Annotated in this window: 41 protein-coding genes and 1 other RNA gene; 5 read left to right on the top strand and 37 right to left on the bottom strand. The window is 42.7% G+C overall.

Annotation, left to right across the window (positions count from 1 at the left end; genetic code table 11):
• Positions 1-66 precede the first annotated feature (66 nt).
• The 3 genes from raiA to QZ158_RS02200 all read right to left on the bottom strand — a co-directional run bounded on the left by raiA (position 67) and on the right by QZ158_RS02200 (position 2666).
• Positions 67-612, bottom strand: a complete 546-nt coding sequence (gene raiA, locus QZ158_RS02190) for a ribosome-associated translation inhibitor RaiA (protein ID WP_293874107.1) — start codon at positions 610-612, stop codon at positions 67-69.
• Between the two features lie 87 nt (positions 613-699).
• On the bottom strand, positions 700-1371 hold the full coding sequence (locus QZ158_RS02195; RefSeq protein ID WP_293874110.1) for a ComF family protein: 672 nt from the start codon (positions 1369-1371) through the stop codon (positions 700-702).
• Positions 1368-2666 carry a DEAD/DEAH box helicase gene (locus tag QZ158_RS02200; RefSeq protein WP_293874113.1) on the bottom strand — a complete coding sequence of 433 codons (1299 nt, stop codon included), beginning with the start codon at positions 2664-2666 and terminating at the stop codon, positions 1368-1370. Before QZ158_RS02200 ends, QZ158_RS02195 begins: the two co-directional genes overlap by 4 nt.
• Positions 2667-2721: 55 nt before the next feature.
• Between QZ158_RS02200 and QZ158_RS02205 the strand changes: the two genes are divergently transcribed.
• Entirely contained in the window at positions 2722-3354 is a 633-nt protein-coding gene (locus tag QZ158_RS02205; RefSeq protein WP_293874116.1) for a YigZ family protein, read from the top strand.
• A 91-nt stretch (positions 3355-3445) separates the two neighbouring features.
• The gene (gene cysK / locus QZ158_RS02210; RefSeq protein WP_293874119.1) at positions 3446-4375 is read left to right on the top strand and encodes a cysteine synthase A; all 930 of its coding nucleotides are present in this window, start codon (positions 3446-3448) and stop codon (positions 4373-4375) included.
• 51 nt (positions 4376-4426) lie between these two features.
• On the opposite strand, the gene QZ158_RS02215 is transcribed toward cysK, so the two are convergent.
• The 13 genes from QZ158_RS02215 to QZ158_RS02275 all read right to left on the bottom strand — a co-directional run bounded on the left by QZ158_RS02215 (position 4427) and on the right by QZ158_RS02275 (position 18817).
• A complete protein-coding gene (locus QZ158_RS02215; RefSeq protein WP_048715304.1) occupies positions 4427-4795 on the bottom strand; it encodes a S1 RNA-binding domain-containing protein in 369 nt (122 codons plus the stop codon).
• The gene (locus QZ158_RS02220) at positions 4792-6198 is read right to left on the bottom strand and encodes a bifunctional Cof-type HAD-IIB family hydrolase/peptidylprolyl isomerase (RefSeq protein ID WP_293874137.1); all 1407 of its coding nucleotides are present in this window, start codon (positions 6196-6198) and stop codon (positions 4792-4794) included. Before QZ158_RS02220 ends, QZ158_RS02215 begins: the two co-directional genes overlap by 4 nt.
• Before the next feature lie 44 nt (positions 6199-6242).
• Positions 6243-6875 carry a response regulator transcription factor gene (locus QZ158_RS02225; protein WP_061563639.1) on the bottom strand — a complete coding sequence of 211 codons (633 nt, stop codon included), beginning with the start codon at positions 6873-6875 and terminating at the stop codon, positions 6243-6245.
• A complete protein-coding gene (locus QZ158_RS02230) occupies positions 6853-7872 on the bottom strand; it encodes a sensor histidine kinase (RefSeq protein WP_272083960.1) in 1020 nt (339 codons plus the stop codon). Before QZ158_RS02230 ends, QZ158_RS02225 begins: the two co-directional genes overlap by 23 nt.
• Positions 7869-8564 (bottom strand): cell wall-active antibiotics response protein LiaF, encoded by a 696-nt coding sequence (liaF, locus tag QZ158_RS02235; RefSeq protein ID WP_293874151.1) that lies wholly within the window; start codon positions 8562-8564, stop codon positions 7869-7871. Before liaF ends, QZ158_RS02230 begins: the two co-directional genes overlap by 4 nt.
• Before the next feature lie 129 nt (positions 8565-8693).
• Positions 8694-10565 carry a Stk1 family PASTA domain-containing Ser/Thr kinase gene (pknB, locus tag QZ158_RS02240; RefSeq protein ID WP_293874154.1) on the bottom strand — a complete coding sequence of 624 codons (1872 nt, stop codon included), beginning with the start codon at positions 10563-10565 and terminating at the stop codon, positions 8694-8696.
• Positions 10562-11302 carry a Stp1/IreP family PP2C-type Ser/Thr phosphatase gene (locus QZ158_RS02245; protein ID WP_293874157.1) on the bottom strand — a complete coding sequence of 247 codons (741 nt, stop codon included), beginning with the start codon at positions 11300-11302 and terminating at the stop codon, positions 10562-10564. The genes pknB and QZ158_RS02245 overlap by 4 nt, the downstream gene beginning before the upstream one ends.
• A 21-nt stretch (positions 11303-11323) precedes the next feature.
• Positions 11324-12637, bottom strand: coding sequence for a 16S rRNA (cytosine(967)-C(5))-methyltransferase RsmB (rsmB, locus tag QZ158_RS02250; protein ID WP_293874160.1), 1314 nt, complete (start codon positions 12635-12637; stop codon positions 11324-11326).
• Entirely contained in the window at positions 12627-13562 is a 936-nt protein-coding gene (gene fmt, locus QZ158_RS02255; RefSeq protein WP_293874163.1) for a methionyl-tRNA formyltransferase, read from the bottom strand. The genes rsmB and fmt overlap by 11 nt, the downstream gene beginning before the upstream one ends.
• Positions 13563-13573: 11 nt before the next feature.
• Positions 13574-15964 carry a primosomal protein N' gene (locus tag QZ158_RS02260; RefSeq protein ID WP_293874166.1) on the bottom strand — a complete coding sequence of 797 codons (2391 nt, stop codon included), beginning with the start codon at positions 15962-15964 and terminating at the stop codon, positions 13574-13576.
• A 62-nt stretch (positions 15965-16026) separates the two neighbouring features.
• Positions 16027-16341 (bottom strand): DNA-directed RNA polymerase subunit omega, encoded by a 315-nt coding sequence (gene rpoZ, locus QZ158_RS02265; RefSeq protein ID WP_006596845.1) that lies wholly within the window; start codon positions 16339-16341, stop codon positions 16027-16029.
• Between the two features lie 28 nt (positions 16342-16369).
• Positions 16370-16999 carry a guanylate kinase gene (gmk, locus tag QZ158_RS02270; protein ID WP_293874179.1) on the bottom strand — a complete coding sequence of 210 codons (630 nt, stop codon included), beginning with the start codon at positions 16997-16999 and terminating at the stop codon, positions 16370-16372.
• Between the two features lie 210 nt (positions 17000-17209).
• Positions 17210-18817 carry a ribonuclease Y gene (locus QZ158_RS02275; protein WP_293874182.1) on the bottom strand — a complete coding sequence of 536 codons (1608 nt, stop codon included), beginning with the start codon at positions 18815-18817 and terminating at the stop codon, positions 17210-17212.
• Positions 18818-19087: 270 nt separating this feature from the next.
• Between QZ158_RS02275 and QZ158_RS02280 the strand changes: the two genes are divergently transcribed.
• Complete coding sequence (locus QZ158_RS02280; protein ID WP_006596848.1) at positions 19088-19570, top strand: S-ribosylhomocysteine lyase; 483 nt, start codon at positions 19088-19090, stop codon at positions 19568-19570.
• Positions 19571-19613: 43 nt separating this feature from the next.
• On the opposite strand, the gene QZ158_RS02285 is transcribed toward QZ158_RS02280, so the two are convergent.
• From QZ158_RS02285 to QZ158_RS02305, 5 genes are all read right to left on the bottom strand, one after another.
• Positions 19614-21053, bottom strand: a complete 1440-nt coding sequence (locus QZ158_RS02285) for a cell division site-positioning protein MapZ family protein (protein WP_293874190.1) — start codon at positions 21051-21053, stop codon at positions 19614-19616.
• The gene (locus QZ158_RS02290; RefSeq protein ID WP_293874193.1) at positions 21050-22222 is read right to left on the bottom strand and encodes a class I SAM-dependent RNA methyltransferase; all 1173 of its coding nucleotides are present in this window, start codon (positions 22220-22222) and stop codon (positions 21050-21052) included. Before QZ158_RS02290 ends, QZ158_RS02285 begins: the two co-directional genes overlap by 4 nt.
• 64 nt (positions 22223-22286) lie before the next feature.
• An RNA gene (gene rnpB / locus QZ158_RS02295) (RNase P RNA component class B) lies at positions 22287-22652 on the bottom strand.
• Positions 22653-22674: 22 nt separating this feature from the next.
• Positions 22675-23019 (bottom strand): cell division regulator GpsB, encoded by a 345-nt coding sequence (gpsB, locus tag QZ158_RS02300; RefSeq protein ID WP_006597079.1) that lies wholly within the window; start codon positions 23017-23019, stop codon positions 22675-22677.
• Between the two features lie 69 nt (positions 23020-23088).
• Positions 23089-23616 carry a DUF1273 domain-containing protein gene (locus QZ158_RS02305; protein ID WP_293874202.1) on the bottom strand — a complete coding sequence of 176 codons (528 nt, stop codon included), beginning with the start codon at positions 23614-23616 and terminating at the stop codon, positions 23089-23091.
• A 66-nt stretch (positions 23617-23682) separates the two neighbouring features.
• On the opposite strand from QZ158_RS02305, the gene recU reads away from it, so the two are divergent.
• Together recU and pbp1a are read left to right on the top strand one after the other, a co-directional pair.
• Complete coding sequence (gene recU / locus QZ158_RS02310) at positions 23683-24276, top strand: Holliday junction resolvase RecU (RefSeq protein WP_293874205.1); 594 nt, start codon at positions 23683-23685, stop codon at positions 24274-24276.
• Positions 24277-26394: a penicillin-binding protein PBP1A gene (gene pbp1a, locus QZ158_RS02315; protein WP_293874208.1), complete on the top strand. Its 2118-nt coding sequence runs from the start codon at positions 24277-24279 to the stop codon at positions 26392-26394. It abuts the gene before it with no gap.
• Positions 26395-26455: 61 nt separating this feature from the next.
• Here the strand turns inward: pbp1a and pepC are convergent, their stop codons facing one another.
• The 16 genes from pepC to glyQ all read right to left on the bottom strand — a co-directional run bounded on the left by pepC (position 26456) and on the right by glyQ (position 44015).
• Positions 26456-27793, bottom strand: coding sequence for an aminopeptidase C (gene pepC, locus QZ158_RS02320; protein ID WP_293874211.1), 1338 nt, complete (start codon positions 27791-27793; stop codon positions 26456-26458).
• Between the two features lie 68 nt (positions 27794-27861).
• Positions 27862-28413 carry a GNAT family N-acetyltransferase gene (locus QZ158_RS02325; RefSeq protein ID WP_293874214.1) on the bottom strand — a complete coding sequence of 184 codons (552 nt, stop codon included), beginning with the start codon at positions 28411-28413 and terminating at the stop codon, positions 27862-27864.
• 56 nt (positions 28414-28469) lie between these two features.
• Entirely contained in the window at positions 28470-29294 is an 825-nt protein-coding gene (gene nadE / locus QZ158_RS02330; RefSeq protein ID WP_293874217.1) for an ammonia-dependent NAD(+) synthetase, read from the bottom strand.
• Positions 29291-30748: a nicotinate phosphoribosyltransferase gene (locus QZ158_RS02335; protein WP_238656707.1), complete on the bottom strand. Its 1458-nt coding sequence runs from the start codon at positions 30746-30748 to the stop codon at positions 29291-29293. Before QZ158_RS02335 ends, nadE begins: the two co-directional genes overlap by 4 nt.
• Positions 30749-30948: 200 nt before the next feature.
• Positions 30949-31863, bottom strand: a complete 915-nt coding sequence (gene trxB / locus QZ158_RS02340) for a thioredoxin-disulfide reductase (protein WP_293874234.1) — start codon at positions 31861-31863, stop codon at positions 30949-30951.
• 58 nt (positions 31864-31921) lie between these two features.
• Positions 31922-32149 (bottom strand): DUF4059 family protein, encoded by a 228-nt coding sequence (locus tag QZ158_RS02345; protein WP_293874237.1) that lies wholly within the window; start codon positions 32147-32149, stop codon positions 31922-31924.
• Between the two features lie 199 nt (positions 32150-32348).
• Positions 32349-33092 carry an amino acid ABC transporter ATP-binding protein gene (locus QZ158_RS02350; RefSeq protein WP_061564784.1) on the bottom strand — a complete coding sequence of 248 codons (744 nt, stop codon included), beginning with the start codon at positions 33090-33092 and terminating at the stop codon, positions 32349-32351.
• On the bottom strand, positions 33089-33895 hold the full coding sequence (locus QZ158_RS02355) for an amino acid ABC transporter permease (protein WP_293874242.1): 807 nt from the start codon (positions 33893-33895) through the stop codon (positions 33089-33091). Before QZ158_RS02355 ends, QZ158_RS02350 begins: the two co-directional genes overlap by 4 nt.
• Positions 33896-34115: 220 nt before the next feature.
• Complete coding sequence (locus QZ158_RS02360) at positions 34116-35459, bottom strand: DEAD/DEAH box helicase (protein ID WP_293874245.1); 1344 nt, start codon at positions 35457-35459, stop codon at positions 34116-34118.
• A 127-nt stretch (positions 35460-35586) separates the two neighbouring features.
• Positions 35587-36588: a phospho-N-acetylmuramoyl-pentapeptide-transferase gene (mraY, locus tag QZ158_RS02365; RefSeq protein ID WP_293874248.1), complete on the bottom strand. Its 1002-nt coding sequence runs from the start codon at positions 36586-36588 to the stop codon at positions 35587-35589.
• Position 36589: 1 nt separating this feature from the next.
• Positions 36590-38875: a penicillin-binding protein PBP2X gene (pbp2X, locus tag QZ158_RS02370; RefSeq protein ID WP_293874251.1), complete on the bottom strand. Its 2286-nt coding sequence runs from the start codon at positions 38873-38875 to the stop codon at positions 36590-36592.
• Complete coding sequence (gene ftsL / locus QZ158_RS02375) at positions 38868-39203, bottom strand: cell division protein FtsL (RefSeq protein ID WP_006596866.1); 336 nt, start codon at positions 39201-39203, stop codon at positions 38868-38870. The genes pbp2X and ftsL overlap by 8 nt, the downstream gene beginning before the upstream one ends.
• A 12-nt stretch (positions 39204-39215) precedes the next feature.
• Positions 39216-40166 carry a 16S rRNA (cytosine(1402)-N(4))-methyltransferase RsmH gene (gene rsmH, locus QZ158_RS02380; protein WP_293874254.1) on the bottom strand — a complete coding sequence of 317 codons (951 nt, stop codon included), beginning with the start codon at positions 40164-40166 and terminating at the stop codon, positions 39216-39218.
• Positions 40167-40561: 395 nt separating this feature from the next.
• Positions 40562-40819: a DUF896 family protein gene (locus tag QZ158_RS02385; protein ID WP_023920274.1), complete on the bottom strand. Its 258-nt coding sequence runs from the start codon at positions 40817-40819 to the stop codon at positions 40562-40564.
• Between the two features lie 33 nt (positions 40820-40852).
• Positions 40853-42889: a glycine--tRNA ligase subunit beta gene (glyS, locus tag QZ158_RS02390; RefSeq protein WP_293874259.1), complete on the bottom strand. Its 2037-nt coding sequence runs from the start codon at positions 42887-42889 to the stop codon at positions 40853-40855.
• Between the two features lie 208 nt (positions 42890-43097).
• Positions 43098-44015: a glycine--tRNA ligase subunit alpha gene (gene glyQ / locus QZ158_RS02395; protein ID WP_293874262.1), complete on the bottom strand. Its 918-nt coding sequence runs from the start codon at positions 44013-44015 to the stop codon at positions 43098-43100.
• Positions 44016-44388 lie beyond the last annotated feature (373 nt).

A 44388-nucleotide genomic window follows, 5' to 3' on the forward strand; every position in this document is an offset into this window, starting at 1 on the left:
ACTTTATCTTCCTATAATATAAGAAAGCTCCTGTATGTTCTACAGGAGCTTTCTTATTGTATTAGCTTATTTTTCTTTGACTTCAAGAAGTCCTACATCTCCATCTTCACGACGGTAGATGACGTTTGTTGTGTTATCTTCCACATCCTTATAGATGAAGAAGTCATGTCCCAATAGTTCCATTTGTAGGATGGCTTCATCTAGTTCCATTGGTTCAATGTCAATCGTTTTTGTGCGGACAACTTTCTCAAGAGCAACACTTTCCTCAACCAGAACGTCTGTAAAGATTTTGCTGGTTGCAGATTTGCTACGATTTTTCTTTTCAATCTTTGTTTTATTCTTTCGAATTTGACGTTCAATCTTATCAACTACCAAGTCAATAGATCCATACATATCTTGAGAAACATCTTCTGCACGAAGTGTAATGGAACCAAGTGGAATCGTGACCTCAACTTTTGCAGTTTTTTCACGATAAACTTTTAGGTTTACGCGGGCATCCAATTCTTGCTCTGCTTGAAAATATTTTTCAATTTTTTCGAGTTTAGAAACGACGTAGTCGTGAATGGCTTCTGTTACTTCTAGGTTTTCACCACGGATACTATATTTAATCATATAAGTACCTTCTTTCTAAACGTTTTTCTTTTTATATCTATATTATAACGCTTTCATTTTGTTTTTGCAAATAAATTTTTGATTATTCTATCTTGCTAATGAAAAAGATCTTATTTCTTTCACCCCATTTACAATTAACATTTCTTTGGATCTTTCTATGGTTGCTCCTGTTGTATAGATATCATCCACTATCACTATATTCTCTGGCCAGCTTTGATTTTCTTGCTCTATTCGTTCAAAGGCTTGTTCTGCTTTCAATCTTTCCTTTTTATTTTTTTGTGATTGGGCCTTTGTATCCTTTTTTTTCAATAGGTCTTGATAGGGGATCCCTGCAGATTCTAAAATGGCTGTTACTTGATTAAACCCCCTTTTCTTTTTTCTAGCATCGCTTAAAGGTATGGGAACTATGGTATAGCCTTTATATTTTTTTAGTTCTGCCTTCATTTCTTCAGCAAAGAGACAAGCTAACAATTGGTCACCTTGAAATTTGTACCTTTGAAAATATTCCTTCATCTCTTCATTATAATAGTAAAGCGCTCTATGGTTTACCTTCTTTCCTTTTCGTTTCCACTCTTGGCAATCTTCACAAAAAGTCTCCGTGCTTTTTTTACAACAAGTCTTGCAACTAGCTTCACTAATTGGATCAAACTTGTTTTTACAGTTGTCACACATCGTTGGATTATCCTTTTTCATTAGGATGAGGCTCTTTAAGGATTCTTGATAGGAAATCTCTTCATCACATAGCAAACAATTACTCAAAAACCTGCCTCCCGATTCATTTCTTTTATTTCTTTAATAGCTTGCGTCATCTCTTTGCTACTACCTTCTGCCAAGTATAGTAATTCCCCTGTGGGTCTTTCCATACTTCTTCCCACACGACCAGCGATTTGAACCAGAGCGCTCTTGGTAAACAATCGATGGTTGGCCTCAATCACGAACACGTCTACTTTAGGGAAGGTGACCCCCCGTTCAAGAATGGTCGTTGACACAAGGATGGTGATTTCTTGATTGCGAAATTTTTCTACCAGTTCCAACCTATTATCCGTTTTTGAGGTTACCAGTTCGATGATCTCATTCTTGAAGGCCCTTCTTAATAGACTGAGGATTTTTTCTCCTAATTCAATTTCTGATACAAATAGGATCAGGGGGAAGAAGGTTTTCCGTTGTTCTTTTATTAGCTTGAGCAACTTCGTTGGCACTTGTTTCTTTTCTACTTTTTTACGTAGATCTTTTAACCATACTTTTTTAGGGACCACAAGGGGATTACCATGAAAGCGTCTAGGTAGGCTAACGCGTTTTATCTCCTGTTTTTTGACCTTTTTATCCAATTCTTCTGTGGAGGTAGCTGTCAAATAGATGAGCTTCCCGTTCTTGGTCACTGCATTTGAAACGGCATGATAGAGAACGGGGTTGTCAACAAAAGGAAAGGCATCGACTTCATCGATTATGAGGAGATCGAAAGCTTTATAAAATTTGAGTAGTTGATGAGTAGTGGATATGACAAGAGGCGTTCGGAAATAAGGGTCTGAGTCACCGTGCAACAAGGAGATGGGACAGGAAAAATCCATCGTCATCCGTTTATACAATTCAATACACACGTCAATCCTTGGTGTAGCAATGCACACACATGTCCCTTTTTTAATCATCTCCGCCACCACTTGGTACATCATTTCCGTTTTACCTGCGCCTGTTACTGCGTGTACCATCATTGGCTTGCTTTCTGTCAAGGATTGAACCAACTCCTGGGAAACCCGACTTTGAAAAGGCGTTAAGGTCCCCTGCCATCTTAAGACTTCTTCTTGCGGAAAGGCTTGTTGGGGAAAATAATAAAGTGCTTGGTCACTTCTAACTCTTCCCAATTGAATGCAGGCTCTACAATAGTAGCTCCCCATCTGTAGTTTCCATCTAGCCTTATCAATCTTAGTTCCGCACCGATTACAAGTCAAACCCGTCTTTTCCTGCACTATTGCTGGTAGTTGCTGAGCCTGCTCAAGCAGGTCATCCTCCAGTTGGTCTTGGGTGAACAAGCGTCCATAACAATCTTCAAGTTTCATACTTATATATTCGTAAAAGCTCGCAGTTTTAAGAGTTTTTTTGTAAAATAAATGTATGGAATACAAGACTTTTAAAGAGGACGGTCTCGTCCAAGAAGAAATTAAAAAATCCCGCTTTCTTTGCCATGTTAAACGAGTTTATACTGAAGAGGAAGCTCGCGACTTTATAGCCGCTATCAAGAAAGAACATTATAAGGCAACTCACAATTGTTCTGCTTTTGTCATTGGGGAGCAGTTTGAAATCAAACGGACTAGTGACGATGGCGAACCGAGTGGGACTGCTGGCGTACCTATGCTTGGCGTTTTAGAGAATCACGAACTGACCAATGTCTGCTGTGTCGTCACTCGTTATTTTGGAGGCATCAAGCTTGGAGCAGGTGGACTCATTCGCGCTTATGCTGGCAGTGTCGCACAAGCTGTAAAAGAAATCGGTCTCGTTGAAATCAAAGAGCAGGTTGGTCTAGGGATTAGCTTAACTTATCCCCAATACCAAGAGTTTGCGAACTTTTTATCCGCTCACCAATTAACAGAATACCAGACAGACTTCACCGATGCTGTCTTTAGTCTGATCTATGTAGATAAAGGGCAAAAAGAAGATGTGATTGCGGACCTGATTGATTTTTACCATGGAAAGGTTGAGATTAGTGATCAGGGATTAAAGGAAGTGGAAGTTCCCATTCAGCTATAAAAAAAGGCTATCGCGTCGATAGCTTTTTTATATTTTACAAACCTTCTTACTGGCGGTATACTGGATACACTAACAAAGGAGTGTATATCGTATGCCTATCTATCAAAATATTACAGAATTAATCGGAAAAACACCTATTGTAAAATTGAATCACCTAGTACCTGAAGGGGCTGCTGATGTCTATGTTAAATTAGAAGCCTTCAACCCTGGGTCATCTGTCAAAGACCGGATTGCTCTTAGCATGATTGAAAAAGCAGAACGAGAAGGTCTTCTTCAACCTGGTTCTACTATCGTTGAAGCAACAAGTGGAAATACAGGAATTGGTTTGTCTTGGGTCGGGGCTGCCAAAGGGTATAAAGTCGTCATCGTCATGCCTGAAACCATGAGTGTTGAACGTCGGAAAATCATTCAAGCTTATGGAGCAGAACTTGTCTTAACTCCAGGTAGCGAAGGAATGAAAGGAGCTATCGCTAAAGCAGAAGAAATCGCTGCAGAACGAAACGGTTTTCTTCCCCTCCAATTTAACAACAGCGCCAACCCAGAAGTCCATGAAGCAACAACAGGACAAGAAATTTTAGAAGCTTTTGGGCCAAATGGATTGGATGCTTACGTCAGTGGTGTTGGAACTGGTGGAACTATTTCAGGTGTTTCTCATGCCTTGAAAAAAGTCAACCCAGCTGTCCAAGTCTATGCAGTCGAAGCAGACGAATCAGCGATTCTTTCTGGTGAAAAACCTGGACCACACAAAATCCAAGGATTGTCAGCAGGTTTCATTCCAGAAACGTTGGATACCAATTCTTATGATGGCGTAATCCGCGTCACTTCTGAACAAGCTTTAGAATTAGGTCGCTACATTGGTGGAAAAGAAGGATTCTTAGTTGGAATTTCATCTGCCGCCGCTATCTATGCAGCAATTGAAGTCGCTAAAGAGCTTGGCGCTGGTAAAAAAGTCTTGGCTTTGGCACCGGATAATGGAGAACGTTACCTTTCAACTACCCTTTACGATTTTGATCAAGAATAAGAAAGAGGCTACGATGTAGCCTCTTTTCTTTCTATCTGCTGAAACAAATTCTTATTTTCCTTGACTAGTGTCACTCAAAAATTCTTTACTTTCTTTAATCCAAATAGGTAATTGTTTGGCTAAAGGAGTAAAACCGATCTTATGGCGATCATTTGAAAAACGATGATGGCGAAAATGCTTTCTGTTCCCAGCTTCTAAGGCTCGAAGGGACAAGCTAGCCTTCCCAGAGTATTCATCTATATCAATAACCTGGGTACAAACTTGATCCCCAATTTTTAAGATATCATGAATGTTGTCAATATATCCACTGCGGATTTCAGAAATATGGATCAAACCGGTTACCCCTGTCTCTAATTCAACAAAGGCTCCATAAGGTTGCAAGCCTGTCACAACACCCTTGAGTTTATCCCCGATTCTCATGCCTCTCCCTCAATGTCAATCGATTCCATGACCACGTCTTCTTTAGGTTTGTCCATGGCACTTGTCTCAACTGCCGCAATTGTATCCAATACTTGATAAGAAGCTTCATCCATCAACTGACCGAAAACTGTGTGACGACGGTCCAAATGAGGAGTCCCTCCTTCTTCTGCGTAAATTTCTGCAATAGCTTCAGGCCAACCACCACGGGCAATTTCCTTTTTAGAATAAGGAAGGTGTTGGTTTTGAACGATGAAGAATTGACTGCCGTTGGTATTTGGACCGGCATTGGCCATGGATAGCGCACCACGGATATTGTACAACTCTTCTGAGAATTCATCTTCAAAAGACTCTCCATAGATGGATTCTCCACCCATACCTGTTCCAGTCGGGTCCCCACCTTGGATCATGAAATCTTTAATGATGCGGTGGAAAATCACTCCATTGTAGTAGCCATCTTTCGCAAGCGCAATAAAGTTTGCTACTGTTTTCGGAGCTTGTTCAGGGAAGAGACGAATCTTCAGATCTCCATAGTTGGTATGAATCGTCGCAATTGGTCCTGTTTCTTGATCCATTTTTGTTTGTGGTAAATGCAATTCTTTTTCAACCATTTTTAACTCCTCTAAGGCATGTAAGATGCCATCTTCTTCTAAATTTTTTGTGACATAATCTGCTTTAGCTTTTAATGCATCCTGGGCGTTTCCCATGGCAATCGCTAAACCAGCATAGTCAAATAGTTCTAAGTCGTTCAATCCATCCCCAAATGTTAAGACATTTTCTGGTTTGAATCCCAATTTTTCGACTACTTTTGAGACTCCATGAGCTTTTGATTGCTGATCTAAGACAACATCTGATGAGATTGGGTGCCAGCGAACCAAACGCAATTTTTGCTCCAAATTCTCAGGTAGGGCATCAACTGTTTTACCAGTCTCGAAAGTCCACATCTGATAGATGGGATGTTTGGCAGCAAAATCAAGATCTACTGGTAGCTTTGGATAAATGGGGTCAATAGCCCGACTTATCTCTTCTGTCCGAGTCGAAAGAGCTGCTTGATGACTTCCAACCAAACCATAATGAATCCCTACCTGCTTGGCCCAAGCAATAAAGTCTTGAACAAGTGGATTTGGTACCCTTTCTTCATAAATGACATGCTCCTTACGATCAATCACGTAGGAACCATTCAGAGTGACGTAAAAGTCAGGTTGGAGAGCCTTGATTTCTTCTGGCACTCCAAAAATCCCTCTTCCACTAGCAATAGCTGTGTAAATTCCTTTTTCTCGTAATTGTGAAAACACTCTGGTGACCGAAGCTGGAACATAGCCGGTCTCAACATTTCGTAGGGTATCGTCAATATCAAAAAATACTATTTTAATCTTTTTTGCTTTGTAGCGTGTTTTTGCATCCATGTGGGTCTCCATTCAGTATGCTGTCTATTATAGCATGTTTTTGACTAAAAATCTTCCTGAGAAACCAAGTGATGCTGGAAGGCATAGACCACTGCCTGAGTACGGTCGCTCACTTCTAATTTTGACAAAATATTCGATACATGGGTCTTGACTGTTTTTAATGAAATGAATAATTCATCAGCAATTCGTTGGTTTTCATATCCCTTAGTTAGCAAAGCCAAGATATCTCGTTCACGCGCTGTCAAGTCATCATGGAGTTCCACGTGGTTTTTCCGATACTCTACTTTTTGGCTGACCTCTGTCTCAATCGCCAACTCTCCTTGCTCCACCTTACGAATGGCCCGTAAAATTTCCTCTGCACTGGAAGTTTTGAGCATATAGCCTTTGGCTCCTGCATCCAAGACAGGATAGATTTTTTCATTGTCCAAATAGGATGTTAGGATCAATATTTTTGCATCTGACCACTCCTTTAGGATGGCGAGTGTCGCTTCAATCCCGGTCATATGGGGCATGACAATATCCATAATGATGACATCTGGTCGCTCCTTTAGGGCTAACTCAACACCTTCTTGACCATCACTAGCCTCTAAGACTTGATCAATCCCATCTTGCATACTTAAATAGCTTTTCAGTCCTAATCGGACCATTTCATGATCATCTACTAGTAATAATTTCATCATCTTCTCCTTCTACTAACGGCACTTTAATATCAATAGCCACTCCCTTTTTGGGACTGGTCAAAATCTTAATTCTTCCTGCCATGTCATCTACTCGATCCTGAATATTCTTCATACCGTAACTTAGTTCACCCAAAGATTCTGGATCAAACCCCACTCCATCATCTGCTAATTTGAGATGGAGAGATTGTTCTGTTTGCAACAGATAAACATCCAAGCGCTTCGCATGGGCATGTTTCAGTGTATTGCTCACTACTTCTTGTACAATTCGAAAAATATGCTCTTCAATAGATTTTGGTAATTTTTGAACATCGTGTTCAAAATAAACTTCTAAATTGCTCTTTTCTTGTAGTTCTCTAAAAATCACCTGGAGACCTTCTACCAAGTTTCGACCTTCTAATTCTGTCGGCCGCAGGTGTAATAAGAGAATCCGCAAATCATTTTGAGCGGTGTTTAGAATTTCTGTGACCCCCTTCAACTGTTGCCCTACTTTAGGGAGTTGAAGAACTTGATCCTGACTGGCTACACCGGACAAAATCATATTAGCTGCAAATAATTCTTGGCTAACCGTATCATGGAGATCTCGAGCAATTCGCCTGCGTTCTCTCTCCACAATCTCTTCTTCATTTTGCATGACTCGATTTTCTGTACGTTGTAAATTTTCTGTCAGGCGTTTGAGTTTGCGATCCAAGCGTTGAAACTCTTCATTAATCTCTTTGTTTTCTCCGAGTTTTAGCTTCTTGCCTTCGAGCAAGTTTCTCAGGTTTTTTTGGACAGTGTTCATGATTGTAAATTGAATCAATTTAATCAATAGAATCATCAAAATAGTCAGAGCAACCGTCAAACCAAAGCCGATAAACAGAAAAGCACGCAGTTTGGATAAATCTTCCAATAGATAAGTCCACTGAAAGTCGAAAAGACCAAAAATAGAATGGATAATAACAGCTAGAATTAAGACCGTATAAAGGAAGATTAAAAGATAGTCTGTTCGTTTCATCCTCTGACGACCTCCACATCTCCTACAATCCCCGCAATAACAAGCTTCACTGTTCGATGGGAACTTCGATAATTCAGTGTCTCCATGCTTACTGTCTCATTTCTCAATTTCCTAGGTTTTTGAGAGAAGAGGCGCAATTCTCCATATAAGGTATTTACCTGCAAGCTAAGCTCCACATCCACCGGCAAAATAATTTTCGTATTGCCAAACATCTTTCTCATGATGATGACATTGTCATGATTCACAACAATCACTTCGTCTAAGTGGATCGTATCCTTCCCGAATAAACGTGTAATCGTTAAATCGCGAAAATGGCAGTTTACCTTTGAAAAATGATGCAGATCCCCAATCCAAGGCGTTTTCTCTTGTCGGATTTCTACATCTTCCTCATAATCTATCTTCACTTCTTCGTTTTCACGGTAAAAATAGGGATAAGCCACCAGCATGGCATAGACGACGGCAAACAAAAGCGCAGCAATGACATAAGGATTTAACATGACAATAAAAAACAGCAGAATGCTGGATGCCACTAAAAGAAAATTACTCCGCTGTTTTCCGATGTAATAATACAATAAAAGCAAGCACAGAACCACGATTAGGACGATACGAGATATATTTCCCGCCAAAATAGTGATTGCAGCCATGGTGAGTAACAAAGCTTCAACAAACACAAACAATTGAATCTTCCACATAATTGAACCTCTCCATTCTATTTTATCAAAATTCTAAATGATTCGCTTCCGCCTCTAGAAGGATTCATTCCAACTCTCACTTTACTAAAAAACCAGACCAATGAGGTCTGGTTTTATAAGGTCATCATGTTAAGATTCTGGCTCAGTAGAAGCCGAAGGTTCCGTATTGGAATGGGATTCTACTGTTGTAGAGGTTGAACTTTCTGATGAACTACTTGAAGCTTTCGTGCTACTTGATGGTTCCGTCTTCGGTTCGTATACAGTCAAGACAATGCGAGTCTTTTTAATATCGATGCTCGATTGAGCTTCTGGAGTCTGACTCACAATTTGACCTGGTAAGACTTCTACACCAGCCGGAAGATGCGATGTGGTCTTCCGTTCAATATTTGCTTCCTTCACCCCATAGATCTGAACGAGATTAGAGACAGCAAATTCATAATTAGAACCAACATAACTTGGTAACTCAATCGAATTACTTTCCTTCGATACTTTCAGAACAACCTTGGTATTAGAAGTCAAATCATATTTTTGACCAGCGGCAGGAGATTGCTCAAGCACGATTCCTGGCTCCACTTCATTGGTCTCGACTTCTTCAATCGAAATCAGCTTGCTAGAAAGCTTATAGGTGGTTTTCAGATCATTTTCCGCATCTTCTCTAGACCTACCAGTATAGTCCGGCATATTAAAGGTGCTTGGTCCTTTCGAGACAACCAAATCAACCTTGCTGTTTTCCTTTTTCTGAGCTCCTGCATTTGGATTGGTACGGATTACATAACCCTCCAGCACCGAATCACTGTATTCTTCTTTTTCGTCTCCCACTTGAAGATCCTGATCTTCAATGATAGCACGCGCTTCTGCTACTGTTTTTCCAGATACATCCGGCACTGTTTTGTTGGCTGGACTCATATAAAGAAGAAAGGCAAAGGCAGCTAGTACCAAAGCTAGGGCGACAAACAAGACCTTGTAGCGCGTCCGCAAACGACGACGTGGCTTATTTTTTGGAGAAACTGGAGCTGTTCGATCCTCTGAAGCCACTGGTCGGTCCTCATGAACTGTAGGACGAGCCTCTGATGTTGGAAGTGGAGCCGGTTTTGGAACCACATTCACCTTTGGTAGGGTCTTAGTATCCGCTTTTGAAGCGTCATCAAAGACTAATTTTTTCTCATTACGGCGTTCATAAGATAGACAACTTGACAAGTCGACATACATTTCAGCTACCGACTTATAGCGATCGGATAGTTTCTTTGCTGTTGCCTTAATCACCACATTTTCCAAAGCCTGCGGAACATTTTTGTTCTCTTCAATGATGGACGGAAGTGGTTTTTGGAAATGTTGCAGCGCAATGGTCACTGCACTATCCCCATCATAAGGGATATGACCCGTCAGCATTTCGTAGAAAATGATCCCCATTGCATAGATATCACTTTGAATAGAAGCTTTCGATCCTCTGGCTTGCTCTGGTGATAAATAATGAACCGAACCCAACATAGAGTTGGTCTGGGTGAGACTGGTCTCTGCAAAGGCTACTGCAATCCCAAAGTCAGAAACCTTGGCATTTCCGTCCGATGTTAAAAGGACATTTTGAGGTTTCAAATCACGGTGAATAATGCCTTGCGTGTGCGCCAAGCGCATAGCAAGAAGGATTTGCCCCATCAAGCGAACAGCTTCTTCATTTGAGAGAGGGGCATTTTCTTTGATATAGCGTTTCAAGTCCAAACCAGCGACATATTCCATCGCCAAGTATTGCTGGCCATCCTCTTCACCGATATCCGTGATCCGAACGATATTTGGATGATCCAAATCTGCCATCGCTTTGGCCTCTCGTTGGAAGCGTGCAACTGCAATTGGATCTGTTTGGTAATTGGTCCTCAGTACTTTAACTGCAACTTCTTCACCATCTAAGATTAAATCCCGAGCGAGGTAGACATCTGCCATCCCTCCACGCCCGATTTGACGGATTATCTTATATCGTCCGGCAAAAATTTTGCCGATTTGAATCATGACACATCCTCCTCAGCAAAGCGAATCAGTACAACTGTAATATTGTCCAAACCGCCAGCATTATTCGCAAAGCGAATCAAGGTTTTTGCCTTTTCTTCAATCGATAAATCGCTGACAACGATATCACGGATTTCATCGCCAGAGATCATATTGGTTAATCCATCACTATTGATAACAATGAAATCTCCCGCTTCAACCGTAACCATACCAAAATCCGGCTGCAATTCATCTTTTTGTCCAATGGATTGGGTGATGATATTGCGCTGGGGATGATGAGCTGCCTCTTCTTCCGTAATCTGTCCTGCCTTGAGCAAGGCGTTTACTAAAGAATGGTCACTGGTCAATTGATGGTATTCCCCATTACGCACGAGTCCAATTCGGGAATCCCCTACATGCGCAAATAAGACTTGGTTATCAATAACGGCAACAGCTTCGAGAGTTGTTCCCATTCCTTTATGTTCTTCATCTTGACCAATGCGATGGATCTGCTGGTTTTCTTTTTCCAGATACTCCGCAAACCACTCTCTGACTTCATTAATGGTGCTGATTTCAGTTGCTACCCAAGCAGCGCCGAGATCGGTAACAGCCATCTCGCTAGCAATATTACCAGCACGATGCCCCCCCATCCCGTCAGCTAGAAAAACCATGGATTTTCCCGCTTTATTTTTATATTGATTTGCATAGTCTTGGTTATTTGTCCGTCTTTGACCTACATCGGTTAAGATAGAAATTTCCATACTGTCCGTATCCTCCTGAGATTACGATATTCTTCGAAAACGACTAATAAAGAAACCGTCGCTTCCATACAATTCTGGTGTAATTAAAATACAGCCATCTTTCAGAATATCTTTTCGTTCATGATCTAATGGCACGAGTTCAAAATTTGGATGGGTTTCTAAAAACTGGTCAACCACATCAAAATTCTCTTCTCTTATAATTGTGCATGTACTGTAGACTATTATACCATCTTTCCGCACACTTTGACAAACTCCATCCAATATTTCCAATTGAATCGCCTGTAGAGACGCAAAGTCAGCATTGTCTTTATTGTACTTGATATCTGGCTTACGGCGGATCAAACCAATCCCAGAACAAGGGGCGTCTACCAAGATTTTATCGAAGGCATCCGCTCCAAAAGCTTCAAACACCTTGCTGGCATCCAGTTTTTTTGTCTGGATTTTATCTGCAACTCCCAGACGTTCCGCATTTTCCTGAATTAATTGGAGCTTATGATCGTACAAGTCCAAAGCTGTAACCTGCCCATCAACTAGATAAGAAGCTAGATGGGTGGTCTTGCCCCCAGGTGCTGCACAGGCATCCAAGACCTGGTCTGATGGTTGGACCTCTAAAGCCGGAGCGACCAATTGACTGGTCTCATCTTGAATGGTTAATTTCCCTTGTTTGAAGTAATCAGAGCCCGCAAAATAGCCATTCTCCTTTACGAGGGCAGTTGAAGCCAATAAAGAATCCGAAGCCTGCAATTGCTCCTTGATGTCTTCTTTTTGATCCAGATCGACAACACGAACACTGGCCTTGTTGCGAACATAGAGACTCTCAAAAATCGCAATTGCCCGCTGTTCACCATACTCGTCCATCAACTTTTTCACCAACCAAACCGGAAGAGAATAGCGGATTGAAAGTCGTTTGTTGATTCGTTTAATCTGGTCAATTGATGGAAACTCCTCTCGTAGTATTTTCCGTAAGAGAGCATTGACATATTTTTCGCTGCCTTTTTTCCGTTGCTTGGCAAGCTCTACTGCTTCATGAACAACAGCATGGGGAGGAATCTTCTCCAGATAGACGAACTGATAGAGGCTCATTAATAAAAGATGATAGATCCAGGGATCTACCTGGTCTCGATCAGCGACAAAGTGCGATAGATACCATTCCAAGGTTAGTTTACGTGAAACCGTCCCATAGACGATTTCGGTTACTAGACTTTTATCTACATCTGACAAGGTTGCCTTGCCCAAGGATTTTTTGAGGGCGATGTTTGAAAAAGCACCGTCCTGGAAAATCTCTCCTAGGGTAGATAGGGCCACCCCTCGTGCAGTCTGCATCTTATTTACCAAATTGATCACCTACTTGCAGTTGTCGCCCTAAACCATTTAAGAAATCTCCGACAGGCATTTTGGGTTTACCGGCTGGCTGAACAAGGGTCAAGGCCAAGGCTCCCTCACCCGTCGCAACAACGATTTCATTTTTATGGAGAGCTAAAATTTCCCCTGGTTCTCCTTGACCTTCACACGGTTTTGCTTGGTAAATTTTAAAGCGTTCACCCTTCCATAGGGTATGGGCAACTGGCCAAGGATACATGCCTCGAACTTGGTTAAAGAGTTCACGGTTGGTCCGTGTCCAATCCAGGCGTTCTTCTTCTGGCTTGATATTTGGAGAGAAGGTGACTTGTTGGGGATCCTGCGGTTGGGGCTTAAGCTCTCCCGCAAGGTAAGCTGGCAGTGTTTCTAAAAGAAGATCCCGACCGACAAGAGCCAATTTCTCAAATAGGGTTCCCACATTGTCTTCCTCTAAAATAGGGATGGCGCGAGAAGAAATCATATCTCCAGCATCCATCTCTTTGACCATTTCCATGATGGTCACACCAGCTTCTTTATCCCCATTCATGATGGCATAATGAATAGGCGCTCCACCACGGTATTTTGGAAGAAGAGAAGCGTGCACGTTGACAGAAAACTTCATCGCCTCTAACAAACGACTCGGCAAAAACTGTCCAAAGGCTGCTGTGACAATCCCATCTGCTCCCAAAGCCAATAAGTCTTCTAGTTCTTGGCTTCCAGATAGTTTCTCCGGCTGATAGATTGGCAAGCCTGCTTCTAAAGCCGCTTCTTTTACTGGTGTCATTCGGATTTCTTTTTTACGACCAACTGCCCGATCTGGTTGGGTCACAACGGCTAGAATATCATAGCGTTCATCAGAAATCAAGCCTTTTAAGACTGTAGCTGAGAAATCAGGCGTTCCCATAAATAGTATTTTTGTCATTTTTTCTCCTTCTACATAAAACTTTGCGGTTCATTGTCAATGCTGACTCGAAGATCTTGATTTTCCCTCTCTTGAGTATAGTCCAAAATCTGATTTAAAACCTGTGGTAAGTGGTCTTCAAACCGGTACTTCAACAGAATCTGGTAATGGAATAAATTATGCGTGCGAGCAATCGGTTTTGGAGTTGGTCCCAAGATTTGGACCTGATCGGACAGACCTGCTTTCAACAGATCCATCACCTGATAAGCTTTTTTAACCACGACCTCTTCTTGTTTGTGAGAGAGGGTCAAACCTACCGTGTAATAATAAGGTGGATAACCTAACTGGTGGCGCACCTTCATTTCATAGGCATAAAATCCTTCATAATCTTGGCGTTTCGCATATTCAATGGCGTAATGATGAGGATTATAGGTCTGGATCAGAACCTGTCCTTCTTTATCCGCACGACCAGCCCGCCCTGCCACCTGGGTTAACAGTTGGAAAGTCCGCTCTGACGAGCGAAAATCAGGCAAATTTAGAGCTGTATCAGCATTTAGGACACCGACTAGCGTTACATTAGGGAAATCCAAACCTTTGGCGATCATCTGGGTCCCCAGTAAAATATCGGCTTGTCCTTGGCCAAACTGGTCCAACAAGGTCTCGTGACTCCCTTTTTTCCGAGTAGTATCAACGTCCATCCGCAGAATACGAGCCTCGGGGAAAATTTCTTGTAGCTCATCGTAGGCCTTCTGTGTCCCCGTCCCGTAATAACGAATCGATCGACTTTGACAATTAGGGCAGACTGTTGGAATAGCCTTGTGGTAATTGCAATAATGGCAATCCATCGTCTTGGTATCCATGTGAAGGGTCAAGGAGATATCACAATTCGGACAGGTATCTACCTGACCACACTCCCGACACATCACAAAGCTGGAATAACCCCGGCGATTGAGCATAAGGACGACTTGCTCTTTTCGTTGCAGACGTTCTGCTATCGCTTCTAGCAACTTAGGTGTATAGGTTCCGGATTCTTGCTGGCCAATATAATCCCTGAAATCAATCACTTCCACCTCTGGAATACGGGCAAGAGGATTGGCTCGTTGGGTCAATTGAATAAATTCATAGACTCCTTTTCCTGCACGGGCTCGTGTTTCTAGACTAGGTGTCGCCGACCCCAAGACCAAAACAGCCTGGTGATACTGAGCTCGTAGTAAGGCCACTTCACGCGCATGGTAGCGAGGATTGCTATCTTGTTTATAGGTAGCCTCATGTTCTTCATCGATAATAATGGCCCCTAGGTTCTTCAGAGGTGCAAAGATAGCAGACCTCGCTCCTACGACCACTTGAGCTTCTCCACGTTCAACACGTCTCCACTCATCGTATTTTTCACCATTGGATAGACCTGAATGAAGTATGGCCACCCGATCCCCAAAGCGAGAAATGAAGCGATCCGTCACTTGAGGCGTCAAGGAAATTTCGGGAACCAACATAATAGCTGTTTTTCCCTTTTCCAGCACCTCTTGGATGATTTGGAGATAAACCTCCGTCTTCCCACTTCCTGTGACCCCTTCTAGCAAAAAAGGTTTGGAAGATTGCCCAATTTTGCTGGTTACCGCTTGAACGGCTCGTTCTTGTTCAGCATTTAAAACCAAGGCCTCTGTCGACTCTTTGTTTTTAAAGTAGGCAGCCGCACGATTAACTTCTTTTTCAAAAATAAGCAAGGCACCCTGGTCAATGAAATAGTTTACCACTGGACGAGAGAATTCCGCCAATAAATCACTCAAAGGCGCTTCTACTTCCTGACCTTGGAAAAACTCACGCAAGGCCAAGCGCTTTTTAGCATTCTTAGCGATTTCCAAATTTTTAAGTAGGTGATGACTTACCCGATACCATTTTTCTGTTTTGATACGTTTACGATCCACTGCTTGGTATTCTACTTCCAACTCTCCCTTACGAGTCAGTCGCATCATTCGTACTTGAGCATCAATATCCAAAGAAGAAAAGGCCAAACTGGTCGCTGTTCCAAAAATGTCTTCTCTATCTTCTAGAGATAGCAGTTCTGTCGGATGGAGAATTTTGTCATAGGAAGAATTTAAAACACTCGGTAGCATGGCTTTTAAGAGGGTGATCTTGTAGGCAAAAACCGTCTTCCGCAACTGATCTGCCAGCCAAAATTGCTCCTCTCCTAGAACTGGTTGGTAGTCTAAGACCTCCACGATACTTTTCAATTCTTGGTCTTGAGCTGCTGGAGTGGTCTCTTCAAGGCCAACCACAATCCCTTGAATGAGCCGATTGCCCTTCCCAAAGGGAATATGGACCCGCATTCCTTTTTCCAAGAACGGAGAAAACTCTTCTGGTACCTGGTAACTATAGGGTTTGTCTGTTTGCATCAAGGGAACATCAACGATGACTTGTGCCAGCATGCTTTCACCTCCTTCCTGTCCTAGCGCTAAATAGCAAAAAATAAGATTGAGCGAACCCAACCTTAAATTTTTTCACCATCTTCTTTTTCTTTCGCGATTTGTTCTTTAATTTTACGCTCTTCTTCTTCTTTACGCAAGCGTTCTGCTTCGATTCGACGACGAACCGCTTCACGCTTAGCTTCTGGATCTGGGTGAATCACCACATTTCCTGATTCAATCTCTTCCAAGGCACGCAAGGTAGATTTTACTGATTGAAATTCTTGAGTAGGAGTTGCACCACTCTCTAACTCATGAGCTCGTTTGGCTTCAAGAATAACCAAAGAGTATTTTGACGGTACTTTATCCAACAATGTGTCAATGGACGGTTTTAACATCATAATCTTTTTACCTAATTCCTATTCTAAATTATCGTACCACTTGAGTGGCTTTGGGAAGCATTTCTTGGTAGTGACCAATGACCCGATCAACACGGAAATGTTCTGCTTCAATCACACGTTTGACACGTTCCGCAGCCAAAGGCACTTGGTCGTTGACAATGGCATAGTCATACTCCCGCATCAAGGCAATTTCTTCTTTTGCTTTTTCGATCCGCTGGGCAATGACTTCCGCACTGTCTGTGCCACGTCCAACCAAACGATCTTGCAACTCATCCAAATCTGGAGGAGTCAGGAAAATGAAGACGGCATCTGGTACCTTTTTCTTGACCTGCAAAGCTCCTTGCACCTCAATTTCAAGGAAGACATCGATCCCTTTATCGAGTGTTTCGTTCACATAGGTCAAGGGAGTCCCATAGTAATTGCCAACATATTCAGCATATTCGAGCATTTGACCTTGACGAATCAATTCCTCAAATTCTTCACGTGTCCGGAAGAAATAATCTACTCCGTCCACTTCACCTGGACGTTGTGCACGTGTTGTCATCGATACTGAGTATTGAAACTGATTGTCTGAGTTTTCAAAAATCTCACGTCTAACCGTTCCTTTCCCAACACCTGAGGGCCCTGAGAAAACGATTAATAATCCTCGATCCGCCATTTTGTCTCCTTCGCTGTCTTTCTATCTAGTGTAACAAAAATAGAAAGATTTTTCAACAGATTTTTCCTTGAGGCAAGGCCCTAACCACTTCTCTACCAATGAACCATCTCATCTGTACTAACCCATTTTTAACACGACTTACAAAAAAATAGCCAACTAAGGTTGTTCCACCTTCGCTGACTATCTTTTATATATGGCTTTTAACAAGCTCTATTTTGCATAATCAATGGCACGTAATTCACGAATAACGGTTACCTTGATGTTACCAGGGTACTCCAAGTTGGACTCAATCTTCTCACGGATATCATGAGCCAAGATGGTCAATTTATCATCCTTGACTTCTTCAGGGCTGACCATAATTCGAATTTCACGACCTGCTTGCAAGGCAAAGCTGGTCTTAACTCCCTCAAAGCCATTTGCAATTTCTTCAAGATCTTGCAGGCGTTTGATGTAGCTTTCAAGAGACTCGCTCCGGGCACCTGGACGCGCTGCACTCAAGGCATCTGCTGCTGCGACAATGACTGCGATGACACTTTCTGGTTCAACATCACCATGGTGACTAGCAATCGTATTGACAACAACTGGGTGCTCTTTGTATTTACGAGCTAATTCAGTACCAATTTCTACGTGGCTACCTTCTACCTCACGGTCAATGGCTTTACCAATATCATGAAGGAAACCAGCTCGACGAGCCAAGGTAGCATTTTCACCAAGCTCACTAGCAATAATACCAGATAACTTAGCAACCTCAATGGAGTGACGCAAGACGTTCTGTCCATAAGAAGTTCTGAATTGCAAGCGTCCCATAATCTTCATCAAATCAGGATGTAGATTTGGTGCGCCAATTTCATAGGCTGCTGCTTCACCATATTCACGAATCCGATGGTCAATTTCCAAACGGTTCTTCTCTACCAACTCTTCAATCCGAGCTGGATGGATGCGACCATCTTTCAAGAGACTTTCCATGGTCATTCGTGCGATTTCCCGACGAATCGGATCAAATGCAGACAGGGTGACTACTTCTGGAGTATCATCAATAATCACATCCACACCTGTCAAGCTTTCGAAGGTTCGGATATTTCGACCTTCGCGACCAATAATCCGGCCCTTCATTCCATCATCTGGTAAATGAACCGTTGAGTTGGTCTGTTCTGCCACAAAATCCCCGGCCATCCGTTGCATGGCTTGAACCAGGATATCTTTTGCAACTTTATCTGAACGTTCTTTCACTTCCACTTCTGCTTCTCGAATTCGAGTCGCAATCTCTTTGGAAAGTCGTTCTTCTGTTTGCGTTAAGATAATATCACGTGCTTCCGATTGAGTCAGAGAAGCAATTTTTTCTAATTCTTCTTCTTTCTTCTTTTCTAGCTCATGTAATTGTTCTTCACGCGCATCAATGTGTTTAGTTCTATCTGAAAGACTTTGCTCTTTTTGTTCAAGAGCTTGCTCTTTGCTCGTAAGATTGTCATCTTTGCGATCAAGATTATTCGAACGTTCCGCTAAGCGGGTTTCTAATTGTTTTAATTCTTGACGCTCTGATTTAAACTCAGCATCGACTTCTTCTCGATATTTTCTGGCTTCTTCCTTTGCCTCCAAAAGTGCTTCTTTTTTAAGTGAACTAGACTCGTGCTTAGCTTCTTTCAAAATCAAATCAGCTTCGCGCTCTGCCTGTCCACGTAAATTCGTTGCTTCTTGTTCAGCATTTAAAAGAGTAAGTTCTGCAGCCTCTTTCGATGCTTTCATCTTGACTGAGATCCCTACATATCCAATGACTAAACCAATGATTGCGGCAAAAACAATTGCAATTCCAAATTCCATGTTTTTACCCCTAATCTAATGAATAGTTGAATTAAAAAATTCTTTATTATTTTATCATATTTTTACAAAATTAACAAACAAATTTTCTAGCGAAAACTAATCTATTTCTGCTATTATTCTAATGCTTCTTTCCCTCGATTCTAACGGGAAAACACCCTAAAAACAAGCTTCTAAATCTTATTTCAACGGCTACTTGCCTCTCTCTTCTCTTATGTTTTCATCCACTGACAATTGTGCTATAATCAAGAAAAAAGAAATTGAGGAAGATACATGACGAAAGAAGTTATTGTGGAAAGTTTTGAATTAGACCACACTGCTGTAAAAGCCCCTTACGTCCGCCTAATCGGAGAGGAAACTGGACCAAAAGGAGATGTCATCTCAAACTACGATATCCGCTTGGTTCAACCAAATGAAGACTCTATCCCGACTGCTGGTTTACATACAATTGAGCATCTATTAGCTATGTTGATCCGTAAACGCATTGATGGCATGATCGATTGTTCCCCATTTGGGTGTCGTACTGGCTTCCATATGATTATGTGGGGACAGCACGATCCAAAAACCATTGCACAAGTCATTAAATCCTCCCTAGAGGAAATTGCTGAAGCGACAAGCTGGGAAGACGTGCCAGGAACGACGATTGAATCTTGCGGAAACTATAAAGATCACAGCCTCTTTTCTGCCAAAGAGTGGTGCAAATTGATTCTCGAACAAGGTATTTCTGACGATCCATTCACACGCCATATCGTATAAAAAACAAAAGACTTCTCTTTGAAAGAGAAGTCTTTTCTAATTCTTAATAATCCAATGCATCGGAATGGCCTTTTCCGTTTCCGACAAAGTAGCCTGTTTTAGCATTGATACTAAACAAATATGTTCCATCTGGCTTAAAGAGGTTGTAATAACCATTGCCGTTGATAATATTCACGCGTTCCAATATGTATTGATCTCCGACGATATGACCACGTTCCCGGGCAATCTTCAGAACTTTCTCCAAAATACCAGGGTTAAAGGTCCATGCAGGATTGTTTACATCGTCAAGCGCTGCTTGGTTGTATGGCACCCGGCTCAAGTTTCGTTGAAGTGGCACACCAGTACTTTGAAGACCAAAGCCAGAATAGCCTGGGTTCACTCCGCCTGTCGTGCTGCCTTCAGTAGCTGGGGCTGGAGTCGGAGCTGGACTGGTAACCGTTCCAGAAGAAGCTGCACTTCCTCCGGTAGCACTGCCTCCACCATCTGTCACAGGTGCTGGAGTGGCAACTTGTTGTGATCGTCCTTGAGCTGCAGCATCCTTCAATAATTGGTTCAATTTTGTATTAGATGTCGACACATCTGAAAAGACTGCATCACTCTTTACCTGCGCCTTGGTATCGATGGCCCCATCCTTAATAACTGGGCTGGTAAACTGAGAGTTTACTGTTTGAATAGCAGAAACCTGCTTCACCAATTCATCGTATTTACTCTTGGCTGCATCGTATTCCTTGGTATCTTTCAATTTTTCTAAACTTGCTTTTAGTTTTTCCAAGTTACCAAAAGAATCATTTTTCAACTTCGTCTGCGTGTCATCTGTAAAGAAAGCTGCATACTGATCGTTAAAATCCTTCAGCAAAGCCTCTGTATTCGCACTCGTTGAGGCAGAAGAACTAGAGGACTTCTTGCTAGATGAGCTAGTAGAAGAGACGACTGTCGTTTCCCCTTTAGACTGGTTACGGATCCATTGATAAGACAACCAACTAGCCGTAGCAACTGCTGTCAGAGCTAAAGCTGAAAATAAAATTGGTTTTACCCGGCTCTTTTTCGGTTCTTCAGGAATCTCAATTTCTTCATCCACATATGGTTCTGTTGGCTCTGGACCAAATTTAATTTTTGCCGGACGTTCCCCAGGAATTGGATCAGGAATGCGAGTAGACGCACCTTCTTTTTGACCTGCTTCAGCCGGTATTGCTTCTTTTACTGGTTCTTCGTTTGGAATTGACTCTGTTGTTTCCACAGTGGCTGCTTCCTCTGCCTCAGCTAACATTTCCTTCTTCATGACGATGGTATCAAACTTGTGAGCTTCAATTTCGTCACGGTGCTGTTTGATGTATTTATCAAGGACATTGTCTGTTTCCTTGACGCCTGCTTCGATTTCTTCAGCCTTGCGGTTTGCTTGGCCAATCGTCATCTCTTTGGCGTCCTTAAAATCAAGAACTGACTCTGCATCTTGGCCCAACTGCTGTTTATCTTCTTTTGTCATATGTTTCCTTTCTCACTAGCCGCTTGTCGACGTACCCGTTCCCCAAAGAACTGATACAAGTCAACCTTTAAGGTTCCGTTATATAATTTTCGTTTTTTATCCGCTTGTCTCCCAAATTTCTTTTCAAAATCTTCATCACTGGTCAAGATAAATTTACTCCAAGTCTTCAATGGTGCAAAGACCTCTCCCATTTCAGCGTACAATTTTGTCACTCCTGCATCATCGGATAAACGTTCACCATACGGTGGATTGGAGATGATGACCCCATTGATCTTCTCCGAGCGCAAATCTTGAACCCTCATTTGCTTAAAGGTGATATCACTTGCAACTCCAGCTTTTTGAGCATTTTCTTTGGCAATCTCAACCATCCGCGCATCGATATCGGTTCCCATGATGTCTAGAACAAGGTCCCGATTGATTTTTTTACTAGCCTCTGTGCGAACTTCTTGAATCAGTCGATCATCCACCCAATTCCACTCTTCAAATGAGAAGGTCCGTCTCAAGCCTGGCGCTATCTGGCGAGCCATCATCGCTGCTTCGATACAGAAGGTCCCTGATCCACAAGTCGGATCAACCAAAGGCTTATCTGGATACCAATTGGAAAGTTGAAGAATGGCTGCCGCCATATTTTCCTTAATGGGTGCGCCCCCTTTTTCCGTCCGATAACCACGTTTGAAAAGGCTGCTACCAGTGGTATCAATTAGAATAGTCGCTTGGTCCTTCAAAATGGAAACTTCAATTTTAAATTCTGGTCCATTTTCAATCAATGGAACGCCTTCCGGGCGGGCATAGTGTTTTTGCAACTTTTTAACAACAGCCTTTTTTGAAATCGCTTGTACACTCGGTTCGTTATGCAGTTTGGATTTGACACATTTTGCTTTGGAGATGGGGAAACGTGCTCCTAAAGGGAGGTATTGGTCCCAATCCAAGGCAAAAACTCCTTGAAAGAGTTCTTCAAAGGTACGGGCAGGAAAGGATCCTACGACGATCTTGATTCGGTCTGCAGCCCGCAACCAAAGATTGGTTTCGATGATTGCACGAACATCGCCTTTGAAACGGACTCGTCCATTTTCCACTTGGCAATCGTAGCCCAGCTCTCGTAATTCACGCCCAACCACTGCTTCTAATCCAGCAGCAACTGTCGCAATTAATTCAAATTGTTTTTTCATTTGTTCCTCATTGTTTAAAAAAGGAGGTTGAGATTTCTCTCCCCCTCACCACCTATATGCAATTTTCTATAAGCCATGTTTTGTTCCAGAAATGACTAGGTACCATTTCCTTCGATAATCATCTGTCTACTGTTTCCAGTCAGAATGCTATGTTCGTTTCCATGCATTCCATGCCCCGACCAAAGTTTGGGTTGCTAGCTTGAGGGGTTTACCGCGTTCCACTTTTTAGGTTTCCCTAAAAACTACGTCACTGTGGCACTTTCAGAGCTAATAGAACTTATCCTAAGACTTAGCCCGTTCGCTCGCCGTAACTTGAAGATCAAGTCCCTAGGCTTATGGATTCACCTAGCACAAACACTACAGGCATCACAGCCTGTGCTAGCATGGACTTTCCTCATGAGAGAAAGCTCTCACGCGATTATCCAAAAATTGCACGATTCATCTTTTATGTCTTAAAAATCACGATCTACGACTTGTTTCCCGAAGACTTCTTTTTCTAGACGATTTAAGCGTTTCAAAATATCGAAGTTTGTCGTAGTAGTGACCTGAGGAAACTCATGCTTTGGAGCAGATTCAGGAACTGATGGACTCGGAGTTGCTTGGCTCGTTTTCTTCGCTAATTCTTCACGGAGCCGAGCGTTTTCTTCTTTCAATTCCTTCACTAAGGCAGCATAGGTTTCATAGTCTTTGATGACATCATCCAAAAACTCATTTACCTCAACTTTACTAAATCCACGAACTTCTTTTTTGAAATCTTGATCAAAAATATCTTTCGCAGTAAAAATAATACTTGCCATCATTCTCTCCGTTCTAGTTAATCATAATCATTATATAAAAAATGAGGAGCAAAAATCAAGGTAAATCACTTATTTTTCGCAAATTTTTTCCGCTACTTCATTTAAGTCGTCAAAGTTTAATCTTTTGACATGATACTGATCCATTTCTAGCATCATTTTGTAAAGATATTTGAGATTTGTTTCATGTTCTGGGTCGTAAAATAAATAAGCACCATCTGTATTTTCTAACAAAAAAGTATTGTATTCTTTGAATTGACCTGGCTGGCTATAAGAGGGATAGGCATATTTGACAAAATTAACCTGTTTAAAGCGACTTAGGACTTCTTGATTGGCCTCATTCCAGTTCTCTCCTTGATTTTCAAACATAAAAATTGTGGCCAACTGTATCTCGTATTCTTTTTTTAATTCCTGAGCAACCTCTAAAACCCAAGCTTCAAAACCTAAATTCCCTGTAAAAATCAACCACTTGACTCCCTCTTCCAAAAAACGGACTAAATCCCTACGAATCGCTTCTTTAATTATTGGAAGTCGGGGGTCCTTAGCTGTCAGAATTCCCAATTCAAATGCCTTATAACCTGTAATCAGTAAACTATTCATTATTTCCCCTTCCTTCTTCATTTTGTGATATAATAGAGTGATGTAATTGTACCAATAAGGAGAATGATGGTCAACTATCCTCACAAACTTAGCAAGAAATCTTCTTCGCCCCTCCAGAGGAAGCAAAGTGTGAATTTTGCCAATCGAGGGATGACATTTGAAAAAATGATTAATGAGAGCAATCAATACTACCTTTCTAGAGGGATAGCGGTTATTCATAAAAAGCCGACACCCATCCAGATTGTAAAGGTGGACTATCCTCATCGCAGTCGGGCAAAGATTGTAGAAGCTTATTTTCGCCAGGCATCTACCACAGACTATTCTGGTGTTTATAAAGGACACTACATTGATTTTGAAGCAAAAGAGACCCAGCAAAAACAAGCCATGCCGATGAAAAACTTTCATCAGCACCAGATTGATCACATGGCTGCAGTCGTCCAACAGGGGGGAATTTGTTTTGTGCTCTTGCATTTTGCAAAGCTCAATGAGACCTATCTACTGCCCGCTCCTTCCCTAATCGACTTTTACAACATCGATCACGGCAGTAAATCTATGCCATTGACCTATATACAGGAAAATGGTTATCGTATCGAGACAGATCGACTTCCAAGCGTCCCTTATCTCGATATTATCGAACAGAATCTACTAGGCGGTAATTAAATGAACAAACAAACAGTTATCCAGTGGTTAAAATATGCAGCGATTGCGGCTATTTCCTTATTTTTCCTTTTACTTATTTTGGGTGGATTGGTATTTGGATACTATGCCTCAAAAGCACCGACTCTTTCTGAGAAAGACCTCATTGCAACGACATCCAGTAAAATTTATGACAATCAAAACAATCTGATTGCCGACTTGGGTGCTGAGAAACGAATCAACGTAAAAACAAATGAAATCCCAACTGACTTGGTCAATGCGATTGTGGCGATTGAAGACCACCGCTTTTTCAACCACAGAGGGGTCGACTTTATTCGTATTGGAGGAGCCTTCTTCAGTAACCTCCGAGGAGGTCGCCAAGGAGGATCTACTCTTACACAGCAGTTGATCAAACTCACTTACTTCTCTACTTCGTCGTCCGACCAAACCCTATCTCGGAAAATCCAAGAAGCTTGGCTTGCTACTCAATTAGAGCAAAAAGCAACCAAACAAGAGATTTTGACCTACTACATCAACAAAGTCTACATGTCTAACGGAAACTACGGAATGCAAACAGCTGCTCGTAGCTACTATGCAAAAGACTTGAAGGACCTTTCTCTGCCACAAGTGGCCCTATTGGCCGGAATGCCTCAAGCACCGAACCAATACGATCCTTATACCAATCCGGAAGCTGCTCTCCAACGCCGTAATCTGGTTCTTAAAGAAATGTTGGATATGAAGTCCATTACAAACGAGCAGTACGAAAGTGCCGTCAATACACCTGTTACCGATGGCTTGCAAAGTCTAACCGGCTCTAGCAACTATCCTGCTTATATGGATAACTACCTCAAAGAAGTCATCCAACAAGTCGAGGAAGAGACCGGCTACAATGTCTTGACAACTGGTATGGATGTCTACACCAACGTCGATACCGCAGCTCAAAAACGTCTGTGGGATATATACAACTCTGACGAATATGTCAATTATCCAGATAATGAGTTGCAAGTTGCTTCTACTATCATCGACGTGACAAACGGAAAAGTCATTGCTCAGTTGGGATCCCGTCATCAATCATCTAATGTATCCTTCGGTACCAACCAAGCTGTCGAAACGAACCGAGATTGGGGATCTACAATGAAACCTATCTCAGATTATGCTCCCGCAATTGAATATGAAGAGTATAACTCCACTGGAGTAACCATTCCTGATACGCCTTACAACTTCCCTGGTACAAATACGCAAATTTATAACTGGGATAGACAGTACTACGGCAATATCAGCATGGTCTATGCTCTCCAACAATCCCGTAACGTTCCTGCGGTCCGGGCTCTTGAAAAAGTTGGTTTGAAGAAGGCTCAGAAATTCTTGAGCAGCATGGGGATTGATTATCCAGAAATGGTATATGCAAATGCAATCTCAAGTAATACCAGTGACTCTAGCAACAAATACGGGGCTAGCAGTGAGAAAATGGCCGCTGCTTATGCAACCTTCGCAAATGGCGGTACCTATTACAAGCCTCAATATGTGAATCGGGTTGTCTTTAGCGATGGTACAACGAAGAACCTTGAAACCTCTGGAACACGAGTGATGAAAGAAGCCACAGCTTACATGATGACAGATATGTTGAAATCAGTTATCACAGCTGGTACAGGATACAATGCAAATATCTCTGGTCTTTATCACGCTGGTAAAACAGGTACCTCTAACTATGCCGACAACGAATTAAAAAAACTGACCAAAGACTACAATTACTCAAGTATTGTGACACCTGATGAATTGTTTGTTGGGTACACCACACGATATTCTATGGCTGTATGGACAGGATATACCAATCGCTTGACTCCAGTCCTAGATGATGGAGTCAAAGTCGCGACGGATGTCTACAAACAAATGATGCTGTATTTGTATGAACAATACGGATCAGGTAGCGAAGACTGGACCCAACCAAGTGGCGTATACCGTAGCGGTTCCTACCTCTATCTCAATAATGGTAAGAACAACTACAATTACTACTATTATGAGCCAAGCTATACAGTTGAAGAAACGAGCGAATCAACAGAAGAAAGCTCAAGTTCATCTAGCTCAGAAGAGAATTCTAAACACACAGAATCATCTTCTAAAGAGAATGAGCAAAATCACTAATTAGAACACACTATATTAATAAAACACGATTGTTCTTAAACAATCGTGTTTTTTATGTATCTTATTTAGAAGCCAAAGCCCCCATTGGATCCCAAGGAGCTAGGACAATCGGTTCTGCCTCATAAGCAGCTAATTCTTCCGCCGTCAACAGTTCCTTATGAACGACTATTTGGTAGGTGTATTCGTCCATCCAGGCGTCAGAGGCGACGAAGTAGCCATCTGTTCCGACTTTCTCTCCCCAAGAATTCTCAACCTTCCATTTGAGAGAACGTCCAGCTTCGTCCAGATCCACACCAGTCAAGACCATAGCATGTGTCATGAGACTTTCTGCATAATCCAAGCGCCCTGCCTTATCTTGAGTCAGCTGGATATCCATTCCCGCTTCAAAGTCATAGACATCTGTTGCCAGGATTCCAGCTTTGCGGTTGCTAACTTGGCCGACATCTGATCCAAACCAAACAGTTTCCCCAGCTTTCATTTGGGCAATGGCCAATTCTTTCAAGCGCTCCATCGGGACGTTGAGGTAGCGGACTTCACGGCTACCGACCACATTCCCCAGCATCTCAACCGTATAGGACTGACCATAAGGCTTGTCTGCCGTAGGAGCATTGATAACAGAAACGTAGTCCTCTAACTGAAGATCCACATATTTTTTGTAAAAGCTTTGAGGTGTCAAGCCAGACTCTGTGTGAAAATTATTGTCCTTATCGCGATAAGAGAAACTAAACGTACGAGGGGGCAAGCCCAGTGACATAGCTAAGAAATTAAAGATTTCTTGCAGGAGCTCTTCTTTCTTGCTTTGAACCGTTGCTAGATCTGCTCTAGTCGCAAGCAATTCGCGCAGGATCTGAGCATCTTGACGCAACAATTTGTTTAAGTAGGTATTGAGCTCCCGGCTATTGCTAGATGAGATGGATTCTGGATAGACAGACTTGGGTACGACCCCATATTTTTCAAAGAGGGAAACGACCATATCCCATTGACCACCATCTTGTTGAGGAGTTTGAAGGAGGAAGGCCACCTTGCGACTGGTCAAGTCCTGGTCCGCTGTCGCAATGATTTGTTCCAAGAACCAGTTGGATTTTTCGTACTTGTCCCAGAAGAAAGTATGAGCTTGAGACAACTCAAAATCCTCTAATTGGAAGCTGGCAATCATTTTATGACGGAAGGTATTTAGAGCCGCAAACATCCAGCAACGACCAGAAGCTTTCTGGTCCGTCACCTTATCCTTGGTCAAATCAAGAGAAAAGACGGGGGTGTTTTCTACTGCACTTTTGCGTGTCTCTAAAGCTGCATGAATCCCATTGTGGGTGATGGCATTTTCAAGAGCCGCAAATTTCACATTTGCTTGGTAATTCGCATAGAGTTGATCTGTAAATTCTTGCGTTAATTCTGACATAAAATTCTCCTTTGTAAAACTACTTACCATTATAGACCATTGGCTAAAATCTTCAAGTAAAAATTGTTTTAAAGGTCAGAAGAATGGATAGTGTAGATTATTTGATCTCCGATATAGCCTTTTCTGGCAACAGCATCTGGGATAGTTTCAAGATATTGCATTCCAGCTTTTGCCATTACCCGTCCCGAAGCAGGGTTCAAACTGACATACTTGGCCTGAACTTCCTTGACTCCCACCTCTACCAACAAAAAGTGTAAAACAGCCTGGAAAGCTTCTGTCATCAGACCTTGACCCCAAAACTTCTTCCCTAGAATATAGCCGACTTCACACAGTTCTTTTTGCGAATCCTGAGAAACGACACTGATATCACCTATCACTTGTGCGGGATCATCTTTCTTACAAATCGCCCATTTGTAGGTGTTTTCCTCTTGGTAATGAAGGAGCCATCTCTCAATTGAAGCTCGAGTCACTTGAGGATTTGGATGGGGATTCCAAGTCACATATTTAAGATTATCTGTATCAGACGCCCAATTTTCAAACATTGCCTTTGCATCCTCTACAACAAAGCGTCTTAATAATAAACGCTTGGTTTCCAGTTCAATAGTACCCAATTTTCTCATCTACTTTCCTCCTATTCTGTTTAAAAAAAGTCGGCTCAACCGACTTTTCTTTTCTATCAACGCCAGAAGGTATCAAATACCGTAATCGGTAGATGACGTTTGTGTTGGCCTTTGTGCCACCAGTTTTCAATAGTTGCTTGAGCTTCTGGGCTAACTGATTTCCCTTCTAAGTAGTCATCAATTTCTGCATAGGTCACCCCAAGAGCTACTTCGTCAGCGATACCTGGCTTCTCCTCTTCCAAATCTGCAATCGGTACCTTCTCATACAAGGCTGGATCAGCTCCCTGTGCCTGAAGCAACTGCTTGCCTTGGCGCTTGTTGAGGCGGTAGAGAGGCAGAATATCGGATCCGCCATCTCCAAACTTGGTAAAGAATCCAGTGATGTTTTCTGCTGCATGGTCTGTCCCAATGACGGCTCCACTATAGGCACCCGCTAAAGCATACTGAGCAATCATCCGGCTCCGTGCTTTGATATTGCCCTTGTTAAAGTCTGAGACATCCGTTCCTGTCGCTTCGACAGCACGCTCCATGGCATCGACCGATTCCTTGATGTTCACGACTAGGCTGACGTCTGGCTGGATGAAGGCCAAGGCCTTTTGGGCATCTGCTTCATCCGCTTGGACACCGTAGGGCAAGCGGACTGCAACAAACTGATAACTGGCATCTCCAGTCTCTGCCCGCATTTCCTCCATGGCTAATTGAGCCAGGCGACCTGCTAGGGTCGAGTCCTGTCCTCCCGAAATTCCTAAGACAAAGGTCTTTAGAAAAGGATGTTTTTGCAGGTAGTCCTTCAAAAAATCAATGGACCGGCGAATCTCTTCTTGAGGATCAATGACCGGCTTGACCCCTAATTGGGCAATAATATCTTCTTGTAGGCTCATTCTTCTTCACCTCCCAAGGCTTTCTGACGCATCTGATCGATGAGGTCCATCTTATCTTGCCATACGTCCTTAGCCAAGTCCACTGGGTAATGTTGTGGATTGAGGACACGTTTGTATTCATCCCAGAGCTTGTCGAATTCCTTCCGAGCATAGGCTTGGATATCCATCAAGGTTGGCAATTCGTAGACTAGTTTCCCATCTTTGAAAATATCAACCAAGAGAGGGATGGCATCGAAATCGCGAACTGTCTTCTTGATATAGGTATAGGTCGGATGGAACATCTTGATTTCTGTCAGTTCATTGACATCTACTCCATCGTAAGTGATGTAATCCCCTTCAGATTTGCCTTTTTCCCGACTGGTAATCCGCCAAACTTGCTTCTTCCCTGGGGTTGAAACTTTTTCAGCATTGTTAGACAGCTTGATGGTATTTCGCATTTGACCATTTTCGTCTTCGATAGCAACAATCTTATAGACTGCTCCGAGAGCTGGTTGGTCATAGGCTGTGATCAACTTAGTTCCGACACCCCAGACATCAATCTTAGCCTTTTGCATCTTCAAGTTGAGGATGGTGTTCTCATCCAAATCATTTGAAGCATAAATCTTCGCTTCTGTGAAACCAGCTTCATCCAACTGTTGGCGAACCTTTTTCGAGATGTAGGCAATATCTCCAGAGTCAATCCGGACACCTAGGAAATTAATGCGATCGCCCATCTCACGCGCTACCTGAATCGCAGCTGGAACTCCAATGCGTAACGTATCATAGGTATCCACTAGGAAGACACAGTTGCGATGGGTCTCAGCATAGGCCTTGAAGGCTTTATAATCATCGCCATAGACCTGCACCAAGGCATGGGCATGGGTCCCAAGGACAGGGATGTCAAAGAGTTTTCCTGCACGTACGTTACTGGTCCCGTTAGCGCCCCCAATAACGGCTGCACGGGTTCCCCAAATAGCCGCATCCATTTCTTGTGCTCTACGAGTTCCGAACTCCATCAAAGGTTCGTCTTCGATCACAGCCTTAATCCGAGCTGCTTTTGTAGCAATCAAGGTTTGGAAATTGACAATATTGAGGAGGGCCGTTTCGACCAATTGACACTGGGCTAGCGGTCCTTCTACTTGAACAATCGGCTCATTGGCAAAGACCAGGTCCCCTTCTTTGGCAGAACGAACGGTCAATTCCATTTTGAAATTTTTCAAGTAATCCAGGAAGGCTCCTTCGTAGCCCAAGGATTCTAAGTAGGCAATATCTGACTCTGAAAAACGTAGATTCTTCAAATAGTTGACAATGCGCTCAAGACCAGCAAAGACGGCATAGCCATTTTTAAAGGGTTGCTGGCGAAAATAGGCTTCGAAGACCGCCTTTTTATTGTGGATGCCTTGCTCAAAGTAAACCTGCATCATATTGATTTGGTACAAATCCGTATGGAGAGTTAAACTATCATCTGGGTACATGTTTGATCCCTCTTCTTTTTTCTTACGTCATGGCACCAGTCACGCTCTGTCAACTGGCACAGTCCAAAATAATTTTAAACACATTATAGCACATTTTAAGCAGGACCACATGACTTTAATCCGGGCTAAGCCTCATTTTTATCGTAAAAAAGAAGGGATCTTCGCCTCTTTCCATCAGACGAACATCCCTTTCTTCTTTCTTATTTTTCGTGTTCAGTAATATATTTATAAGCTTCTTGACCGGCGACAGCGCCATCCCCAACAGCTGTGGTGACCTGACGAAGATCTTTTTGGCGGACATCTCCAACCGCAAAGACACCCGGCACGGAGGTCTTCATGTGATCATCAGTGATCACCCAACCTTGATCGTCTAGAATACTGAGGTCTTTGGCAAAGTCACTGACAGGATCCAAGCCCACATAGATAAAGACACCCCCAGCTGCTTGCTCGCGAACCTCACCTGTTTGAACATCTTTTAAGACCAGACTGGTCACACGGTTGTCCCCTTTGATCTCTTCGACCACTGTATTCCAAGCAAAGTGAATCTTTTCATTGGCAAAAGCCCGGTCTTGAAGAACTTTTTGGGCACGTAGGGCATCGCGTCGATGAACAATGGTAACAGACTTAGCAAACTGAGTCAGGAAGATTGCCTCTTCAACCGCAGAGTCTCCTCCACCAACAACCATGAGGTATTCATCACGGAAGAAGGCACCATCACAGACAGCGCAATAAGAAACCCCACGACTATTTAATTCTTCTTCACCCGGAACTCCCAACAAGCGATGGTTGGAACCTGTTGCGATAATAACGGTCTTGGCTTGCAAGACGCCATCATCTGTCGTAATTTCCTTGTAGCTTCCTTGATCCACAATGTTTTCGGCTCTGCCGAACAAGTGTTCCACACCTACGGCTTCTAGTGGCTCGAACATTTTTTCAGCCAATTCAGGTCCACTGATATTGGCATAGCCTGGATAATTCTCGATATCGGATGTATTGTTCATCTGTCCGCCAGGAATTCCAGCTTCTAACAAGGCAACCTTTAGATTGCTGCGGGCTGCATACAAGGCTGCAGTCATTCCCGCAGGTCCTGCGCCGATAATCAGTGTATCATACATAAGCTTCTCCTTTTGTTGTAACTATCTTGATTCTAACTCCAATTGATCCATTTTGCAATTATCTTGCTCGAAGAATAAATAGAACTCCAATGACTGCAAAAGTGAGGACTGGAATTGTCATAATATCAATTAATAAAATATCATAGAGGTGTAATTGGCGTTTCTTAGCTGTTTTATCCGTCTTACGAGCCACTCGCAAGCTTATCCAAATAGCTGAAGCAACCAACACCCCAATTGAAGTGATGATTAGGCTCTCGATATAGAGAGATAGCAATTGGTTTAACATAAGATCTCCTTTGTATCCAAAATTGGAATGAGGGGATGAGGTGCCGATTCGTTGCCTTTCGTTAACCGTTGATCAACTTGAAACTTCTATCTTCGCGGAAAAATGAACTACATATAATCCTCTTCTCCTGAGGCACCTACTCAAAGAAAAATCCGAGTCTGAAACATCGCGTTCCAGACTCGATCTCTTATATATTATATCAAACAAATGTTCGTTTGTAACTAGCAAAGAATTCTTTTGTCCGCTCTTCTTTAGGAGCTTTCATGATTTCTTCTGGTGTCCCAGATTCAATAATTTTCCCCTTGTCGAGGAACAAGACCTTGTCTGCCACCTGGGAAACAAAGCTCATATCATGACTGACTAGAATCATGGTTTGACCTGCCTGAGCTGCTGCTGCGATGGCTTTTTCTACCTCTCCGACCAATTCCGGATCGAGGGCTGAAGTTGGCTCATCCAACAAGAGGACTTCCGGCTTCATGGCTAGGGCACGCGCCAAGGCTACCCGCTGTTTCTGCCCTCCGGACAAATGACGAGGGTAATGGGTTTCGCGGTCCGACAGACCGACTTTTGCGAGTTCTTCTTTGGCAATCTTGGTCGCCTCCTGGTCGGATAAGCCTTTGACGACGATCAGTCCTTCCTTGACATTGTCCAAAGCAGTCTTGCGACTGAAAAGATTAAACTGTTGAAAGACCATAGCTAGCTTTCTTCGAAGGGTCAGGATCTCGTCCTTGCTGATGGTTTCAAAGTCTACCTTTTCCCCATTGATCTCAATGCTGCCACTATCTGGTGCTTCCAAATAGTTCAAGCTTCTCAAGAAGGTTGATTTCCCAGCTCCAGAAGAACCAATCAAGGCAACAACTTCCCCTTTTTGAACTTCCAAATCGAGATGGTCTAGGACCACTTGACCGGAAAAAGATTTTGATAATTGTGAAATCCGAATCATGCTGCTCGTTCCTCCTCTTGCAAGGTTTGGGTAACAACTTTTGGATCTTTGATAGCGAGTACCTGTTCGATCCAGCGTCCCAATTGTTCAATCAAAATATTAATGGCCCAGTAGATCAATGAAACAGAGATAAAGCGCTCAAAGTAGCGGCTGTCATTCCCCGACATAATCTTGGCTTGGGCAAAGATTTCCAAAACTCCAGCATAAAAGGCCAGAGAAGTCCCCTTGGTCAAACCAATCAAAGAGTTGATCAAGGTCGGAGTCGCAACCACTGCTGCATTTGGAATAATAATTCGACGATAAACTTGGGCATTGGTCATCCCTAGACTCTTCGCTGCTTCGATTTCACCCGCATCAACAGATAAAATCGCTGCCCGAATGGTCTCACTGGCATAGGCTGCCTCATTGAAGGCAAAGGCCACAATGACAAATAAATGGGCTGGCACATCGTTGATATTAAAGGCTGTCCCATATTGTTGGTTAATGGCCTTCAATAGGAGCGGGATTCCATAATAGGTCAGCATCAACTGGACCAAAATTGGTGTCCCTCTTAAAAAACTCACAAACAAGGCTTGGATCGGGTAGAGGATTTTTACCCGATTGATTTTGACAATGGCAAATAATAGGGCTAGCAATAAACCAAAAAAGGCTCCTGCCAAGGTTAACAAAATCGTATTTGGAAGCTCTTTTAAAATTCCTGGAATAGCTTCAAAAACGACGCGTAGGTTAAAGATTTCTCCTTCTGGTATCCATTTTAAAAACTCTTCATACCAGCCAGATGCCAGATAAATAGTTGTAAACATCTTCGTTACTTCCTCCCTCGATAATGAATCATTCTATCATATTTACAGTTAAAATGCTGAGTTTTGCTACTGATCGTTCGTAAATCATGAGGTCTGATGTGATAACAAGCAAGCATCTCCCCTAAGAGCAAAAAAATAGACTACCTACAGATAGTCTATCACAAAATAAATCAGCGACCAAATAGTTAATTTTTATGGAAATCTTTAATTTTCTTTATCACTAAAAGGTTTGGCGTTTCGCCTTTCTTTCTGCCCGACCGCGAGCACGATTCTCAGCTCGCTTGGCTTTCCGACGTTTCTCGTCCACAGCCCATTTGATTTTTTTCTTGTAGCCTGGCTTGATTTTTTTCTTTTTCTTCTTGACCAAGCCGATCATCTCAATGTCGAGTTTTTCTTGGCGTTTTTCACGATTAGCCCGGCGATCCCGGTCATAGGTATCTTCGATAACTCCAGCCTTCAAGACCTTAGGGACAAACTGGATGCCCAATTTTTCAAGCTCCCGAATGTCTGAGTCATCACTCGGTTGATAGAGGGTAATGGCTGTACCAGGAAGACCATTCCGACCAGTCCGACCAACGCGGTGGACAAAGAAGGATAAGTCTTGTGGGATAGCATCGTTGATGACATGACTGACCCCTTCAATATCAATCCCACGCGCTGCCAAGTCCGTCGCCACGATATATTCAAAATCGAGGTTTTTGACTTGGTTCATGATTCGCTTGCGCTCCCGTGGAGGAACCCCCCCATGGATTTTAGCGACCTTGAGCCCCTTCTCTACTAGAAAAGCATGCAAATCGTCCGCTCTGTCCTTGGTATTCACAAAAATCATTGCCAGATAAGGTTGAAGAGCCTGCGTCAATTGATAGATTTGCTCATTCTTATCGCGCCCTTTTGTCGATACCAACCAGTTATCAATGGTGTCCGAGATCACCGTTTTGGTTTTGATCTGCTCCATGACAGGGTTAGACAAATATTTCTTCAAGAAGGGTTGTAACTTTTGCGGAATCGTTGCTGAGAAGACTAAGAATTGGAGTTGTTTGGGAAGAATGGACGCAATCTTGTCTACCGTCGTCAAAAAGCCCATATCGAGAGTCATATCCGCCTCATCAACCACAAAGGTGTGAGCCTTATGAATAGCCAAGTCTCCAGAAGCGACCAAATCATAGATCCGTCCAGGTGTCCCAATGACAATATGGGGCTGGGCTACTTGGAGCTTATCGATTTGACGAGCCTTATCAGTTCCCCCAACGTAGTTGGCAATCCGAATTACTTTTTCACAGTAGCTAGCAATCTGACGAGCCGCTTGGTAAATTTGTGTGGCCAATTCCCGACTAGGCGCTGTAATGACCACTTCGACATGGCTACTATCCTCATTTAAGGTTTGAAAAATTGGCAAGAGGAAAGTATGGGTCTTCCCTGATCCTGTTTTAGATTCACCGACCAGATCACGGCCTGCTAAAACAATCGGAATCAGCTTTTCTTGAACTTCTGTTGCTTCGATAAAATTAATCTCTTTTAAGGCCTCTTGGATATAGTCCTTAAACTTAAAATCTGTAAATTTCATTCTCTTATCCTTTCATCATCTCTACTATTATATCAGAAAACTCCTCTTCCCGCTCTTCTTTTGGACAGCAATTCCTAGCTAGCGAAAAAGGCTGAGATAGCGATCCCAACCTTTTATGATTCATGACTTATGAATTGGTCAAATAGTAGATCAAGAGAGTCAAGGCGCTCATTCCTGCACCAACACTCCAGAGAAAGGCATCAACCTTCCACTCAGACCATTTAAGTCCATTACCAGACAGACCACCCAATTCCAAATGGTGATGGAAAGGCGTCATGCGGAAGATACGCCGTCCTTCCCCTGTCCGTTTCTTGGTCCATTTGAAATAGGACACTTGGAGCATGACAGAGCTAGTCTCAAAGACATAGACAATCCCAATCAAGAGCAAGGTCCACTCTACGTGGAGAGCCATGGATAGAGTCGCAAGCATCCCACCTAGGGCTAGGCTTCCAACATCTCCCATGAAAATCTTGGCCGGCTTGTGGTTGTAGACGAAGAAACCTAATAGAGCTCCAATCATACTGATGGTCACAAAAAGGATATCGATTCGTCTTTGCCAAATAGCTATAATGGAATAAGCGATCAAGCTGATGGTTACCGAAATGCTTGCCAAGCCATCAATCCCGTCCGTTAAGTTGACTGCATTTGAAAAACCAACCAACCAGAACAAGGCAAAGATAATATAGAAATGTCCCAAATAGACATTCCAACCAAAGACATTGAGAAGACTACCAGCTCCATGGCGTTCAGAAAAGAGATAGAAAATGATTCCTCCCACCAATTGTAGAGCTAATTTTTGCTTGGGATTTAGCCCTTCATTGATCTTACGAAAGACCTTCAAGAAGTCATCCAAGAAACCGACGATTCCATACAAGACCAAAATAAAGAGGATCAATTGAACAGGGCGCGTAAAGTTCCCAGTTAGGAAGCTAAAGACAAGGGTGACAAAGACTGAAGTGATCAAGAAAACCACTCCCCCCATAGTTGGAGTGCCTGCTTTGGCTTTGTGTTGCTTCACATCTTCGTGCATTTGTTGCCCCGAAATATGGGCCCGTTGATAGAAACGGATAAAGGCTGGAATGCCAATAACCGTCAGTATAAAGGATACTACTAGGGTAGCAAGTAACATATCAATCTCCTAATGTAATTGTTATTTTCTTCGTCTTCTTTAAAGCAGTTTCTACTTTGACGTTTTGTTTGCTCACACGAGAACCGTCCCCTTTATAGGTGATCTCAATGCCCGTCCATTCCGCAAATTTATCAACATTTTCCTTGGTCCAGCCATACATATCCGGAACTGAGTCCAAGTCATCTGTTAATAATAACACTTGCTCATTTGCTTTTAATTTCGTTCCTGCTGATACAGACATCTTTTTAATATTCTTTCCAGTTCCTAGGACGACAGGCTGGATCAGATTGCGACGCAGTTCATCTGCGAAGCCACCTGGGCTGATGGTCTGCTTCAAGTTCAATTCTTTCGACAAGGATTCTGCCGACGGCATCTTATAGGTGTCCTCTTTCGTGACCCCATCCAAGGCTTTGGTTTCCGTTACCAAATTCAACTCATCCTTCAACGCAACCGCATCTTCCAAGACTGGATTGACCAGTTCTTGCCAGCTCTTTGGACTAAAGCTGACTTCAGGCTGTTGAACCGTCACATACATAATGAAATCTGGGTCTTCAGCAGGTGTCATGACAACGATTGAGTTGATATTGTCATTTTCGCCTTCCAGGTAGCCATTAGCCGTTGCAATTTGGGCTGTCCCTGATTTAACAGCAACATTTTGTCCAGCTACTTGGATAATGGGACCATCCGATGAATAGAGGGTACCAAATTGAGGATCAGTCCCTACTGTGATCATGTAATTACGGGTCTGTTGGGCAGCCGAAGCGGATACTGGATTGCCGACAATCTCTCTTCGTGATTTACGAGCGGATTCATGCTTGCCGTCGTAGATCGCACTGATAAATTTAGGCTCCAACATTTCCCCATCATTTGCAATGGCAGAAAATGCACGCAACATCTGCGTTTGGGTCACCGAAATCCCTTGACCGAAAGAAGACATGGCTTGAGTGACATAGTTATCACCTGGTAGACCTCCAAAACTTTCGTCTCCCATTCCAAAACGTGTAGGAAGTCCGAACTTAAAGAGTGTGAGGTAATTCATCCAGACATTATTGCCCATCTTCTGTTCAAGCTTGGTCATCCCAATGTTACTTGAATAGGCAAAACCTTGGGCAATATTCATATAGCGACCTTCTGACAAGCCCATATTGATTTCCCAGTCTTTGATGGTTGCATCTTTCACTTGCAACTCGTTATTGTAATATACCTCGTTATAGGCTGGGAAAGTCCCATGATCAATCGCCGCTGCCAAGGTCATGACCTTCATAGTCGAACCTGGTTCGTATTGATCCTGGTAAAGAATCGTGTTCCAGGTTCTCAGATTCTTAATATCCAAGCCTTCTTTGGTATCTGCATTATAGGTTGGACGTTGCGTCGTTGCAAGGATTTCCCCCGTTTTGGCACTGACCAGTGTCGCACTGACATATTTACCTTTTACCTTTTCTTGGAAAACATCCATTCGGGTTTCGAGATAGGTTTGAAGTTCTGCAGAAAGGGTTGTGTAGACATCCTTTCCATCTTCGGTCTTCACGGCAACCTTATCGGATCCCGGCACAATATTTCCGTTGCGATCCTTTTCATAGGTCACAACGCCATCCTGACCACCTAGGATACGATCCAAAGACTTTTCGATTCCTGTTGTTCCCTGTAGGGTTTTATTGCCTTCTTTATCTTCTATCAATTGAGCTTGACCGATAAATTGAGAGGCAAAGGTCCCATTTTTATAACTCCGGTTTGGACTCGTCGTAAAATCAACACCTTTAATGTTGGCAGCTTCTAGTTCACTCCGGATAGCATCCATATTGCTATAGCTGATATCGTTCCCCGCTGCACCAAAAGAAACCTGGTTGAGCTTCTTCTGAGACAGTTGTTGGACGACATAGTCTTTTTCCATGCCCAAATAACGATTAAAAACGTCCGCTACTTGGTTGTATTGACTTTCTTCAACGTATAATACTTCACCTTTTGCCGATTTATAGGTTTTGTCGATAATCGCATAAACATTATAAGTCGTCGCATCCTCAGCAATAACAGCTCCATTTCGGTCATAAATTGTTCCTCGTTTGGCTGGAACAATCTCTGTTTTCTGATGGACTTGATGGGATAACTCAGATAAATTTTTTCCGAATTTGCTATCTGTGCCTATAATAACTGCAAAATTAATGAGAAATATGAAGAAAACAAGAATGGAAAGCAAACTTAAATTCTTAGCTACTTGCCGACGATTTTGGTCTGGAAGTTTCCTTTTTTTAAGGGAATAACGAATGATTTTCTTTTTTAATTTACTCATCGCTACTTGAACTCACCACTTTTCGATTTTCTTTTTGGAGGGTCATCCCCTGAGAACTAGCTAACTTAGACAAGCGTTCATATCGAGTCAACTCATTGACTTCTTGTCGGATATCTTCTAGTTCAGTCTCTTTTGTTTTTAGTTCCGTATTGAGGTTTGTCAAATCACTTTGTACTTGTAGAATCCGCGTCTGCATAAAAATAATACTGACAGCGAGAATAATCCCTGTTAGGACAATCGAGCCATAAAAAGCTTTTTCTACTCTGGTAAAGCGACGAATACGATCTTGCAATTGACTGCCCCGAGATCGTAATGGTTGATCTGCCATGTTTATTTCCTCTTACTTATGAATTTTTCGAGCAACCCGCAATTTTGCAGAATGAGCTCGGTTGTTCTTCTCTAACTCTTCTTGGCTTGGAAGAATCGGTTTTCGAGAGACTAATTCCATTTTTGGTTTTAAGTCCTCTGGGATGAAAGGCAAGCCCTTCGGTACTTCTACTGTAGAAGCTTCTTTAAACAATTGCTTGGTCAAACGATCCTCTAACGAATGAAAGGTAATGACTGAAATACGACCATCGATGGCCAACAAGTCCATGGCCTGCTGGATTGATTCATCCGCCGCTCCCAATTCATCGTTGACTTCAATTCGAATCGCCTGAAAAATTTGTTTGGCTGGATGCCCCTTTTTCTTTAGTTCCTTAGCCGGTTTTGCCGATTTGATGATTTCAGCCAATTCTGTCGTCGTTTCAATCGGTTTTACCGCACGCGCTTGTTCGATCTTTCTAGCAATTTGCTTGGAAAACTTATCTTCCCCATACTTGAAAAAGATTCGGACTAGATCGTGGTAATCATAGTTGTTGACCACGTCATAAGCCGTCAAAGAGGCTTCTTGATTCATCCGCATGTCCAAGGGAGCATCTTTTTTATAAGAAAAACCGCGAGACCGCTCATCTAACTGGGGACTAGAAACTCCTAAATCATAACAGATTCCATCAATCTCATTGACTCCCATTTCTTGGAGACGTGCTTGAAGATTCCGGAAATTGTCTTTGATGAAGGTTACCATGCCCTTTTCAACATAAGGAGCTAATCGTTTCTCCGCATTATCAATCGCATGCTGATCCTGGTCAAAAGCATATAAATGCCCTTTTTCACTTAATTGACTTAATAAATATTCGCTATGGCCGGCTCCACCTAGAGTGGCATCCACATAGATTCCATCTGGCTTTACATCCAGCATATCAATCGTTTCATGGAGCAAGACCGTTACATGATGAAATTCTTTACTCATATCCTATCTATTTTACCACAAATCTGACCAGGATGCACTTGAGATTCTCTTCTCTATCTGCTCATCATTTTCGGATTAAAAATTCCCATTCTTCAAAAGCTCATCCTATCAACCAATAGACCGAGAGAAGCATTTTGTGATACAATAATTCCATGAAAGATAAGAAATACCTCCTCCTTGGCCTGCTAGTGGCCGATCTAATTGCAGTCTACTTTTTCCTACGTACCCCTGTCCCTTGGATTTTTTGGACAGCAACCTTCGTTCTTGCCGTCTCCATTTGGATTTTTAAAAATCAATGGAAAAACTACAAAAATAGAGATAAGGATTCAGAGTGACCCATATAGAACAAGAAAACTCGATCAGTTCAACTTCTGATCGAGTTTTCTATTGTCTATTTATGAATTAGGGTCATCCAAACTACGGCCGTGCAAACCTTTCTCCCGTTGGACTTGGCGCAATTTTTCTGGTGTCACGTCATTGCCTTCTTCGTCAACCACTTTAATTCCTTCAATATGGTGACGAACTGAGCGACGATAGCCTTCAATGTATTCTTCACGAAGTTTTGCTTGTTCCACTTCTTCTTCTGGCGTCAAACCTTCTGTTTTTTTCTTTTTAGCAAGCTCATTGATTCGAGCGATTTTTTCAGGTGTCATAATAAGACCTACTTTCTACCTGTCATCAGGTACTTATTTTGTGTTCAATTGGTTGAAGGCTGCAACATTATTAGCTTTCGCTACAAGGCCTGCAAGAAGGGCCAGACGGTTGTTTTTAACAGCCTCATCTTCTGCCATTACCATGGTATTGTCAAAGAAATCATCGATGATTGGGCTAAGAGCAAAGAGTTGAGCCAATTTGTCACTAGCTGAACCAGTCAATTCAAGCTCTTCAATCGCTTTGGCAAGGGCTTTTTCTTGATCATTTTCAAAGAGACTAGCATCGACTGCTACTGAAGCATCTGCTTTTTCTGCCAAGTTGAAGGCACGAGAGAGGGACTCAACAGCCGCCTTGTAACCATCGGTCTTCGCAGCTTCTGAAAGAGCTTCAGCTGCTTCCAGCATATCAGCCACGACAAAGTTTGAACTAGCAAGAACAGCTTCTTTGATATCTTTTGGTGTGCGTCCCATCATCTTGTCCACACGCGCCTTGATGAAGTTGAGCACTTCTGCTTGATTGTCATAGGAAAGGCTATCAAATGAAAGTCCGTAAAGGCTATCAATCAACTCATCCATAGGGATATGCCAACCAAAAGCATCCAAGATACGAACAATCCCTTGTGTTGCACGACGAAGCGCATAAGGGTCATTGGAACCTGATGGAATCAAGCCTACTGAGAAGAAGGAAAGGAGGGTATCCAATTTATCTGCAAGCGCAAGGATAGCACCAACCTTAGTCTCTGGAAGAGCTCCGTCTGCTGAATCAGGAAGGTAGTGCTCACGGATAGCTGTCGCAACCGCAGCATCTTCACCAGCTAGGAGGGCGTATTTTTCACCCATGATTCCTTGCAATTCATCGAACTCTCCGACCATACCCGTCAAGAGGTCAAATTTGTAGATTTCAGCTGCACGAGCGACGGCTGCCGTTTCTTCAGTTGTCAAACCAGCTTGCTCAGCTAGTGACGCTGCAATGACACCAGCACGCGCCATGTGTTCTGAAAGAGAACCAATTTTTTCATGGAAGGTCACGTGTGCCAATTTAGCAACCAGGTCTTCAATCTTAAGTTTTTGGTCTTCACGCCAGAAGAATTCACCATCTTCAAGACGTGCCACCAATACTTTTTCATTTCCTCGAACAACATTTTCCAAGTGTTCAGCGTTTCCATTACGGACGGAGATGAAGTTTGGTTTGAGCTGACCATCCAGGTCACGTACAACAAAGTAACGTTGGTGTGTTTCCATTGAGGTCACCAAGACTTCTTCTGGAACGTCCAAATATTTGGTGTCAAAGCTTCCCATAAAGGCCGTTGGGTATTCCACCAAGTTCAAGACTTCATTTAGAAGTCCTTCTTCGATTTGGACTTTTACTCCTTCTACAGCCTCGATAGCCTTGATTTGCTCACGAATCATGTTTTCACGTTCTTTGCTATCCGCAATCACGTAAACCGTGCGAAGGTCTTCTTCATAAGAATCCGCATTGGTAATTTCCACTTCATGTCCAAGGAAACGGTGTCCACGACTGACACGACCTGATTGGATATCCAAGAAATCAAGGTCAAGCGCTTCATCACCCAAAAGCACTGTCAAGGTATGGACTGGACGGATGTATTCAAAGCTGTTGTTAGCCCAGTGCATGCTGACTGGGAAGGTCAATGAAGCAAGTACTTCTGGAAGGCCAGCCAAGACTTCTTTGGCAGGTTTTCCAGCTTCGTGTTTCGTAACATAAACGTACTCTTCCCCTTTGACTTCACGGAATTCGATATCGTCAACGGTCAAGCCCTTTCCACGGACGAATCCTTGGGCCGCTTTTGAGAAGTTTCCATTTGCATCCAAGGCGATTTTCTTAGAAGGTCCTTTAAAATCTTCAGTCAAATCCGTTTGTTGATCCGCCAAACCAATGACACGGACAGCCAAACGGCGTGGCGTTGAGAAGGTTTGAATGCTTTCGTATGAAAGACGGTTGTCATCCAAGAAGGCTGCCATTTTTTCACCGAGTTGTTTTTCACTTGGTGTGACAACGTAGGCTGGCAACTCTTCAAGTCCTAGTTCTACTAATAAGTTTTTTGTCATGTTTTTTCTCCGAAAAATATCTTTTTTTCCAGTTTGCCTTATGTGATTGGCACGCAAGCAACCGACTTCGTCGTTTCATTGCTAAAATTGGAGCCTAAAGTCTCCAATTTTGCCTGGTATCGTTAGTTTCTCTAACGATACCTTTATCACTGCGGCAACTGGTTCTGTAGGATTGCTCTATCAGTCAATCCCATCTAATACGCTCTCTTTATTCTTCCTCTTCTGCTAGGAGTTTTGCGCGTGTGGCTTCGTCGAGAAGTGGGTAACCAAGTTTTTTACGTTCTGCGACGAAAGTTTTGGCTACAACACGGGCCAAGTTACGGATGCGGGCAATGTAGCCAGCGCGTTCTGTAACAGAAACAGCACCACGTGCATCTAGCAAGTTGAAGGTGTGTGAGCATTTCAAAACATAGTCATAGGCTGGGTGAACAAGGCCCAATTCCAAAGCACGTCCTGCTTCTTTTTCAAATTTTTCGAAGTTTTCAAGAAGCATATCTTGGTCAGAAACTTCAAAGCTGTATTTTGAGTGCTCGTATTCTGGTTGAAGGAAGATTTCTCCGTATTTTACCCCTGGAGCCCACTCAATATCGTAAACAGAATCTACTTCTTGGATATAAGAAGCTAAACGCTCCAACCCATAAGTGACCTCAGCGGTAACAGGAGCAGTTGCCAAACCACCGACTTGTTGGAAGTAGGTGAACTGAGTGATTTCCATACCGTCAAGCCAAACTTCCCAACCAAGACCAGCTGAACCAGTTGATGGGTTTTCCCAGTTATCTTCAACGAAGCGGATATCGTGTTCCAATGGATTGATCCCCAATTTTTCCAATGACTCAAGGTAAAGCTCCTGGATGTTTGATGGTGATGGTTTCATGACCACTTGGAATTGGTGGTGTTGGTAAAGACGGTTGGGGTTTTCCCCGTAACGACCATCTGCTGGACGACGAGATGGCTCTACATAAGCCGCATTCCATGGCTCAGGACCAATGGCACGAAGGAAGGTGTAAGGACTCATGGTTCCCGCACCCTTTTCGTTATCATAAGCCTGCATCAGCATACAACCCTGGTCATTCCAGTATTGTTGCAAAGTCAAAATAATTTCTTGAAATGTTAATTTCTTAGACATTAAATACTCCTTGATTTAAATGATTTCTTGCGACACGAGACTGCCTCGTCGATTATACGAGGCAAGACGAGTTAGTACTGCGTCTAGCTCAGGCACCCTAGTGCTGAGCGTGAGGCAGTCCGACTGTAAGGAGGTCTCCGCCACTAACGCAGTGGAAGGTTAGTTTTTTAGACATCTTCTTCTCCTTTTTATAAATTCTTGCGACTTTGGATACAAAAAAACCGCGTCTTTGCTCCTAAGTCAAGTGACCTAGGGGCGTCAAAAACGCGGTTCCACCCTAATTTATTACTTCATTTTATTCTACTGTACTCAGCTATTTACTGAGAGAAAGCGCCACTTGCTTATCTTGTTCTGCTTGGCTTTCACTATCCCA

Origin of the sequence: Streptococcus sp. A12 (assembly GCF_905372335.1) — a bacterium.
Lineage (GTDB): Bacteria > Bacillota > Bacilli > Lactobacillales > Streptococcaceae > Streptococcus.

Bases quoted from the DNA above. Each gene is read 5' to 3' on its own strand.
- pbp2X (WP_293874251.1), bottom strand. From the start codon at position 38,875: ATGAGTAAATTAAAAAAGAAAATCATTCGTTATTCCCTTAAAAAAAGG.
- nadE (WP_293874217.1), bottom strand. From the start codon at position 29,294: ATGAGCCTACAAGAAGATATTATTGCCCAATTAGGGGTCAAGCCGGTC.
- QZ158_RS02275 (WP_293874182.1), bottom strand. From the start codon at position 18,817: ATGGAATTTGGAATTGCAATTGTTTTTGCCGCAATCATTGGTTTAGTC.
- glyS (WP_293874259.1), bottom strand. From the start codon at position 42,889: ATGACAAAAAACTTATTAGTAGAACTAGGACTTGAAGAGTTGCCAGCC.
- QZ158_RS02290 (WP_293874193.1), bottom strand. From the start codon at position 22,222: ATGAAAAAACAATTTGAATTAATTGCGACAGTTGCTGCTGGATTAGAA.
- pbp1a (WP_293874208.1), top strand. From the start codon at position 24,277: ATGAACAAACAAACAGTTATCCAGTGGTTAAAATATGCAGCGATTGCG.
- cysK (WP_293874119.1), top strand. From the start codon at position 3,446: ATGCCTATCTATCAAAATATTACAGAATTAATCGGAAAAACACCTATT.
- QZ158_RS02215 (WP_048715304.1), bottom strand. From the start codon at position 4,795: ATGAGAATCGGGGATAAACTCAAGGGTGTTGTGACAGGCTTGCAACCT.
- QZ158_RS02350 (WP_061564784.1), bottom strand. From the start codon at position 33,092: ATGATTCGGATTTCACAATTATCAAAATCTTTTTCCGGTCAAGTGGTC.
- rsmH (WP_293874254.1), bottom strand. From the start codon at position 40,166: ATGAGTAAAGAATTTCATCATGTAACGGTCTTGCTCCATGAAACGATT.
- QZ158_RS02225 (WP_061563639.1), bottom strand. From the start codon at position 6,875: ATGAAATTATTACTAGTAGATGATCATGAAATGGTCCGATTAGGACTG.
- raiA (WP_293874107.1), bottom strand. From the start codon at position 612: ATGATTAAATATAGTATCCGTGGTGAAAACCTAGAAGTAACAGAAGCC.
- gpsB (WP_006597079.1), bottom strand. From the start codon at position 23,019: ATGGCAAGTATTATTTTTACTGCGAAAGATATTTTTGATCAAGATTTC.
- QZ158_RS02220 (WP_293874137.1), bottom strand. From the start codon at position 6,198: ATGGATGCAAAAACACGCTACAAAGCAAAAAAGATTAAAATAGTATTT.
- liaF (WP_293874151.1), bottom strand. From the start codon at position 8,564: ATGTGGAAGATTCAATTGTTTGTGTTTGTTGAAGCTTTGTTACTCACC.
- trxB (WP_293874234.1), bottom strand. From the start codon at position 31,863: ATGTATGATACACTGATTATCGGCGCAGGACCTGCGGGAATGACTGCA.
- pknB (WP_293874154.1), bottom strand. From the start codon at position 10,565: ATGATTCAAATCGGCAAAATTTTTGCCGGACGATATAAGATAATCCGT.
- QZ158_RS02305 (WP_293874202.1), bottom strand. From the start codon at position 23,616: ATGAATAGTTTACTGATTACAGGTTATAAGGCATTTGAATTGGGAATT.
- QZ158_RS02260 (WP_293874166.1), bottom strand. From the start codon at position 15,964: ATGCTGGCACAAGTCATCGTTGATGTTCCCTTGATGCAAACAGACAAA.
- glyQ (WP_293874262.1), bottom strand. From the start codon at position 44,015: ATGTCTAAGAAATTAACATTTCAAGAAATTATTTTGACTTTGCAACAA.
- QZ158_RS02385 (WP_023920274.1), bottom strand. From the start codon at position 40,819: ATGACACCTGAAAAAATCGCTCGAATCAATGAGCTTGCTAAAAAGAAA.
- recU (WP_293874205.1), top strand. From the start codon at position 23,683: ATGGTCAACTATCCTCACAAACTTAGCAAGAAATCTTCTTCGCCCCTC.
- QZ158_RS02245 (WP_293874157.1), bottom strand. From the start codon at position 11,302: ATGGAAATTTCTATCTTAACCGATGTAGGTCAAAGACGGACAAATAAC.
- pepC (WP_293874211.1), bottom strand. From the start codon at position 27,793: ATGTCAGAATTAACGCAAGAATTTACAGATCAACTCTATGCGAATTAC.
- fmt (WP_293874163.1), bottom strand. From the start codon at position 13,562: ATGACAAAAATACTATTTATGGGAACGCCTGATTTCTCAGCTACAGTC.
- ftsL (WP_006596866.1), bottom strand. From the start codon at position 39,203: ATGGCAGATCAACCATTACGATCTCGGGGCAGTCAATTGCAAGATCGT.
- rpoZ (WP_006596845.1), bottom strand. From the start codon at position 16,341: ATGATGTTAAAACCGTCCATTGACACATTGTTGGATAAAGTACCGTCA.
- QZ158_RS02200 (WP_293874113.1), bottom strand. From the start codon at position 2,666: ATGAAACTTGAAGATTGTTATGGACGCTTGTTCACCCAAGACCAACTG.
- QZ158_RS02360 (WP_293874245.1), bottom strand. From the start codon at position 35,459: ATGAAATTTACAGATTTTAAGTTTAAGGACTATATCCAAGAGGCCTTA.
- QZ158_RS02285 (WP_293874190.1), bottom strand. From the start codon at position 21,053: ATGACAAAAGAAGATAAACAGCAGTTGGGCCAAGATGCAGAGTCAGTT.
- QZ158_RS02205 (WP_293874116.1), top strand. From the start codon at position 2,722: ATGGAATACAAGACTTTTAAAGAGGACGGTCTCGTCCAAGAAGAAATT.
- QZ158_RS02335 (WP_238656707.1), bottom strand. From the start codon at position 30,748: ATGTACCCAGATGATAGTTTAACTCTCCATACGGATTTGTACCAAATC.
- QZ158_RS02345 (WP_293874237.1), bottom strand. From the start codon at position 32,149: ATGTTAAACCAATTGCTATCTCTCTATATCGAGAGCCTAATCATCACT.
- gmk (WP_293874179.1), bottom strand. From the start codon at position 16,999: ATGGCGGATCGAGGATTATTAATCGTTTTCTCAGGGCCCTCAGGTGTT.
- QZ158_RS02325 (WP_293874214.1), bottom strand. From the start codon at position 28,413: ATGAGAAAATTGGGTACTATTGAACTGGAAACCAAGCGTTTATTATTA.
- QZ158_RS02230 (WP_272083960.1), bottom strand. From the start codon at position 7,872: ATGAAACGAACAGACTATCTTTTAATCTTCCTTTATACGGTCTTAATT.
- QZ158_RS02280 (WP_006596848.1), top strand. From the start codon at position 19,088: ATGACGAAAGAAGTTATTGTGGAAAGTTTTGAATTAGACCACACTGCT.
- mraY (WP_293874248.1), bottom strand. From the start codon at position 36,588: ATGTTACTTGCTACCCTAGTAGTATCCTTTATACTGACGGTTATTGGC.
- QZ158_RS02355 (WP_293874242.1), bottom strand. From the start codon at position 33,895: ATGTTTACAACTATTTATCTGGCATCTGGCTGGTATGAAGAGTTTTTA.